This is a genomic window from Kineothrix sp. IPX-CK (assembly GCF_039134705.1).
GTDB lineage: Bacteria > Bacillota > Clostridia > Lachnospirales > Lachnospiraceae > Kineothrix > Kineothrix sedimenti.
Genome location: NZ_CP146256.1, coordinates 3,863,990 through 3,921,660, shown reverse-complemented (window position 1 = coordinate 3,921,660; position 57,671 = coordinate 3,863,990). Strand labels below are relative to the sequence as shown.

Annotated in this window: 44 protein-coding genes and 1 pseudogene (2 of these 45 running past the window's edge); 44 read left to right on the top strand and 1 reads right to left on the bottom strand. The window is 37.3% G+C overall.

Translation table 11 applies throughout. The features are described 5' to 3' along the window. From V6984_RS18680 to V6984_RS18545, 28 genes are all read left to right on the top strand, one after another. Window positions 1-189, top strand: the final stretch of a protein-coding gene (locus V6984_RS18680; RefSeq protein WP_342757108.1) for a DUF5672 family protein. 564 nt of this gene lie to the left of the window's left edge; 189 of the gene's 753 nt are visible here — the last part of the coding sequence; the start codon falls outside the window, past its left edge; its stop codon occupies window positions 187-189. An 82-nt stretch (window positions 190-271) separates the two neighbouring features. Next, the gene (locus tag V6984_RS18675; protein ID WP_342757107.1) at window positions 272-1,159 is read left to right on the top strand and encodes a glycosyl transferase GT17 family protein; all 888 of its coding nucleotides are present in this window, start codon (window positions 272-274) and stop codon (window positions 1,157-1,159) included. Beyond that, on the top strand, window positions 1,159-1,995 hold the full coding sequence (locus tag V6984_RS18670) for a DUF3431 domain-containing protein (protein ID WP_342757106.1): 837 nt from the start codon (window positions 1,159-1,161) through the stop codon (window positions 1,993-1,995). Before V6984_RS18675 ends, V6984_RS18670 begins: the two co-directional genes overlap by 1 nt. Before the next feature lie 18 nt (window positions 1,996-2,013). Further along, complete coding sequence (locus tag V6984_RS18665) at window positions 2,014-3,036, top strand: glycosyl transferase (RefSeq protein WP_342757105.1); 1,023 nt, start codon at window positions 2,014-2,016, stop codon at window positions 3,034-3,036. Window positions 3,037-3,078: 42 nt separating this feature from the next. Continuing rightward, the gene (locus V6984_RS18660; RefSeq protein WP_342757104.1) at window positions 3,079-5,412 is read left to right on the top strand and encodes a DUF6056 family protein; all 2,334 of its coding nucleotides are present in this window, start codon (window positions 3,079-3,081) and stop codon (window positions 5,410-5,412) included. Between the two features lie 17 nt (window positions 5,413-5,429). Continuing rightward, a complete protein-coding gene (locus tag V6984_RS18655) occupies window positions 5,430-6,677 on the top strand; it encodes a hypothetical protein (protein WP_342757103.1) in 1,248 nt (415 codons plus the stop codon). A gap of 18 nt (window positions 6,678-6,695) precedes the next feature. Then, complete coding sequence (locus V6984_RS18650; protein ID WP_342757102.1) at window positions 6,696-8,108, top strand: sugar transferase; 1,413 nt, start codon at window positions 6,696-6,698, stop codon at window positions 8,106-8,108. Next, on the top strand, window positions 8,108-9,262 hold the full coding sequence (locus V6984_RS18645; protein ID WP_342757101.1) for a glycosyltransferase family 1 protein: 1,155 nt from the start codon (window positions 8,108-8,110) through the stop codon (window positions 9,260-9,262). The genes V6984_RS18650 and V6984_RS18645 overlap by 1 nt, the downstream gene beginning before the upstream one ends. Next, the gene (locus tag V6984_RS18640) at window positions 9,259-10,416 is read left to right on the top strand and encodes a glycosyltransferase family 4 protein (RefSeq protein WP_342757100.1); all 1,158 of its coding nucleotides are present in this window, start codon (window positions 9,259-9,261) and stop codon (window positions 10,414-10,416) included. Before V6984_RS18645 ends, V6984_RS18640 begins: the two co-directional genes overlap by 4 nt. 4 nt (window positions 10,417-10,420) lie before the next feature. Continuing rightward, window positions 10,421-11,401: a glycosyltransferase gene (locus tag V6984_RS18635; RefSeq protein ID WP_342757099.1), complete on the top strand. Its 981-nt coding sequence runs from the start codon at window positions 10,421-10,423 to the stop codon at window positions 11,399-11,401. A gap of 21 nt (window positions 11,402-11,422) precedes the next feature. Further along, a complete protein-coding gene (locus V6984_RS18630; protein ID WP_342757098.1) occupies window positions 11,423-12,490 on the top strand; it encodes a glycoside hydrolase family 88 protein in 1,068 nt (355 codons plus the stop codon). A gap of 30 nt (window positions 12,491-12,520) precedes the next feature. Beyond that, window positions 12,521-13,426, top strand: coding sequence for an alpha-1,2-fucosyltransferase (locus V6984_RS18625; RefSeq protein WP_342757097.1), 906 nt, complete (start codon window positions 12,521-12,523; stop codon window positions 13,424-13,426). Window positions 13,427-13,447: 21 nt separating this feature from the next. After that, window positions 13,448-14,581, top strand: a complete 1,134-nt coding sequence (locus V6984_RS18620; protein WP_342757096.1) for a glycosyltransferase family 4 protein — start codon at window positions 13,448-13,450, stop codon at window positions 14,579-14,581. Further along, window positions 14,582-15,799 carry a glycosyltransferase gene (locus V6984_RS18615; RefSeq protein ID WP_342757095.1) on the top strand — a complete coding sequence of 406 codons (1,218 nt, stop codon included), beginning with the start codon at window positions 14,582-14,584 and terminating at the stop codon, window positions 15,797-15,799. An 8-nt stretch (window positions 15,800-15,807) separates the two neighbouring features. Further along, window positions 15,808-16,812: a radical SAM protein gene (locus V6984_RS18610; RefSeq protein WP_342757094.1), complete on the top strand. Its 1,005-nt coding sequence runs from the start codon at window positions 15,808-15,810 to the stop codon at window positions 16,810-16,812. A gap of 25 nt (window positions 16,813-16,837) precedes the next feature. After that, a complete protein-coding gene (locus V6984_RS18605; RefSeq protein WP_342757093.1) occupies window positions 16,838-18,235 on the top strand; it encodes a hypothetical protein in 1,398 nt (465 codons plus the stop codon). Between the two features lie 86 nt (window positions 18,236-18,321). Then, window positions 18,322-20,061: an ABC transporter ATP-binding protein gene (locus V6984_RS18600; RefSeq protein ID WP_342757092.1), complete on the top strand. Its 1,740-nt coding sequence runs from the start codon at window positions 18,322-18,324 to the stop codon at window positions 20,059-20,061. A gap of 5 nt (window positions 20,062-20,066) precedes the next feature. Beyond that, on the top strand, window positions 20,067-21,131 hold the full coding sequence (locus tag V6984_RS18595; RefSeq protein ID WP_342757091.1) for a glycosyltransferase: 1,065 nt from the start codon (window positions 20,067-20,069) through the stop codon (window positions 21,129-21,131). Between the two features lies 1 nt (window position 21,132). Next, window positions 21,133-22,239: a glycosyltransferase gene (locus tag V6984_RS18590; protein ID WP_342757090.1), complete on the top strand. Its 1,107-nt coding sequence runs from the start codon at window positions 21,133-21,135 to the stop codon at window positions 22,237-22,239. An 18-nt stretch (window positions 22,240-22,257) separates the two neighbouring features. Beyond that, window positions 22,258-23,394, top strand: coding sequence for a glycosyltransferase family 4 protein (locus tag V6984_RS18585; protein WP_342757089.1), 1,137 nt, complete (start codon window positions 22,258-22,260; stop codon window positions 23,392-23,394). Window positions 23,395-23,499: 105 nt separating this feature from the next. Continuing rightward, window positions 23,500-24,918: an MBOAT family O-acyltransferase gene (locus V6984_RS18580; RefSeq protein ID WP_342757088.1), complete on the top strand. Its 1,419-nt coding sequence runs from the start codon at window positions 23,500-23,502 to the stop codon at window positions 24,916-24,918. Between the two features lie 10 nt (window positions 24,919-24,928). Next, window positions 24,929-26,251 carry a hypothetical protein gene (locus tag V6984_RS18575; protein WP_342757087.1) on the top strand — a complete coding sequence of 441 codons (1,323 nt, stop codon included), beginning with the start codon at window positions 24,929-24,931 and terminating at the stop codon, window positions 26,249-26,251. Then, entirely contained in the window at window positions 26,229-28,148 is a 1,920-nt protein-coding gene (locus tag V6984_RS18570; RefSeq protein WP_342757086.1) for a hypothetical protein, read from the top strand. Before V6984_RS18575 ends, V6984_RS18570 begins: the two co-directional genes overlap by 23 nt. 92 nt (window positions 28,149-28,240) lie before the next feature. Further along, window positions 28,241-29,551, top strand: a complete 1,311-nt coding sequence (locus tag V6984_RS18565; RefSeq protein ID WP_342757085.1) for a UDP-glucose/GDP-mannose dehydrogenase family protein — start codon at window positions 28,241-28,243, stop codon at window positions 29,549-29,551. 12 nt (window positions 29,552-29,563) lie between these two features. Next, window positions 29,564-30,772 (top strand): glycosyltransferase family 1 protein, encoded by a 1,209-nt coding sequence (locus V6984_RS18560; RefSeq protein WP_342757084.1) that lies wholly within the window; start codon window positions 29,564-29,566, stop codon window positions 30,770-30,772. After that, a complete protein-coding gene (locus tag V6984_RS18555) occupies window positions 30,769-32,016 on the top strand; it encodes a glycosyltransferase family 4 protein (protein ID WP_342757083.1) in 1,248 nt (415 codons plus the stop codon). Before V6984_RS18560 ends, V6984_RS18555 begins: the two co-directional genes overlap by 4 nt. Beyond that, window positions 31,994-33,154 carry a glycosyltransferase family 4 protein gene (locus V6984_RS18550; protein WP_342757082.1) on the top strand — a complete coding sequence of 387 codons (1,161 nt, stop codon included), beginning with the start codon at window positions 31,994-31,996 and terminating at the stop codon, window positions 33,152-33,154. Before V6984_RS18555 ends, V6984_RS18550 begins: the two co-directional genes overlap by 23 nt. A gap of 74 nt (window positions 33,155-33,228) precedes the next feature. Beyond that, the gene (locus V6984_RS18545) at window positions 33,229-34,560 is read left to right on the top strand and encodes a glycosyltransferase family 2 protein (RefSeq protein ID WP_342757081.1); all 1,332 of its coding nucleotides are present in this window, start codon (window positions 33,229-33,231) and stop codon (window positions 34,558-34,560) included. Here V6984_RS18545 and V6984_RS18540 read toward each other — a convergent pair. Continuing rightward, window positions 34,555-35,778, bottom strand: a complete 1,224-nt coding sequence (locus tag V6984_RS18540; protein WP_342757080.1) for a glycosyltransferase — start codon at window positions 35,776-35,778, stop codon at window positions 34,555-34,557. The two genes, V6984_RS18545 and V6984_RS18540, sit on opposite strands and share 6 nt — an antisense overlap. Before the next feature lie 203 nt (window positions 35,779-35,981). Between V6984_RS18540 and V6984_RS18535 the strand changes: the two genes are divergently transcribed. From V6984_RS18535 to rfbG, 16 genes and pseudogenes are all read left to right on the top strand, one after another. Next, window positions 35,982-36,773: an ABC transporter permease gene (locus V6984_RS18535; protein ID WP_342757079.1), complete on the top strand. Its 792-nt coding sequence runs from the start codon at window positions 35,982-35,984 to the stop codon at window positions 36,771-36,773. A 14-nt stretch (window positions 36,774-36,787) separates the two neighbouring features. Then, on the top strand, window positions 36,788-38,101 hold the full coding sequence (locus tag V6984_RS18530; protein WP_342757078.1) for an ABC transporter ATP-binding protein: 1,314 nt from the start codon (window positions 36,788-36,790) through the stop codon (window positions 38,099-38,101). Window positions 38,102-38,113: 12 nt separating this feature from the next. After that, the gene (locus tag V6984_RS18525; RefSeq protein WP_342757077.1) at window positions 38,114-42,196 is read left to right on the top strand and encodes a methyltransferase domain-containing protein; all 4,083 of its coding nucleotides are present in this window, start codon (window positions 38,114-38,116) and stop codon (window positions 42,194-42,196) included. Between the two features lie 28 nt (window positions 42,197-42,224). Next, window positions 42,225-43,367 carry an alginate O-acetyltransferase AlgX-related protein gene (locus V6984_RS18520; RefSeq protein ID WP_342757076.1) on the top strand — a complete coding sequence of 381 codons (1,143 nt, stop codon included), beginning with the start codon at window positions 42,225-42,227 and terminating at the stop codon, window positions 43,365-43,367. 15 nt (window positions 43,368-43,382) lie between these two features. Beyond that, window positions 43,383-44,795, top strand: a complete 1,413-nt coding sequence (locus V6984_RS18515) for an MBOAT family O-acyltransferase (protein ID WP_342757075.1) — start codon at window positions 43,383-43,385, stop codon at window positions 44,793-44,795. Between the two features lie 21 nt (window positions 44,796-44,816). Next, a complete protein-coding gene (locus tag V6984_RS18510; protein ID WP_342757074.1) occupies window positions 44,817-45,926 on the top strand; it encodes an acyltransferase family protein in 1,110 nt (369 codons plus the stop codon). Continuing rightward, a complete protein-coding gene (locus V6984_RS18505; protein WP_342757073.1) occupies window positions 45,916-47,634 on the top strand; it encodes a hypothetical protein in 1,719 nt (572 codons plus the stop codon). Before V6984_RS18510 ends, V6984_RS18505 begins: the two co-directional genes overlap by 11 nt. A gap of 556 nt (window positions 47,635-48,190) precedes the next feature. After that, the gene (locus V6984_RS18500) at window positions 48,191-50,269 is read left to right on the top strand and encodes a glycosyltransferase family 39 protein (RefSeq protein WP_342757072.1); all 2,079 of its coding nucleotides are present in this window, start codon (window positions 48,191-48,193) and stop codon (window positions 50,267-50,269) included. 27 nt (window positions 50,270-50,296) lie between these two features. Then, window positions 50,297-51,256, top strand: a complete 960-nt coding sequence (locus V6984_RS18495; protein ID WP_342757071.1) for a glycosyltransferase family 2 protein — start codon at window positions 50,297-50,299, stop codon at window positions 51,254-51,256. Between the two features lie 11 nt (window positions 51,257-51,267). Beyond that, window positions 51,268-52,890 carry a hypothetical protein gene (locus V6984_RS18490; RefSeq protein WP_342757070.1) on the top strand — a complete coding sequence of 541 codons (1,623 nt, stop codon included), beginning with the start codon at window positions 51,268-51,270 and terminating at the stop codon, window positions 52,888-52,890. A 9-nt stretch (window positions 52,891-52,899) separates the two neighbouring features. Continuing rightward, entirely contained in the window at window positions 52,900-54,144 is a 1,245-nt protein-coding gene (locus tag V6984_RS18485) for a Coenzyme F420 hydrogenase/dehydrogenase, beta subunit C-terminal domain (RefSeq protein WP_342757069.1), read from the top strand. A 3-nt stretch (window positions 54,145-54,147) separates the two neighbouring features. Then, the gene (locus V6984_RS18480; protein ID WP_342757068.1) at window positions 54,148-54,540 is read left to right on the top strand and encodes a GtrA family protein; all 393 of its coding nucleotides are present in this window, start codon (window positions 54,148-54,150) and stop codon (window positions 54,538-54,540) included. A 90-nt stretch (window positions 54,541-54,630) separates the two neighbouring features. Next, on the top strand, window positions 54,631-55,662 hold the full coding sequence (gmd, locus tag V6984_RS18475; RefSeq protein WP_342757067.1) for a GDP-mannose 4,6-dehydratase: 1,032 nt from the start codon (window positions 54,631-54,633) through the stop codon (window positions 55,660-55,662). A gap of 63 nt (window positions 55,663-55,725) precedes the next feature. Beyond that, complete coding sequence (locus tag V6984_RS18470) at window positions 55,726-56,667, top strand: GDP-mannose 4,6-dehydratase (protein WP_342757066.1); 942 nt, start codon at window positions 55,726-55,728, stop codon at window positions 56,665-56,667. A 12-nt stretch (window positions 56,668-56,679) separates the two neighbouring features. Then, window positions 56,680-57,567 carry a helix-turn-helix domain-containing protein gene (locus V6984_RS18465; RefSeq protein WP_342757065.1) on the top strand — a complete coding sequence of 296 codons (888 nt, stop codon included), beginning with the start codon at window positions 56,680-56,682 and terminating at the stop codon, window positions 57,565-57,567. 71 nt (window positions 57,568-57,638) lie between these two features. Next, window positions 57,639-57,671 (top strand): annotated as a pseudogene (gene rfbG, locus V6984_RS18460) (CDP-glucose 4,6-dehydratase) (it continues 1,012 nt past the right edge of the window).

Here is a 57,671-nt window from a genome sequence, read left to right as displayed (position 1 = left end):
TTTTTTAATGAGGACGGCTTCATCTGCTGTAAGAACAGGCATTTGTTCGAGGCTGCGGGCATGAAGTATGCTCCCCTTGAGGTGGCAAAATATTTCGGGCATGAATCCATGATACCGGAAGTAGAAGGTATCCGTCCCTTTGTATTCCACAAGTGGGCGGGAACGAATGCGCAGTATCCCAGGTTTTAAATAAAATTTGTTTTGCTTGCAAATATTGTACCTAATATGTGCCCGCACATATGGCCCAAAGCTTGCAGGTTATGAGAAAGGCATGGTTATTGGAATGGTTTATGACAGCTTTCAGTTTTTTAATGAATTAGATATTTTGCTGCTTAGGATGCATATCTTAAACGATGTGGTGGACAAGTTCGTGATCAGCGAATCTACAGTGACGTTTTCCGGTGACGAAAAGCCGTTATTCTATGCAGAAAATAAAGAAATGTTCAAGGAATTCGAGCACAAAATCATTCATAATGTAGTAGATGACACTCCTATGGACTGCGATGCCTTCACGAGAGATCATCACCAGAAATGTGCCGTAGCCAGAGGTCTTTCGGGATGTAAGCCGGAGGATATTGTGATATTCAGCGATGTAGACGAGATTCCGAATCCTGAGACGCTTAAGACACTCATTCCGAAGGTGGAAGACGGGAAAATCTATATGCTGGCCCAGCGGCTCTTTTATTGCTATTTGGATATGGAAGAGGTATCGGGCAGACTGCTTTCGGTGACTGGTGACTTTGACGGTGTGGAAAAGCCCATGTGGCTTGGCACCAAGGTGTGCCGCTATAGCATGTTGGAGCACTATACGACGGAGGAACTGCGTAATAAAGAGCAGAAGACGATTGGAGTAAGGGTACCTGACGGAGGCTGGCATTTCAGCTACATGGGCGGAGGCAAGAACCAGTCCGTGGAGGAACGGGTAAAATATAAGATCAAAAGTGCGGCCCATCAGGAATATAATAACCGCTCCACTTTGTCAAAGGTAAGAAAAAATATTAAAAACCATGAAGATATTTTCGGCAGAGAAGCCCAGATGGTTCAAGTGAAAGTTGATGAGACTTTTCCTGCGTATTTGAGGGAAAATATAGATAAATACCGCTATTTGCTCTATAAGGAACCTAAGTGGTTTGATGTTGTAAAGGAATGGTTCTCGTGATGAAACGAACGGATAATTTTTTTCTCATTCATAATTATAATACGGTGCCAACGGAGCTTCTCGAATATTGTGAAGACTATCTTATCGTGGATGCCTCTACGGAAAATGCGGTGACGGATGAGCTTAATGAGCGGGGGCTTCGTTATGTGCACATAGAAAATACCGGTCATAATATTACGACCTATTTCGACTATTTTGCGGAGCATTTTGCGGAGTTGCCTGAAGTGATTTGTATTTGCAAGGGAAATATGTTAGGGCGGCACTGCTCTAGGTATTATTTCGACAAGGTATATGACAATAAGTACTTCACGTATCTCTACGAGGATAAGGACAGCAGAGCGAAATTCTCAAAGCCGGACTCCGAGGCAGAGAAAGCTATGGTAAGCAGCATATCCAGCCTTGTCTCGGAAAGCCAGTATATAGAAGAGAATACTTCGTGGTATGTGGATTCTCCTGAGCATCCTCACAGATATTTTGATAATTTCGATGATTTGCTGACTTTTATCTATAAGGACCCGGTGATTCCCAGGTATTGTCTGTTTTCGCCCGGGGCCTGCTATATTGTGAGGCGGGAGCAGATAACGAAGCATAGTCCTGTTTTTTACCATAATCTGAACAAGATTATGAATTATGGGCTGAATCCTAACTTCCCTTCGGAGGCGCATATGATAGAGAGAATGCTTCCGGCAATTTTCGAAGCGACATATGAGGAAAACGAGTGGATAAATGATGAAGCGGCCTTCGATAATAAATTAATGGAGCGTATGGAAATAATAAAGAAAAAGGATGAGTGGAACAGGAAACGATTCAAGCGGTTTCGACGCTTATTCCAGTAAAAGGCGTGGTTAAGAATTATGATCGGAACGGAGTTTTTGAAAGGGCAGGGGCTCGGCAATCAATTGTTCTGCTATGTATCGGCTCGGTGCATCGCGAAGGACCTCGGCTGTGATTTCGGCACAGCCGGACAGGAACAGCTCGCTGTTAACATTCATAGTAAAAAAGGCATGTATTTCATGGATATGGATTTGGGCAGTCCTATCTTGGATGTGAGTGATTTCCATATTTACCGGGAAGCAGAGGAGAGGCTGTATCTGAAAAGCTGCGTCCATGATATGGCAAACGGGTGTTATGTAGCAGGAGCAGATGAAAATCTGTATCGGATCGGTGATAACACACTTATCTACGGAAACTTGCAGGCCGAGCGGTATTTTATCCGCCATAAGGAAGAGATAAAAGAATGGCTGAAGGTAAAGGCGGAATTCGATTCCTACGAATTCTGCAGAGACAACCTGTGCATAATGAATGTGCGAGGCGGGGAATATGCGGGTAACCGCGTTCTTTTTTTAAGAAGAAAATATTGGCTGGACGCCATGAAATATATGAGAAGCCTTCGAAGCGATATGGAATTTATGATAGTAACGGACGATGTGGAAACCGCAAAAAGGCTTTTGCCGGACATACCGGCCTGTCATTTTGAACTGGCGAAGGACTATGTGACGATTAAAAATGCTAAGTATTTGATCTTGTCCAATTCCACCTTTGCTTTTTTTCCTGCTTTTACCAGCGAGACGGCTGTAAAAATCATAGCTCCCAAATATTGGGCAAGACACAATGTGTCCGACGGATATTGGGCCTCCGAGCAGAATATTTATGAAGACTTTATGTATCAGGATAAGAAAGGAAGGCTGTTTACGGCGCGGGAGTGCGTGGAAGAGCTGGAGGAGTACAAAGAAGGAAAGGGAAGCCGGAGGAATGTAAGTTACGGACAAATGTCGATTAAGATAAAGACTGCAGAAGACCGGTTTATGTATTATACGGATAAGGCAGCAGGAAAAGTGGGACGATTACTGGGTTTTGATCACTTGAGGAAAAGGTAAGAGAATCGGTGGAGCAGGAACGAAAGTGAGGTGCATGATGTGATGGTAAAGGTATCAATTTGTATTCCGGCATATAATAATGTTCTGTCGTTGAGGCGGCTGCTTAAGTCAATTGAAATACAAACATATAAGGATTACGAAGTGATCATTACCGATGATTCTACGGATGATGTGATAGCGAGATTGGCTGAGGAAAAGAAATACATCCGGTATTTTAAGAATGAAAAAAGACTCGGTTCCACGGCAAATTGGAATGAGGCGGTGGAGAAATCCAGCGGTGAATACGTGAAAATCATGCATCATGATGATTGGTTCACCGATGAAAACAGTCTTCAGGCCTTGGTCAGCATGTTAGAGGACCATCCGGAAGCCGACATGGCATTTTCCGGTACCGTTCAGGCGCAGGAATGTAATTCTTTTGCTAGATGTATCAGCAAAAAGGATGCTCAGCTCATAAAATCGGATTACCGCAATCTATATCTGGGCAATACGATTGGAGCTCCCAGCGCTGTCATAGTGAGACGAAAAGGAGATGCATTTCCTAAATATGATGAGAACTTAAAATGGCTTGTGGACATGGAATATTATATGGGGATTCTTAAGAACAATCCTCGATTCGCATATACGGAGCAGTCGCTTATTACTATAGGCATAGGCGGTGGACAGCTTACGGAGCAGTGCAGAGATGATCTTGAACTGAATGCTTATGAATACGGATATATTTTCAAGAAGTATGATTTAAAAGAGAAAATGGAATACAAGAGCAAGCTGACAGACATTCTGATGCAAGCTGGAAAGAACTATAAAGATGCTGAAGAATATGGGATTTCTGAAAAGGAATATAAACGTGCGCTGGCGGATAAGCTCATCAGCAAGGTAAAATGGAAGATGACACATATGCTGAATGAAAGATTCTGGGCTTTTTTCTTTCTTATACTTTTTGCCATAAGTATGCTTCCTGTTTTTATGCTCTCCGGCATCAATCAGGCAACCGGAGACGATTTAAGTTATGGGAAACTGACTCATGCGGCATGGCTGAATACGCACTCCTTAACCGCTGTTATAAAAGCAGCATGTCAAACGGTGGAGAATTATTATGCGGGGTGGCAGGGAACATGGACTTCCATATTTTTATTCGCATTCCAACCGGAAGTTTTTTCGCCTAACGCTTATGTTATTGTACCTTTTTTGATGACTGGAATCTTTTGTGCGGCAACGGGGATATTGTCGTATTATCTGCTGGTGAAGTTGGCGGGAGGCAGCAGGCATTCGTATGTAATCATAATGGTACTGCTAGTAACAGCCATGATTCAGTTTTTGCCAAGTACCAAATCGGGAATTTTCTGGTATAACGGTGCTGCTCATTATGTGATCCCCTATGGCGCGGCGTTGCTTGGAATCAATTTTTTTCTGAGGTTTATGAATGAGGGAAGAATTATGGCATACATAGGTATGCTGCTTTGTATGATTCTGTTAGGAGGAATGAACTATCAGGCGGCACTTTTGGCGCCTATTGTGATGAGCCTGTCTTTATTGTTCTATTATAGAAGTAAGCAGATGAAAAGAACGGCGGCTTTCATTCTTGCTTTGGTAATGGAAATGGTTGGACTGGTAATAAGCATGAAATCGCCGGGTAATAAGAACAGAGGCGGGGAGGACTTCGGCTTCAGTATAGGTCTGGCCTTCAGGACTATTTTGGAATGCTTTATTCAGGGAACTGTAGAGATTGGCGAATATTTTGTGAAGCATCCATTGCTTATATTGATTTTTGCTGCTGCTGCTTTATTCATATGGCATATGCTTACAGCCTTAAGTGTAAGAAAGAAATATCCGTATCCCGCGGTATTCGTATTTTTTAGCTATTGTGTGTATTGCGCAATGTTCGCTCCGCAGATATATGCGGGTGTGGAGGTGTCGGGCGGCGTATATAATATGAATTATTATGTATTTATACTTATGATATTTAGTATCATGTTCTATATCGAAGGCTGGCTGGTATATTGGCGGGAAAACCGTGATATAAGATTGATTAATAAAAATAAGATTATTATCTCCATGGCGGTAACGATGGTGCTTTGGGCTGTTGGTTTTAAAGATACCTTATGGGAAACTACCACATTTTCCTGCATTGAGTATATGTCTAGCGGTCAGGCAGCTGATTTTAAACGCCAGATGAAGGAACAAAAGACAATACTTCTCGATGATAGTATAAAAGATGCAATCGTACAGGACATTAATGATAATCAGGGACCGCTCATGCATATGCCGATAACAAGCAATCCGGAGGCGTGGACGAATACGGTGACAAAAGACTTCTATGGAAAAGACAGTGTGGTATCGGTACCGAAAGAGGAATGGGTTGAAATGCATAAATAAGCAGAAAAGAGGCAGACGTGAATAGGGATGAAAATCGTTTAATATTAAAAATTTCACAAGGGGTAGGTAATTCTAAGCTAAAAGATATTGGGCTTTTATTCTTATATCTAAGTGTAATCCTGGAAATTGTAATTGTAATTATCGATAAAAGCAATTATATCAATCCAATAGAGGGTCAGTTGTTCCGCGTTACGTTCCTGCTTGCGGCGGTAAAGGTGCTCCTTACGAAATATACGAAAAAAGAGTGGACCTGGCTGATTGCCTTCGGGCTTTTGGGTTTGGTATCATACAAAATAACAGGACGAAATGAGATACTACGCATCATCGTATTTATTGCGGCTTGTAAAAATGTGGATATGAGAAGAATATTAAAGCTTGTATTTTATACGACCTTGTCGGGATGCATGATTCTCGTATTGCTATCTGTAAGCGGGATATATGGCGGAGTGGCGCTGGTGGCGGATTTTGGAAGAGGATACGTCCAGACCAGGTATTGTCTGGGAATCGGACATCCCAACGCTCTTCACTGTATGTTCCTCATGTTGCTTTCATTAGGATTGTATTTGTATAATGACAGGATGAAGTGGTATTATTATATTATCCTTTTTTTGCTTAATTACGGCTTGTTCGCTCTTACCGATTCTAATACGGGCATGCTGATGAGTATATGCGTGATAGCGGGAGCCGTCGTTGTCAGATATTGGAAGAGTCTAAGAGCACAGCCGTGGGTATATGCTGCCGGAGTTGCCGTATTTTTATTCTGCGTTCTGTTTTCTGTCATGGTGGCGGACAGCAGGGTGGCCCAGCCCACGAATTACTGGTTCGCGAATCCATGGGTAGCGGAGGTCGAAAGCCACCTGAACGGAAGAATTATCGACTTATACTATGGCTCAGTAAATCAGGAAGGAACGACTGCTACGTGGTCGCTATTCTCGGTGCCGGAAAACGATTATTATTTTGATATGGGCTTTGTCAGGCTGTTCTATTGGTACGGAATAATACCGGCTATCGTTTATATCGTTTTACAAGTACTTCTCATCTGGCAATTATATAGGAAAAGGGACGTGATGGGACTGGTAATGATAGTTGTTTTTGCCATATACACGGTGGTAGAGGCGCACTTAGTATCTGTTTATATCGGCAGAAATTATATACTGTTTTTGATGGGTATGTACATGAGCGAAATGCTTTGCTTAGAAGATGAGAAGGAAGCTCATATATGGAATTTATGGAAGCTGCCTCGCAGGAATTCGGTCAAGCTTTGAAAGGGTACGGGCATAAGGATGAAGCAGAAGAACAAGATTATGGAAGTATACGGATTATGGTTTGCGGACTTGATATGTATCGTGATTTCTTTTGTGGCCGCAACTTATATTCGTTTCGGCAATTTCAAGGATATGGGAGATCAAAGCGTACATTTTCTTGTATGTTTATGTTTGCTGCTCTTTGGAACCGTCTATAACTTCTTTATCGACTGGAACAGAAACTTTTTGAAAAGGAGCCTGTGGAAGGAGGCCTATGCCGTACTGAAGTATAACGCCATCATGATTCTGGTAGTTACATTTCTTATGGTGCTGGTCAAATGGGCAGACGTATTCTCCCGACTGGTATTGGGATATTTCTTTATATTGAATTTCTTCTTGTGCCTTGCAGTCCATATGGCAATCAAAAAATTTCTGCACACATATTATTCTTCAGAACAGAATTCTGTGAAGGTCATGGTGGTAACGCAGAAGGATCTGATCGACACTACGCTTAACAGACTGGAGAAGGAACTGGATATTTACTATCAGGTAGTTGCTCTTGTTTGTATGGACGAGAATATGATAGGAAAGGAAATAAGGGGAATCCCGGTGGTGGCAGAAAAGGAAGACTTGATCGAGGTATCGACGCAGATGGCATTAGACGAGGTGTTTTTAAGCTTGCCGGATATTTCTCAGAACAAACTGGAGCATGTGATACGCAGCTTCAGCGATATGGGAGTGAACTGTCATTATAATCTGGAGCTGCCCGGCATGGACGCCAACCAAAGCAAAGTGGACAGCTTCGGAAATTATACGGTCATTACTTATACGCGTTTTCAGAGCAGTTATAAGAGAATGCTTATAAAGCGCTGGATGGATATTATCGGGGGTTTTGTTGGAATGCTCATTATGTTTGTGTTCCTTCCTTTTGTGGCCGCTGCCATTAAGCTGAATTCCAAGGGACCGGTATTTTTCTCCCAGGTCAGGATTGGACGTAACGGAAGAAGGTTCAAAATATATAAATTCCGATCCATGTATATGGATGCGGAGGAACGGAAAAAGGAACTGGAGGAGCAGAACGAGATGCAGGGGCTCATGTTTAAGATAGAGAATGATCCCCGTATTACGAAAGTGGGCGCATTTCTTCGAAAGACGAGCATAGACGAGCTTCCGCAGTTTTATAATGTTTTTAAAGGCGATATGAGCCTGGTGGGGACAAGACCGCCCACACAGGATGAATTCGAGAAATATAATCAGTATTACCGCCGCCGCATCAGTATGACGCCGGGACTTACCGGCATGTGGCAGGTGAGCGGAAGAAGCGAGATCGAAGACTTCGATGATGTGGTCAAATACGACCTGACCTACATTGATAACTGGTCGCTGAAGCTGGATGTCAAGATATTGCTTCAGACGATTGGCGTTGTTATATTCGGAAAAGGAGCGAAATAATGAATCTGGTGATTGATTGCTTTAAGCTCGTGAAGGGAGCGGGGAAAAGTATCGGTATTTACAATCTGGCAAAGAGCATTACCGGACATTTGGGAGTGCGGGCACAGAAAGATACCATCATTGTTCTCGGAAATTCCTATAACAAAAAGGATTTTGATGTGCCGGGTGTTACCTTCGTGGAGATGAAGGGAAATCCGTTGAATAAAATATACTGCATCCTATGGGAGCTTTTTCTTGTACCTTGGTATGCGAAGAAGTATCAGGCGGACAGAGTATTGTTTCCGAGAGGGTTCGCACCCTTGCGAATCGCGAAGAAACTGGCTTCTGGTATGAAGAGGAAGATAAGGGACACCGTTATTATTAATGATTTGATTCCTTTTTATTATGATAAACATTATCCGGATATATTTAACAAGTTGGAAAACGCCTATATCATGAATCGGTTAAAAGCTTCTATCAAACAAGCGGATCGGATTATAACGATATCTGAATATTCTAGGGAAGAAATATTGAATAAGGTGCCGGGATGTGAGAATAAGATGACGGTAATCCATCCTGGATTGAATGATGTTTCGTACACATCACTGGATATACACAGTGAAAAAAGGGAAAATGAGAAACGGGAATATATCATCGCTATGACATCAGGGCTTCCGCATAAAAATGCGGCCGGAATTCTAAGAGCATACGAGGTTTACTATGAGAAGGCCAAAGAACGGGCAGCGGAGCCTCTTGATCTGGTAGTGATCGGAATTGCTGATACTTCGCCGTATACTGAGATGAAAAAAGAGGTGAAGGCTCAGGTTAGATGCTATAAGTTTTTTGAAAATTTCAATGAAATGTGCAGTATAGCGGCAGGGGGAAAGGTATATTTATTTCTCTCCTATGCAGAGGGATTCGGATTCCCTCCTTTAGAATCAATGCAGCTGGGTATTCCCGTGGTATGCTCTAATAGAAGCTCCCTTCCTGAAGTCGTAGGCGAAGCGGGAATTCTTGTGAATCCTGACGACGCAGTGGCCGTGGCAGAGGCTTTAAACGAGATTCTTACGGATAAAAAGAAGCGGGAAGGGCTAATAGGAAAGGGCTATGAAAACATTGAGAGATTTTCATGGAAAACCAGAACAGATTTATATTGGAAGGAATTGTTTCAGTGAGCAGATTACTTATATATGATAACTCTAATTTTGTAGATTTTCCTATCGGCGGCCAGCTGACAAGTATCGGAAGCTTCCTGCGCTTTTTATGTGAAGAGCATCCGGAGAGGATAAATGATATTTTGCTGATAGGTGTTACCTTAAATCCTTCTGAAATTGGAAAGACAAGGAAACTGGAATTATATGGAAGGAAGATAGATTTTCTGCCGGTAGCCGCAGCAGAGAGGGATTTGGCTAATACATCAAAATCACTGCGCTTACAATATGCAAAAGGATTGTTAAAATATAAAAAGATATTGAAAATTACTCGAAATGATTGTAATTATATTCATGCGCCGGAAGCTTATGGTATTGTGAAGCTTCTTTCCATAGGATTCCAATGTGTTATCTTTTCTCATGGCAGTTATTTTAATATGGAACGGGGCTTTCGATTTTTCCAGAAGAATGTACTTATAAAAAAAGGGTTTGTGGCATATTTGAAATGGATACTAAAAAATGCCGATATGATATTTCTGCTGGATAAGGACAGCTTGAGGGATTATGCACCTTATAACGGGAATTTGGTGGAGGTGGTAAACTCCATCGTATGTCCGCAGATCGAGGAGGGTATTCATAAACTTAAGGCCGGCAGGGTAAGTGAGATACTGTTTGTAGGGCGCCTTTCCAAAGATAAGGGAGTGGAGCCTATTATTCATGCCGTTGCAGGAAAAGAAGGTTTGTCTGGTATGGAAGGCTTGCATCTAACCATCGTAGGAAACGGCGAGGAATATAACCGCCTGATACCTTATGAGAGCGAAAACGTACGCTTTACGGGGGCAGTCTCCCCGAAAAAGGTAAAGGAGTATATGGAAGAGGCGGATATACTCGTGATGAATTCGGCCTTTGAAGGGATTCCTATGACGATACTGGAAGCTATCAGTCACGCCCTGCCGGTTGTCAGTACGAATGTTGGTGGTATCGGTCAGGTGCTTTCCTTTGGGCAGGACTCAGAAGAGACGGACGCTACGGCGGAAAGCATACAAGAAGCCATAAGGAGAATCTCGGATAATTATGAAAGCTATTCGAGGAATGCTTATGTCAATTCCAAGGCTTACGATTATAAGATGGTCAATAAAAAAGTATATGAACTATTGAGTGTTTATTGGAGGCAGTAGTCAGATGGCAGATAAAAAAGTAAGCATCATAGTACCGGTGTATAACGGGGAAGAATACGTGGAGCGGTGTATTAACAGCTTGCTGGCTCAGACCTATGAGAATGTAGAAATCATTATCATTGACGACGGATCTACGGATAGAAGTGGTCAGACTTGCGACACATTCTCAGAAAAGTATGATAAAATAAAGACGATTCACGTTGAAAATACCGGTGTATCAGCGGCACGAAACAGAGGAATTGACGAAGCGAAGGGCTATTATATTTCCTTTGTGGATGTGGACGATTATTTAGAGACGGACACATTAGATTATTTGATAAACATTCTGGAAGAGACAGGCAGTGATATTGCCGGGTGTAACTTCCACACCTTTTTAGATGAACAGGAGAAGCAGATCCTGCCGAAAGAAAATGCCAATAAAGAGGTTCTTAACGGAAAGGATTTTATAGAAGAAGGAATTCTCTCCGGGGATACGAGATGTTGGGCAAAAGTATACACTACCCGGATTGTTGACGGCAAACGTTTTGAAACGGGGCTTACTATCGGGGAGGACATGCTCTTCTTATTGGAACTTATGGAGGAAGGTACGAAAATCTGCCGCAGCTCTTATGAGGGCTACGGATATTTTGTAAATGAGTCCGGTGCCATGAAGCGCAAGTTTAAGGAAAGTTATATGGACCAGATTACCTGTTGGAAAAGAGCGGTGGAGCGGATCGGGAATTTTCCTGAGATGAGGCCCAAGGCGGTTTCGATTTTAATGATTTCCATTATGCTGGTGGTTGGGAAGCTGTCGGTACTTTCTGCCAAGGAAAGAAGAGCATATACTGACTGTATAAAAGCCTGCACAAAAGAAATGAAGAAATGCAGGGAGGAAAAGGCTGCTTATAAAGAGCTTTCGCTTGGTTATAAAGTAAAAACGACTGTTTTTGGTCAATTTCCAAGGTTATATCTAAATGCGTATCATTTGTTTAAAACCAGGGAGTAATAGTTACGAAGAGGAATGTATATGACAGAGAGAATGAAGCGGCTGCAGGCAGAAGCAATATATGTAATGCTGCATTATCATGAGAAGACAGGTAAACAGAAGGTAAAAGATTTGCTGAAGAAAGCGGCGGGCCGCTATGTCTCTCCTAAGGATTATATTTCATGGCCGACGGGGCTTATTGCCAATGCGCTGATGGAGAATTATGAGCGATGGGAGAACAAAGATGAGGTTCTATCTGCGCTCGAAGCCTATTTTGACTTCTGGATTAAAAATGCGGAGCCTATATATTGTATCGATGATGCACTGTGCGGCACAGCACTTCTTGCGTTATACAAACTTACCGGAGCGGAAAAATACAGGGCTGGTGCGGATAAGATAGCAGCCTATTTGTATAAAATTGCGGATGAGGATGCAGATGAAAAGGGAAGCCTTCCATATCGTCCTTCACAAAAAAATAATCATATCTATGTGGACGGAATAGGAATGATGTGCCCTTTTTTATGCGAATATGGGGTAACATTTGGAGACGACAAAGCAATATTGCTTTGCATAAAACAAATAAAAAATATGCTGGAATACGGTATGGACGAAGACAGCTTTCTTCCTTATCACGGATATATGTATGAAAGTAAGGTAAAATATGGTATTATTGGCTGGGGCCGTGCTGTAGGGTGGCTGCTTATGGGAATAGCAGGCAGCCTTCATTTCTTACCGAAAGAGCATCTTGATTATATCAGCCTGAAGGAAGTGTTTCAGCGAATAGCAGACAGCGCATACTATTATCAGAAAGCAAACGGGGCTTTTGCATGGCAGCTGGAAGCGCAGGAAGGGCCGCAGGACAGTTCGGCGACAGCTATGATAACTTCGGCAATATTAAAGGGAATACAAACAGGAATTATCAATGGAAGTGAGAACGCATACGGGAAAAAAGTAAGGGCTTCAGCTGAATTCCTTGCCGGATGTGAGAAAGACGGCAAGATATTCGCCTGCTCCGGAGAGTGCAAGGGTTTCTCTGAGTATCCCCAAATCTATGGGGCATACCCGTGGTCGTTAGGGCCTGGTCTGGACGTGCTCTTGCAGAAAGAGTGAATATGCCATAAAATATTTGGAAGGACATAAATGGATATGATTATTATACAGATTGCGGGCGGTCTGGGAAACCAGATGCAGCAATATGCCCTATATCAGAAGTTCTTAAGCCTCGGCATAGAAGCAAAGTTGGATATTTCGTGGTTTACGCGGGAAGAACGCCAGAATGGAGTGTATGCCAAGCGAGAACTGGAGCTTAATTATTTCGAAGGAATAGAATACGAAGTATGTACGGCAGAGGAGATACAGTCGCTAATAGGAACGGAAGGCCTGTTGGGAAAGATTAAAGGAAAATTATTGCCGGGAACAAAGAAAATCTTTTATGAGACAGCTATGTACCATCCGGAGATTTTCGAGCTTAGGGATATGTATTTGTGCGGCTATTGGGCTTGTGAAAAATATTATGAGGAAATCTTTGACTTGCTTCGGGGAAAATTTCATTTTCCACCAAGTGGAAATCTGGCGAACGAAAATACGGCAGTAAAAATGCAAAATGAGGAATCTGTCAGCATCCATGTAAGAAGAGGAGATTATCTGGACGCTAAGAATTTGGAAATGTTCGGAAATATTTGTACGGAAGAATATTATACGGGCGCCATAAATCACATAAAGCAAATATATCCGGAGGCTCATTTTTATGTATTTACGGATGATGAGGAATATGTGAGGGGAAAATATATATCGGACGAATATACCGTTGTATATTGGAACAAAGGAAAAGACAGCTTTTATGATATATGGCTGATGAGCAAGTGCAAGCATAATATATGTGCGAACTCAACCTTCAGCTTCTGGGGTGCCAGACTGAATAGCAATTCTCAAAAGATAATAATCAGGCCGTCTGTTCACAAGAATTCGCAGAGGCTGGAAGAAAAGCAGATGCATGAATTGTGGAAAAAGTGGGTTCTTATCGATAATAAAGGAGATGTTTTGTAAAGAACCTGAAAGGAAAAATAAATGGGTAAGAGATTTAGAATAGCCATGATTGGGCAGAAAAGAATACCATCCAGAGAAGGCGGAGTGGAAATTGTTGTAAATGAGCTGTCTACCCGTCTTGTAAAAAAAGGGTATGAAGTGGATGCTTACAACCGCTCGGGATATCATGTTTCCGGTAAAGAGTTTCAAAGAAAAGGGAAAAAAGGGAAATATTATGAAAATATCAGGATTATTATAGTTCCCACCTTTAAAAATGGAAAATTAAATGCTATCGTATATTCCTTTCTTGCTACATTGCGTGCCTTGTTCGGAAAATATGATGTTATACATTACCATGCGGAGGGGCCATGTGCCATGTTATGGATTCCCAAGCTATTCGGGATACGTATTGTGGCTACGATTCATGGACTCGATTGGCAAAGGGCAAAATGGGGAAATTTTGCTTCTTACGTGCTGAAATTTGGAGAAAAGATGGCGGTCAGATATGCAGATGAAATCATTGTATTATCAGGGAATGTCCAAAGTTATTTTAAAGAAACTTATGGGAGAGACACTAATTATATTCCAAACGGAATTGAAAAGCCTGAAATAAAAGAAGCAAATATTATAAAACAGAAATATGGCCTTGAAAAAGATAGTTATATCCTATTTCTTGCCAGACTGGTTCCGGAAAAAGGGCTGCATTACCTTCTGGAAGCTTTTTCCAGAATAAAAACTGAAAAAAAACTTGTAGTGGCAGGCGGAAGCAGCCATTCCTTCGAGTATATTGAGAAAGTAAAGAAAATGGCGGAGAAGGATAAACGAGTTATATTTACGGATTTTGTGCAGGGAGAAACTTTAGAAGAACTTTATTCAAACGCCTATTTATTTGTTCTTCCCAGCGATATTGAGGGAATGGCTATCAGCCTGTTAGAAGCGATGAGCTATGGTAATTGCTGCGTGGTGAGTGACATTAAAGAGAACGTAGAAGTGGTAGGCAAAAACGGCATTACCTTCGAAAAAAGCAGCATAGCAGACCTTAAGAAAAAATTGTGTTACCTGCTGGACAACAAAGAAATTGTTGAAAAGTATAAGGAAGAGGCTTCAGATTTCATCTGTAGAAAGTATAATTGGGAAGAGGTCTTGAAGGAGACAGAAAAGCTATATAGGAGATAAATGTTGAGAATTTTGATGGTAAATAAGTTTTTATATCCTAATGGAGGTTCGGAGACCTATATCTTTAAGCTGGGTGAAGAACTAACCCGGATGGGACACGAGGTGCAATATTTTGGAATGGAGCATGAAGGCCGCATTGTTGGAAACCGGGCTGAAAGCTATACGTCTAATATGGACTTTCATACTGGAAAGCTTCAGAAACTCTTATATCCGTTTAAGATTATATATTCTGCTGAAGCGAGAAGGAAACTCCGAAGGGTTTTAAATGATTTTGAACCTAACATCGTTCACTTGAACAATTTTAATTTTCAATTGACCCCTTCTATTATTTATGAAATACGTGCTTTTGATAAGAAGAATAAGAAGAAAACAGCCCTTATATACACCGCTCACGACTATCAGTGGGTATGTCCGAATCATATGCTGCGCATTCCTGAAAGCGGAGAACTGTGCATGCGGTGTGTGAAAGGAAGCTTTGGAAACTGCACAAAATACAGATGTATCCATAACTCCAAGGTTAAGAGTATTTTAGGCGCTGTTGAAGGTGTTTTGTACAGTAAGTTAAAGACCTACCGATATGTTGATATGGTCGTGTGCCCCAGCGAATTTATGAACCGGGTCCTGTCTAATAATCCGATATTAAAAGAAAAAACGATTACCCTGCATAACTTTATAGAAAAAGAAGAAGCAGATATAAATAATGATGTAAAGAAGGACTATGTATTGTATTTCGGGCGTTATGCGGAAGAAAAGGGAATTAATACGCTTCTTGAGGTTTGCAAAAAACTGAAAGAGATCCCGTTTATATTTGCCGGAAACGGTCCGCTGGAAGAAAAAGTGAATGAAGTAGAAAATGTTGAAAACAGAGGATTCCTTTCGGGAAGAGAATTAGAGCAAGTGATAAGAGAGGCGCGATTCATTGTTTTTCCCTCCGAGTGGTATGAGAATTGTCCTTTTTCGGTTATGGAATCGCAAATGTATGGAACTCCGGTGTTAGGTGCTGATATCGGTGGAACGCCTGAGCTAATAAGAAAGAATGTCACCGGCGAACTGTTCGAAAGCGGGAATGAAGAAGCTTTGAGGGCCGGAATTAAGAAACTATGGGACGATAGGATGGCTTGCAGGGAATATGCGGAAAATTGCAGGAGTATTGTATTCGATACAACGCAGGAATATTGCAGGAAATTGGTGGAAATATACTGCCTAAAAGAGAAATGAGGAGTAAGATGGCGAGAAGAACTTTATACGGAACTGTAATTGTAACATATAGATGCAATGCGCGCTGCAATATGTGCGATTGCTTTAAGGATCCGACGAAACCCAGTGAAGAAATTACGCTGGAGGATATCAAAAAGCTTCCCGAAATGGCATTTACCAATATTACCGGAGGGGAGCCCTTTATCAGGCAGGATATACCTGAGATCGTAAGGGAGCTTTATAAAAAATCCGACAGAATCGTTATTTCTACCAATGGATATTTTACTGACAGAATTATTGCTTTATGTAAAGAATTCCCAAAGGTAGGGATACGAATAAGCATAGAAGGACTTCAGGAAACCAACGATAAAATCAGAGGGATACCGGACGGTTTTAACAGGGGCTATAATACGTTAAAAACTTTGGTAAAAATGAAGCATCCTGACGTGGGCTTCGGAATGACGGTACAGGATATGAATTGTGCGGATCTGGTACCGCTTTATGATATTTCGAATGAGCTTGGAATGGAATTTGCTACGGCTACTTTGCATAATTCTTTTTATTTCAGAAAGACTGACAACAAAATTGACGATAAATTGAAGGTGGCGCAGAATTTTGAGAATCTAATCAATGAGCTTCTGAAAAGCAAGTCTCCTAAGAAATGGTTCCGGGCCTATTTCAATCATGGGCTGATCAATTATATTTATGGAAATAAAAGATTGCTTCCTTGCGATATGTCAAAAAATGCATTTTTTATAGATCCTTTTTGTGATGTACTGCCCTGCAATGGCATGGAAAAGAAGGCAGTCATGGGAAACCTCAGGGAGCAGTCATGGGAGGAACTATGGAATTCCAAGCAAGCAGACGAAGTGAGGGTATGTGCAAAAAATTGTGAAAGAAACTGTTGGATGATAGGAAGCGCATCTCCTGCCATGCACAAATATATTTGGGTACCCGGTTGGTGGGTAATAAAGCACAAGCTTTTTAAAGGCAGCAAGTATAGTTTGAAGGAAAATAAATTCATCGGGAAATGAATATGTTTGAAAGGGTCAGGTAAGGATGGCGGGTATAAAGAAGTTAGGCAGCAGTATTTATGAATGGTATGCAAAAAATTACTTGATGATTCTAATGGGTGCATCGGTAATCGTTGCAGGAAGTATATTTTTTATTTATGGATATATCGACTTAAAATCTTTAACAGTCTGGTCGCTCAATCTTTTGGATGTGATTTATGAAGGGAGACCATATGAATATTACGCTTATTGTGCCGAAAATATTTATAATGTAGACTCCGCATATATGGGATCCGGCTATTTGGCATTGATACCATGGGCTATTTGGAACATACCTATCTGGATAATGCAAAGGTGGTTCGGTGTGGTCGCGGTGGGACATGCGTGGGCACTTCTGTATTCCAAAATATTTGTAGTTTTGGTAGAAGGCGTTATGCTGTATTACTTATATAAAATCACCATGTATTTTACTGGTGATATAAAAGAGAGCCGGATGGCGGCATATTTGGTATTTTCCTCACCTTTTGTTTTGACAAGCATATTTTTTGCGGGACAAACGGACGTTGTATCCTTATGCCTTTTAACCATTGCGGTTTATCATCTTTTACGTAAGAAAAGAGCATGGTTTATAATTTTTGCAGCTTTGAGTATAGCGGCAAAGCCGTATGTTTTGTTTGCTTACATAGCGATTATTTTGCTGATAGAAAAGAACGTATGGAAAATATGCGCTTATGTACTCGGAGGCGGAAGCGTTACGTTAATTTTCAACCTCATATATTTAAATGCACCAATGTATAAGGAGTCGATGAGCGGAGGGCCGACGGGCGGACAGATGGATGCGCTGTTGTCCGTATCCATAGATGGAGGAATAGGGCAGAAGATTCCTCTTTTTGTTGTGGCAATCGTTTTATTTTATTTTTACATGTATATGAAGCGGTACGATGAAGAAAAAAGTATTTGGATCGTGTACGCGGCATCAGTGTCGTTTCTTCTTTTTTTAATGCTGACAATGCCCAAGACCTATAGGATGATTTATATTGCTCCATTTATATTTATTCTTTTTCTGTATAACAAGGAGAAGCTTCAGCTAAATTTGTTGATTGAAGTAATCGCCAGTGCATGTGCAATTATCGTATTTTTTGTAAGAAATGAAAGATTTTTTTCCAGCTGGTATATTTTCCAGTTCGTAAGAGACAGGATGACGGACTTCGGTAATGCGGCTTTATCCAATGTAAGGAACGGGCTGGGGCAACCCACCTTTCAACCGTATGTATATGGGATTTCCGCCGTATATATTGCGGCATTTATACTGCTCATCCTAATAAATCATCCTGGATTTAAGGCCCCTCACAGTGAAGAACTGAAACTGGGAACGAAATTTATCTTATGGGTACGGGCACTTATCTTAGTGCCGCTCATCGTTTTGTCCTTATATGGAAATTGAATAAATAATTGTAATTGAGGTATGAATTAGATATAATAAAAGTTGTTTTGCAGATTTACAATTAGGAAGATAAATGTGGAGAAAATATGATTAATCAATTAAGATACATTTTTAGCAGAAAAGAAAAAGTAAAGATAGTCCTTATCTTATTTATGGTTATAATGGGCAGCCTGCTCGAGCTTATGGGCGTTACGATTTTTATGCCTTTTACTGAAATACTAACGAATCCTTCCGTAATAAAAGAAAATGATTATTTATATTACTTCTATGATTTATTTCATTTTAGCACTGAGCAATATTTTCTGGCAGGGCTGACCGGTGTAATCATATTTATTTATATATTTAAAAATGCTTTCCTGGCGATAGAAAAAAATGTGATTTATCGGTTTTGCTATAGCACACAGATGAAGCTGTCCGTCAATTTGTTAAAGTCTTATATGAAAAAGCCATATACTTTTCATCTCAATAAAAATGTGGCGGAATTGCAAAGAAGCATACAAGAAGATACGGATTTGTTTGCAAAGGGCATTATTCATATCTTGGAGCTTATTATGGAGGTAACTGTCTGCGCGGTATTGGGAATCTATTTGTTCGTAGTCAGCAAGTCGATTGCCGCTCTTGTGCTCATTATGCTTTTACTTTGCTTAGGTGCATTTACAGCCTTATCGAAACGATATTCGAAGAAGCTTGGAAGGAAGGGTCAGAAATACAAAGGGAAATTATATCAATGGATGAACCAGTCCTTAGGGGGAATTAAAGAAGTCAAAATTTTAAATAGAGAAGATTACTTTGTATCTGCTTATTCAGGCTATTTTGAGAAGTATGTTTATGGACTAAGAATAAATCGTTTGATAGCCGAATTACCCAGACATTTTGTAGAAGCCTCCTGTATGACAGGCCTTTTAGTAGCGATACTCGTTAAGATGTTTTTTGGATACAGCGATATTACCGTATATATTCCACAGATTGCAGTGTTTGCGGTTGCGGCTTTTAAGCTGCTTCCTTCTGTTGGGAAAATAAATTCACATGTGGCAGATATTTTGTACTCTCTGCCTTCTTTTGATTTGATTTATCGCGATTTAAAGGAAATAGAAGGAAGCTCTGAAGAAGCGCATGGAGAGCGTGAGGAGTGGAACTTTGAGAAAGAGATAATTGTAAAGGATGTCAGCTATCATTATCCCGATGCCGAGGAGCTGGTAATAGATAAAGCTAATTTTGTGATTCCGAAAGGGAAGACGGTAGCTTTTATCGGTTCATCAGGAGCCGGAAAAACTACTATGGTAGATATTATCCTTGGCTTGCTGCAGCCGCAGGAAGGTCAAGTGCTGGCGGACGGATTGGATATTCATAAGAACCCAAACACTTGGCACCATGAGCTCGGATATATACCGCAGGTAATATATTTATCGGATGATACCATACGGAATAACATTGCCTTTGGAGTACCGTCAGAAGAAATTTCGGATAAGGCCGTTATTGAGGCGCTTAAAAAGGCTCAATTATATGATTTTGTGGAAAATCTGACAGAGGGACTGGATACTTTTGTCGGAGACAGGGGAGTAAGACTTTCCGGTGGACAGAGGCAGAGAATCGGAATTGCAAGAGCTCTTTATCATAATCCTGAGATTCTTGTGCTCGATGAGGCTACTTCCGCTCTTGATAATGAGACAGAGGCGGCGGTAATGGAAGCGATAGAGAACCTTCAGGGAATGAAGACGATGATTATTATTGCTCATAGGCTTACAACGATTAAAAATGTAGATGAAATTTATGAGGTTGCCGGAGGTAGAGTACTGCCTAAGGCGAAGGAGGAAGTGTTCGGGTAAGAAAAATGAAAATAGTATTTGTGGTCCCTAATATGATTGGCGGTGGAACAGAAAGAATTGTTTCGATTTTAGCGAACGAATATGTACAAAGAGGAATTGACACCGCCATTTTAATATTCGCAGGGGATAAAGTGGAATATGAACTGGATAGACGAGTAGAGATAGTGAAGATTGGCGGGCCTTCCAACGGAAGTATTGGAGTGCGTTTGAAAAGAATAAAAGCAATGCGGAAATATTACCGTCAAAATAGGGACTGCGTCATCTTTGCCTTTAGCGTAATGGGAGCAGTATTTTCATATATATCGACGGCGGGAAGCAGACATCCTATGCTCGTGTCGGAGAGAAACAATCCTGAGGAATATGATCATAAGTGGCTGCGAGATTTTTTTTATCGGAGAGCGGACAGAGTCATCCTGCAGACGAAGGACGTACTTCAATGTTTTGACGAGATTATCCAAAAGAAAGCGGTAGTTATTCCCAATCCCATAGACCCTGACCTGCCACCCGTGTTTGAGGGGAAAAGAGTGAAAAAAATAACGGCGGTCGGGAGGTTGGAGGAACAAAAGAATCACCGGCTATTGATAGAGGCGTTTTATGAATTCCAGAAAGAATTCCCGGAATATACGTTGGAGTTGTATGGAAGAGGCTCTTTGGAAAATGACTTGAAAAAACTGGTGCAAACCTTGGAAATGGAAGAAAAAGTGCATTTTAATGGATTTTGTGCAAATGCACGAGAGAAAATAAGAGATAGTATGATATATGTGCTCCCCTCCAGATACGAAGGGATTTCTAACTCTATGATAGAAGCTCTTGCTATGGGAATACCGGTAATTGCCACTGACTGTCCGGTAGGCGGTACGAGAATGTGCATTAGGGACGGTGAAAATGGAATCATGATTCCTGTAGATGACAAAAGAGCCTTATGTGTGTCGATGAAAAAAATTGCCTCAGATGAACAATTCGCACTATCTATTTCAAAAAATGCCGCCAAGCTGCGAGAACAATTTTCCATAGGGAAGATTGCGGATAAACTGCTGGATTCCATGGCACTTGGCAGGGAAGGAAATTAATATGCGCATCTTAATTATAAACCCTATCTTATATACGTCGGAGACGGAAAAGATTCCCACCGTAGATTCTATTAAGGATACGATGATTTATTCTATGTGTTTAGGGTTCATTAAGAATGGACATGAGCCGATACTTATTGCTGCATCCGACTATAAACCCCAAAGCGAGGAGGATTATCCCTTTGAGGTCGTATGGCTGGACAGCGTGTGGAAAAATATATGCAAGCCTCGGTGCTTGCCGTACCTGCCCCAGCTTAGCGCTTATATAAAGAAAAACAAAAAAGAGATAGACGGAATTATTTCCAGTGAAGTATTTTCGTTATGTTCGCTCACCGCAGCGAAAAACCTGCCTGATAAGACTGTTATATGGCATGAATTGGGAGCTCATAACAGGATGCTGCATTATATTCCGTCAAAAGTATGGTATAACGTGGTGGCTGGGCTCTTTTTAAGGAAAATATTAATAATTCCGCGTTCTGAAAGGGCAAAGGCTTTTATTGGGCAATATTGTAATAATGTATCGGATATTACAATAGATCATGGCGTTGACATAAGCACTATGAAAACTAAAAAAGATAAAGAGAAACGTTTTGTAGTAGTATCGCAGTTAATCGGCCGTAAAAGAATAGATAGAGTAATTGAGGCATTTTCCGAATATCTTGATCAAAGCGGAGAAAAGAAAGAATATATGTTGGATATTATAGGCCAGGGTGAGTTGGAACAGCAATTAAAAAAACAGGCTGAAAAATTGGGAATAAAAGATTCTGTGATTTTTCATGGATGGATGAACCATGAGCAAATGGCTCCTATTGTAGCAGATGCGAAGGCGCTGCTCGTATATACTGAAAAGGATAATAATATGGTTTCCATAGCGGAGAGCATTGCGGCGGGGACTCCGGTTATAACAACGTCGGTACCTTTTAATGCGGCCTATATTGAAAAAGAAAAGCTGGGAATTGTGGATGACCATTGGAATAAGGATGCCTTAAACTATATATGCGAAGAAAATGAGCGATTTGTACGGAATTGTCTGCTTTATAGAGAAAAGCTGACGGCCGAGTATTGTGCCAGCCAGTTTGTTGAGGTTTTGAGAACGCTAACCCAATGAAAACGGAGGAAAATAATTATGCGTGTATTATATATGTCCCATCGATATCATACAAATCAGAATACCATAATGAAGGGATGGGTAGAAAATAATCACGAGATTTGCTTCTTAAGCCAATATGCGGGAAGAATTGAAGATTATACTTATGTAAGGCCGGTTGTAGTGGGATATTCGGCTTTTTTTCAGTTTATCTATTATATTTATGTAAATATTTTGTTCCGCAAAGATCCGTATGCCATGGACATGCGGTTAAAATATGGAATACCTCCTATTTTTAAGGCGCGAAAGCTGATAAAAGAGTTTAAGCCTGATGTTGCTATTTTGCGGGAACGTTCCATTTATACAATTTGTTTAAATGCTATTTGTCGGAGTCTGCATATTCCAACTATTTTATATAACTTAAGCCCGGTATGGGACAAACCTAAGAAAATGGATCTTGCACATAAAATAGTATGGAAATTAACGCCAAAGTACAGGATGACTCCCTCGAAGCTGGTAGGTGTAGATTTCGCGGGACTGGTAAAAGATGAATATGGATATTTTGCTCCATTTTTGATGGAAGCAAGGGTAGAACCTGAGAAAAAGAAATATTTTAAGGATGGAAGAATCAACGTATTCTGTATTGGAAAATATCAAAAAATTAAAAATCACTTTATGACGGTTCAAGTAATTGAAGAACTTCTTGATAAGTACGATCTTCATCTTACGATAGCCGGGGAAGTCTCTTCTGATTTCCATAGGGAATATTATGCCGCGCTGAAGAAGTATATCGAAGAACATCAACTGCAGAATAATGTTACCTTGCTGCAAAATCTTAATAAAGAGCAAGTATTTGCTCAATATGAGCAAGCAGACGTATACGTGATTCCCAGTACGCAAGAAGCGGCAACAATAACGGTAATAGAAGCGATGGCATTTTCCATACCGGCAATCTGCGGTAGTGATAACGGTACGGCGAGCTACATCGATGAAGGAAATAACGGTTATGTCTTTGAAGATAATGACAAAGAGGATTATAAGAAAAAGTTGGAGATGATTGTGTGTGACAGGGGGAATATTCCTAAGATGGGACGCGCAGGTTATCAAACAGTGTTAAATAATTACCAGTTTAAAAATTATTACGATGTAGTGGAAGAAATAATAGGAAAAATGTAATATAGAGTATATAAAAGACAGTATTATGTTGGGGTGGAAGTAATGCTTTTCAATTCTTTTCAATTTTTGATATTCTTTCCTGCAGTAATTTTAATATATGCAATAGTGCCGAAAAGAATAAGATATATATGGCTGCTCATCGCCAGTTATTGTTTCTATATGTTCTGGAATGCGAAGTACGGACTGCTTTTGCTTTTTGTTACGGCAATCACATGGTTTTGCGGCATATTATTGGATGCGATAGATCAAAAGGGCTGGGATGAGGATAAAGGGATAAGATGGAAAAAATGGTGTATAGCAGGGGTATTTACTGCTAATCTGTCCTTGCTGTTATTTTTTAAATACATTAATTTTTTGATAGATAACATCAATTTTGTTTTGGACAAAGCACACTTGAGAGTGCTTTCCCCTGGACTGAATATTGTACTGCCGGTGGGAATATCTTTTTATATTTTTCAGGCATTGGGTTACACGATGGATGTGTATAGAAGGAACGTAAGCGCAGAAAAGAATTTCTTAAAATATGCCTTGTTTGTAGCCTTTTTTCCTCAGATGCTTTCCGGTCCGATCGGTCGTTCGACAAGTATCTTGGGACAGATAAGAAGGCTGGAAGAGTTAGAGATATGGAATTACGAACGGATAACTCGTGGTGTTCATTTAATTCTCTGGGGATTTTTCCAAAAGCTTGTTATTGCCGATCGAATAGCGATAGTTGTCAATCAAGTATATGGTTCGTATCAGGAATATGGTTTTGTAGAGCTTTTTACTGCGATGGTGTTATTCGCTTTTCAAATTTATAGTGATTTGGGTGGATACAGCAATATTGCCAGAGGCGTGGCTCAGATAATGGGAATCGAACTGATAGATAATTTCCATCAGCCCTATCTGGCCAAGAATATTAAGAGCTTTTGGCGAAGGTGGCATATTTCGCTGACCTCATGGCTTACCGATTATCTTTATATTCCGTTAGGCGGTAACCGCAAAGGAAAGATCAGGCAGTATTTTAATATCATGGTCGTTTTCTTATGTAGCGGACTATGGCATGGGGCCAGCTGGACCTATGTGATATGGGGAGCTATTCACGGGATTTTCCAGGTGGCTGGTAATTGGAAGGCCCAGATAAGCAGAAATCGAGGGGAAAGTGCTAAGGAACATTGGATATTGGGAATGTGGAAAATAGGTTTTACTTTCGTTCTTGTCAGCTTCGCCTGGATATTCTTCAGAGCCGATACTATAAGTCAGGCATGGGGAATTATCGGACAAATGTTTAGGCACCGCAGGCTGCATTCTTTTACGGATATGGGACTCGACTACGTGAACTGGCTGGTACTTATTTTTGCGCTTATCCTTCTCATCCTTGTGGATTGCCTGCATGAAAGCGGGAAGAAGATCAGGGAAAGTTTATATAAGAAAAATGCAGGAATCCGATTATGCGTTTATGTATTCGGTTTATGGGCGGTTATTATGTTTGGGGTTTATGGACTTCAATACGATGTAAGCAATTTTATTTACAGCCAGTTTTAAGGAGCGGCAAATGAAAAATAATGCAAAATATTTGAAAAGGATAGCTTTCGTCATCGTATTTATAGTTCTCCTCTGGGCAGTAAACGGGATAGCGCGTTTTCTTGTCGTTGACGATACCAAATCATATACGAGAGTTACACTGGAGGAAATGTATGAACAGAAAGAGATCGATGTTTTGTTCCTCGGTTCCTCTCATTGTTACCGTGCAATTAATCCGGCAGTCCTTGACGATATATGGGAAATGAATACGTTTAATTTGGGGAGTTCTTCCCAACGGACGGATGGAAGCTATTATCTTCTAAAAGAAGCAGGAAAAAGCAGGGAAATAAAAAAAGTATATATGGAAGTCTTCTGTGATGTAGTGGGGCAGAATGAAAGTTATCAGTCTCCCAATGCTATGTATATTATTTCTGATTATATGAAACCCTCTTTTAATCGGATGGAATATTTGTGGAAAAGCGGAGGTAAGGATTATCTGGTACACGGCCTCGTTCTTTCCCGCAGGAACTGGGAGAATTTATTCGATCCGATATATATAAAAGATATTCTGCGTAAAAAAATAAATAGGGATTATTTGAATTATGAGTATGTAGCCAATGAAGATGAGCATTATGCGGGAAAAGGCTTCGTCTATAGCCAAAAGGCTGCGGAGAGCGATTTCCTTTCTTCTGCCAGTCATTTTGCGCCGATTTCCGAGGAAGCAATTTCTGTAAAAAGCCAGGAATACCTGGATAAGATTATTTCCTACTGTCAGAGCAGAGGGATTGAGATTGTATTTTATTCGGCGCCTATGCCGGATTTTAGGCTGATAGATATCGGTAATTATGATTCATATATTATGCAGATGAAGGATTTTCTGAAAGGTAAAAATGTGACATACTATGATTTTAATCTATGCAGGCCTGAATTCTTGGATTTGGACGGAACTGATTTTCAGGATGATCAGCACTTGAACGGAAAGGGGGCGAATGCATTCACTGCCGCTTTTGCCGGTGTAATGTCTGAGAAAGATCCGGAAAAGGCCTTTTATGACAGCTATGAGCAGAAGCTGAAGGAAAGTCCGGCCAAGGCATATGGATTAATATGCGAGTGTACGGAGACTGCCGGAGATGTCTCCACATACACGATCACACCAATTGTCAATAAAGTGGATAAGATTTATTATGCTATTTCTAAAAGAGCGGAAAATGATGCGGATTATCATATGCTAAGGAACTATGAGGAGAATAGATATTTTACGCTTCCGGCAAATGAAAATGGTTATATATATGTTTATATGACTTTAGAAAAGGAAGGGAAGACACCGGTTCATGAAGCAAAATTCAATTATTGATTCTTTAACAATAAAAGGGCTGTCCTATTATATTTTCTTCATATTGATGCTCACGGCGAAGGGGCTTGGTTTGGACAGCGGCGATAAGCTATATTATGTGCTTAGTCTGGCTGCTTTGGCATGTATTGCCTGCAAGCTTTGCATGACAGAGTATCGATTTATAGAGGCTGTGGCTATAGGTATGTTAGTGCTTATAGCCTTTTTCGCATATATAAATTCCGGCAGATTGGGAATCGTATTAAGCGTTCTCGCAATCGTAGGCATGAAGGACATGGATATTGGAAAATTATTCAGGCTTGGACTTGTCACATTTGGAGCATCTTTTATAGTGACTGTTCTGGGAGCAATCTCCGGATTTATCCCCAACCCTTTGGTCGTTCATGAAAAGGGCGCTATCGGTGAAGTGATACGGTGGGGAATGGGATACAGTACGGGAAATATCTTTCATGTCTCTTATTTTATACTGGTCGTGCTGTTGGTCTATCATATGGATGCGAGATATGGATTAAAAAATCTATTTTGGCTTATGATGGGCAATATATTGGTTTTTGTATTTTCGTTAAGCTATACGGGAGTCGCAGTGACCTCCTTTTACCTCCTACTGAATTTATATGCTATAAAGCGCAAAAGGCTCAGCTTATCGGAACGGGTTCTTTGTCAGCTGCCGCTGCCCCTATGCTTTTTGTTTTCGTTTATCGTGCCCTTTTTGGTAAAGTATCCTCTAGGACAGAAGTTAGATTCTCTCTTACAAGCAAGGCTCAGCTTTTCTTCTTATTATTTAACTAATCAGCCTATTACCCTATTGGGAACACGTATGAAAGAGGTTCCATATTCTTGGGTCATCATGGATAATGGATACGTATACATTCTCATGACCTTTGGAGTGATTGTACTTCTTCTGTTTATATTAGCGTATATGTCTGCAGTCATTACTTACACCAGACGGGGTGAACATGGTAAGTTGGCTATCATTTTTTGCTTTTTACTGTATGGAATTATGGAGCAGTTTATATCTAACGCATTTATGAATCTGTCTTTGTTGTTTATCGGTGAAATGCTATTTAATGCACAAAATCCGAGAAAAATTATGAGGCTTCAAAAAATCGGAATTTTTTCCGGCTTGATTAAAATAGGAGAGAAAAAAGTATTATTTCTTAAAAAGAAGTCAGTCCGAAGAGAGAAAGTGGTAGAAAAAATAGTACATAGGAGAAAATGGATATGGCTGTCTGCTGGTATGGCAGGAGTGCTGAGTATTTTTGTATATATATCTTTCGAACCTAAGGCAGATTATATTACGGTACCGCTTACCGCCCTTAATTATATTGATGCACAAGGGGCCCTCTTTCATACCGAAGATGTGTATGAACAAAAAAGCGATTTGAATAATTTGATGGAACATTACAGACAGATAACTACTGACGAGAATTTCTGTAATAAAGTACTTTCAGAATTGAAGAAAAACGACGGAAATAATGTCGATGAAGCTGCTGATCTAACAGCAGGGAAATTGAAGAGTATGGTGGAGTTTTCCCTTCCTCAATATGTGCATAGCAGTGGAATTTATAACGTCTTCAGAATGCGCATTTTAGAAACTGATTGTGATATCTCCGAGGAGACCTATGTATCCATTTTGAAGGAAATTACTGGAGAGCTTCAATCGGAAAATGAGAAGGCGGGTATTTCTACAGAGCTGCTTATACCTGAAAGAATATGGAAAAGTGAAGGAACTGATAGAATTGAACATATTGTTTATAAGGATTCGTATTTTGTTAAAAAGGACGGCAACATTGTGAGGACAGAACAGATCAGAACCGCAATTATATGGATGCTAATGGGCGCCATGACGGGAAGTATAATATCCGGGGCATGTGTGGCAGGTGTGAATAGAAAAACATAATGAATCGGCACAGACAGCAATATTGATGCTGAAAGATTGTAATTATGGTATAGGTCCGATATAATAAAAGAATGAACGGAGGAAACAAGCTTATGAAATTAGCAGTTGCAGGAACTGGCTATGTAGGCCTGGTTGCAGGAGTCTGCTTTGCGGAAGTAGGACATGACGTAACTTGTGTGGATGTGGATAAAAATAAAGTAGAACTGATGGAGTCTGGAAGGTCCCCTATTTTTGAAACGGGATTGGAAGAGTTAATGCGGAAGAACTATGCCCTGGGAAGGCTTCATTATACGATAGATTATAAGAATGCCTATAAGGATGCCGACGCTATTTTTATTGGAGTGGGAACGCCTGAGAGACCTGACGGGTCGGCTAATTTGAGCTATATTGCCACAGTATCCAGGCAGATTGCTGAATCGGTGGAACGGGATTGCCTTGTAGTGGTAAAGTCTACGGTTCCAGTTGGAACTAACGATAAGGTAGAACAGTTTATCCGTGACTTCCTCGTGAAGGATGTTACGGTTGAGGTTGCATCCAACCCGGAATTCCTGGCCCAAGGTTCTGCTGTACACGATACGCTGCATGCAGCCCGGATCATTATAGGTACGGAAAGTAAGCAGGCGGAGGAAACGTTGATGAAGATATACGAGCCCTTTCAGCTGCCTATCGTATCGGTTAGCAGGCGCAGTGCGGAGATGACCAAATATGCTGCCAACGATTTTCTGGCGCTTAAAATATCATATATGAATGACATTGCGAACCTGTGTGAATTAGTCGGAGCCAATATTGAAGATGTGGCGAAAGGAATGAGCTACGATGCGCGAATCGGAGCAAATTTTTTGAAAGCAGGCATCGGCTATGGAGGAAGCTGTTTCCCGAAGGATACGAAGGCCCTGAAGTTTCTTGCTGAGCAGGCAGGATATCGGCTGGAAACGGTGGAGGCGGCAGTTGAAGTCAATGCAAGGCAGAAGACAAGATTGTTTCAGAAGGCCAGCAACCGAATGATTACGTTTGAAGGCTTGAAAGTTGCGGTATTAGGACTTTCTTTTAAACCGGGAACTGATGACTTACGTGAAGCGCCTTCTATCGATAATGTAGAACTGCTTCTTGCATACGGTGCGGAAGTGTGTGCATATGATCCCGTTGCTATGGATAATTTTAAAAAGAAGTATCCGGAAGGCATGAAAGGCAGAGGGAAAATTTCGTATGTGCAGCAACCGGAGGAGGCTCTAAAGGGAGCAAATATCTGTTTTGTATTCACGGAGTGGAAAGAGATAAAAGAAATCGGAGCCGATACCTTCAAACGTCTTATGCAGACACCTCTTGTTTATGACGGGAGAAACATATATGATTTGAAAAGCATGAAAGAATATGGAGTAGAGTATTACAGTATCGGGAGATAAGGGAGACAATCCATGAGAATAGCAATCGACCTCACCTCGTTAGCCGACAATTTCTCAGGAATAGAGCGCTATGCCATGAGCATAGCCGAAGAATTAATTGCGTTGGATGGTGAGAGGAAGAATACTTATATTTTATTATTTAAAAGAAAAGTTCATAAGGAATTCGAGAAATATAAGGGCAGGAAAAACATTATTTTCAAGGTGTATCCGGGAAGAAACAAGCTGGTATTCCAACAGATCATATTACCCTTTCATCTGTATGGAATCAAAGCGGATGCTTATTTGTTTCTGGCGTTCCAGAGCCCGGTGCTCTTTCGCAGAAAGGGAATCTATAACACCATTCACGACCTGACCAGCTGGGACTGCCCTGAGACCATGAAGAAAAAGATGGAGCTGTATTTCAAGCTGACGATTAGAAACGCTCTGTGGGTTAGTAAGGGAATCATAGTGAACTCAAAGTTTACACGTGACCGAATCGTGGATAAGTTCCATTATAGTAAGAAAAAAATTACGATTGCCTACTGCGGAATCTCGGACGTGTTTATGAATTATATAGCGTCTCAGCCGTCGGAGATTTTGGATGGTGAAGAAAATAAAAAGGAAATCGAAGCCAGGCTTGAAGAAATCAGGAATAAATCGTTAGATATCCGTCATAAATATCATCTTCCTGAGCAATACCTGCTTTGTCTTGCTACTTTGGAACCGCGAAAGAATCTGCCCTTTCTGGTAGAGGCTTATGTAGAGCTGCTGGAGGAGGGAAAAACGAAGTGTCAGCAGGCGAACACTTCGTTTGTGGATATCCCCCTTGTCCTCGCAGGGCGCAAAGGTTGGAACATGGACGAGTTTCTGAACCGGATCGAAGAGGAATATAGAAGGAGCATTGTAGTAACGGGATTTATTGAAGACGAGGATCTACCTTATGTATACCATATGGCCGATTGCTTCATCTTTCCCTCTATCTATGAAGGCTTCGGCATGCCGCCGCTGGAGGCTATGGCAGTAGGCACAATGGTAATTTCATCCGATGCAGCCTCCCTGCCGGAAGTGCTGGGAAAAGCTGCTTCATATTTTCATTCGGGAAGTAAAGAAGAACTGAAAGAAAAAATGCGTCAGGGTATTCATCAGGAATGCGATGAGGTGACCATACGGGAAATTAAGAAGAGGGTGGAGATGTTCCAGTGGAGGAAGTCGGCGAAGAAAATTGAGGAAAGAATTCGATGAAATTAAAGCAAGTGTTTAGAAAGGCACTTTCAGATACTATTATCTTGAAATTAAAGGATGTAATCGGTATTAAAAATATCCGCGAGATGCTGTCCAAACAGATGGAAATTGAACCGTATAAAAGGGGATTTTATCCGCACGGTATTAATCTGGTAGGAGATATTAGGGCTGAGACCGGATTGGGACAAAGTATGCGAATACTGGCAGGTATTATGGAAAACGGTAATATTCCCTTCGACATAAAACAAATAGACCTGCATGGGAATCTGGAGCACAATGACAAGACATGGGAGCATAAAATCGCGGACAGGGTAAAATATGATATTAATGTAATTAACTGGATACCCGAGACATGGGCAGCGGATTATAATGCGGCAGACAGCAGTCTGTTGAATTGTCGTTACAACATTGCCTACTGGCTGTGGGAACTGGAGGAGTTCCCCGATCGATGGCTGTCCTGTATCAAAACGGTGGATGAAATATGGACGCCTTCGGAGTTTATCAGCAACAGTATAAGAAAGAAAACGGATAAGCCGGTCATCACAGTACCGTATGTCATCAAAGCGGCAAAAAACGATTACTACGACAGGAAACATTTTTCTCTGCCGCCGGATAAGTTTTTATTTCTGACCATGTACGACTTTATAAGTATTAGTGAAAGAAAGAATCCTTCCGCTGTGATAGACGCATATATCAAAGCATTTCCCGTGGAAAATAAAGACGTTGGGCTTGTCATCAAGGTAAACCATGCGGAGGAAAAGCGGCTGGAGAAGTTAAAAATCAGGCTGAAGGACTATAAAAACGTGTATTTCATCACAAACAACCTTACAAGACTTGAGGTGGATTCTTTACTTTACGTCTCCGATGTGCTCGTCTCTCTGCATCGTTCAGAAGGCTTTGGACTTCCGTTAGCGGAAGCGATGGCGCTGGGAAAGCCTGTTATATCCACAAATTGGTCGGCGTCCACAGAATTTATGGATGAGAGCAGCGCCTGCCTCGTGGATTATAGACTGATAAATTTAAAAAAGACCATCGGGCCATATGAAAAGGGGAACCGCTGGGCAGATGCGGATACGGAGCATGCGGCCTATTATATGAAAAGACTGTGTGAGAATAAAGAATATCGGGAAAAGATAGGCGAAAATGCGCGGAAACGCATCGAAGAGAATTTGACTTATGAGTTCACGGCGGGTATTATGAAAAGCAGATTGAAGGAAATATATGAAGAGGATAGCATTTGTTAACCAGCGTTATGGAAAAGAAGTAAACGGCGGCTCCGAATATTATACGATGCTGATGGCGCAGAAGCTGAAAGAGCACTATGAGGTGGAGGTACTGACGTCAAAAGCGCTTACTTATGAAAAGTGGGAAGACTATTACAAAGAAGATGTGGAAGACATTGACGGAGTAAGGGTAAGACGGTTTTCTGTAAAAAGAAAGCGAAACCGCATCCTTCAAAGGCTTTTTAAGATTCTTGTCACCCGTTTTGGCTGGAATACCCTTAAAATAACGGAGGCGTGGAATAAAATATTGGGTCCATATGTGCCCGAACTGGTAAAATATATACGGGAACATAATGATGAATATGATGCATTCATATTTGTTACTTATATGTATTATCCTGCGGTGTTCGGTATGCGGGAGGCGGCGGAGAAAGCTATATTCGTGCCTACGGCTCATGATGAATACTGCATTTATTTCAAGCTATATGAGGAAACATTCCGATTGCCCAGAAAAATAGTATTTCTGACACCGGAAGAAAGAGATTTTGTACATGCCTTGTTCCATAATGAGAAAATAGACAGTGAGGTAATCGGTGTAGGCATAGATCCGCCGGCAGATGCCGATGAAGAAAGCTTTCGGGAGAAATATGAGATTGAAGGCGAATATCTGCTCTATGCAGGAAGAGTGGATGCGGAAAAGGGATGCGATGAGATGTTTGCTTATTTTCAGAGATTCAACGAGAAGAGGAGTGATTTGCAGCTAGTAGTAATAGGAAAAGCATATATGGATATCCCTAAGCATGAGAATATCCGATATCTCGGTTTTGTCTCTGAGGAAGATAAATATAACGCGATAAAAGGCGCCAAGATGCTCTGGCTACCGTCGAAGTTCGAAAGCTTATCCATCGCGGTGCTTGAGGCCATGGCCCTTGGAGTGCCGGTGATCGTGAACGGAAAATGCGAGGTCCTGCGGGGGCATTGTGAGAGAAGCGGGGGCGGTGAGAGTTATTTTGATTATAAGGGATTCGAGAATGCTGTAGATAGAATTGCAGGAGAGAAGTATTCTGTTTATAGCGAAAATGCCCGGAGATATATCGATGAGTGTTATATGTGGGATGATGTGATTGAGAAGTGGATGGAGCAGGTAGAGGGGGTATAGTATAATGTATATTAAAGGTATACTTTTTAGCGTAGTAAGTTATGATGCCGTTGTGAACTAAGGGGAACAAATATATGAGTAATGTTACAGTCATTGTACCAGTATACAAGGATTGGGAGACCCTTTCAAGGTGTATCGAATCTTTAAAGAAATATTTAGATAACAAGCATAAAGTATTAATATTAAATGATATGAGTAATGAATGGAAGGAACTTGAAGAAAAGATTCTGCAAGAAATACAAGATTTCCATAATTTTTTCTACTCAAAAAATGAAGATAATCTAGGCTTTGTAAAAACGTGTAACAGAGCTGTAAGTGAATTGGATAAAAGTGATAATGATATATTACTATTGAATTCAGATACAGAAGTAACAGAAAATTTCTTGGAAGAAATGATAAAGGTTTTATATGCAAATGATAAAAATGGCGTGGTATGCCCAAGGAGCAATAACGCCACTTTTTTGTCGGTGCCGATTCGACATAATTGTAATTATGCTGTTACAAAAGAACAAAGCCACTCTATTTATCGGTCGTTAAAGGACAAGTTTGTGCCGATGGAAGAGATTTGGACTGGTGTAGGCTTTGCTTTTTTAATTAGAAGAGATATTATCCAAAGGTATGGTCTGTTTGATGAAATATTTGGGAAAGGTTATAATGAAGAGAACGATTTTTGTATGCGCATAAGGCAGCAGGGGTATCGAATAATGAAGGCTAATCGAGCCTACATTTTTCATTACGAAAGCAAATCCTTTGGCACTGCAAAGGAAGAACTGGAGTTGAAAAACAGCTCTATTTTATTGCGCAGATATCCAGAATATTGGGATAAAGTAAAGGAATACGAGAAAAGGATAGATCCTGTGGATTATTTTTCGGATTTGCTTGTCGAAGAACTGTATGACCGAAAAAGAGTTCTGATTTGTATATTAAAGGCTGTTGAGAAGAAAGAAGCTGGACAAATAATAGAAGTGGTGGACATGCTTCTGAATGATAAAGGCAAGTCAATTGATTTGCAAATATTATTAATAAAGCAAAATAATAAGTTCTTTAAAAAGAAGTATTCCGATATTCCCATTTGGACAGAAAAAACATTAAGAGGTACTTTTCATATAGCATTTAGCTTCGGAGAACTTAGTGAGGCTGATAAAATCAACTTAAACAAAAGAGCTGTCACTATTATTGATGGCATGCAAGGAGCTGTCATAAATGCGATAGAGAATCAAAATGTGTCAAAAGATCATGTAGAAGAATTGCGAGAACGGTGGAATTTCTGGATGGAAAAAGAAAGTTTAGAGGTCACTAATAGCGAAAATGAGATAGGAAGATTTATTGGAAAGATAAAGCAATACCTATATGTCCACCATATATGGATATATATATGGTGGAATAGGATACGTAAATATTTATAAGGACAAAAGTAACTGGGTCAATTCGTCCAGGCGTTTATCGGTATTAAAATTTATATTTATAAAGTTACGTGCATTCGTGGATATATCTGTTTGAATATTAATGTTTTTTAATTGAACAATTGTTTTTGCATATTCTTCGGGAGTTTCACAATAGAAAAAGTCGTGTTTATCTTGTGCAGGGATACCTTCTATTCCTATAGAGTTAGTTAAAACTGGAATCCCGAAAGACAACCCTTCAAGTATTTTTATTTTAATACCAGCACCAAGAACTAAAGGAGCAACCATGCAAAGTCCTTCTTGAAAATATGGGACAATATCTTTAACATATCCCATCACATGAATGCGGTCATTTTGGAATTTAAGCAGCTCTTCTTTAGGTTCGGTGCCAATAATAGTAAATTGGATTTCATCCTCCAGTAATGGCATTACATTTTTTATAAACCATAAAGCGCTCAGATGATTTTCTTCTCTGCCCATATATCCAAAATATAATATGTTAGAATTTGGGTTTTTGCGTTGATAATTGGAATAATTATGGTAAAAAGGGATAGAAACAAATAATTTATCTTGTTGAATTCCATCTTTTTTTAGTATTTCAGCATCTTTTTCGTTCAAAACAATTGACAGAGAAGAATTTTTTACAGATAAAAGTTCAGAATACTTAAGTTTTATATATTTTTTTTTCCATAATTTTTTCTGTATTTTAGAAGTAATATTCAAATATTGACGCTTATATCCTAAATAGGCGACATCCACTTCAATAATAATTCTGGACGCGGTAGGAAACATTTTTGAAATTATAGGACTCATTAATGCCGCCTGGGTCCAATGCATGATTACAATATCGGGATGGTGACAAAGGCGGGAATATTTTTTTAATAGTCTCAAAAAACATAATTTTGTATAGGGTGTCAAAAGGCCGCCACATGAATCGAAAATATTATATTTAGACAACCTATCAACGATTAAACCAATATGAAACATAATTTTTGATTTATTTATAGTATATAAAGTATTTGAGATACCATATTGATTTAAATCGATAAAAGGAATCTCATCCTTAAGGCAAAGAGAAGCAACATGAAGATCAAAATGTTGAGTCGCATGTAAATACTTTAAAAAATGATTGAAATCCTGTCCTCCGGCGTGAGCAACGCTGTCATAAGGTGCGTATGGAGAAAGCCACAATATGGATTTTTTTTTATTTGAATTATTCATATAAACACCTGCACTATATAAGATATATATAAATTAGCATAAAAATATGTACTCTGCAAATTATTTTGAGAATAGCTCTTAGATTAGAGTGGGACAAGAGATTAAATAGATAAATGGGATAAATATATTTGTATTAAAGCCAAAAGTATAGTAAGATTAAGTATTACAGGCAAGATTTATTACGGGAGAGGTAATTACTGGTAATGATAAGACAAATAAAAGATATTATAAATAGAAGGCAACTAATTTTAACGTTGGCAGCATCTGATTTTAAAAAGAGGTTTATTGGTTCATATTTAGGAGTTTTTTGGATTTTTATGCAACCAATTGTAAGTATCGTGATATATTATTTTGTTTTTCAAATTGGATTTAAAAGTAATCCAGTAGAAAATATGCCATATGTATTATGGCTTATGCCGGGAATTATCCCATGGTTTTTCTTTAATGATACACTACAAAGCGGGGTATCTACTTTGTCCTCTTATAAACATCTGGTTAAAAAAATGGTATTTAGAATCGATATTTTGCCGCTTATAAAAGTTGTATCTTCATTATTTATTCATTTTATTTTTATTTTTATTTTAATGTTAGTATTTCTGATCTTTGGAGAAAGTCCTTCTGTTTGGTGGCTGCAAACTATTTATTATCTTATATGTAATATTATGCTGGTGACAGGTCTTGTCTATTTGACCTCGGCGATTAATGTATTTGTAAAGGACACCAATCAAATAGTAAGTATCTTCTTGCAGTTTGGTTTTTGGATTGCTCCCATAATGTGGGATATTTCAAGAATGCCGGAAGAAATTCATTGGATACTTCGCCTTAATCCGTTTACATATATTGTAGATGGTTTTAGAGATTGTTTTGTATATCATGTGGGCTTTTGGACAAAGCCATATATGGCTTTGTATTTCTGGATTTTTACATTAGTTATATTTATGGGCGGAGTTAAGCTATTTAAAAAGATGGAGCCACATTTTGCGGATGTTTTATAGGAGAATATGCTGTCATGAATGCAATACAGGTTGAAAATGTTTCAAAAGTTTATAGAATATATGATAGACCGTCGGACCGATTGAAAGAAGCAATTCGTCCCGGACATAAGATTTATCATAGACCCTTTTATGCTCTAAATGATATTAGCTTTAGCATAGAATCAGGTGAGACCGTTGGAATTATTGGAGTAAACGGATCTGGAAAATCTACAATATTAAAGATTATTACCGGAGTATTAAAGCAAACTGAAGGAAATGTATTTGTAAATGGAAAAGTATCTGCGCTCTTGGAACTTGGAGCAGGTTTTGATGAGGAATATACTGGTATTGAAAACATATATATGAATGGCTCGATTTTAGGCTACACAAGGGAGGAAATGGACGCCAAAAAGGAAGAAATTCTAAAATTTGCAGATATAGGAGATTTCGTATATCAACCGGTTAAGACCTATTCTTCGGGAATGTTGGTGCGACTGGCGTTTGCATTGGCTATTAATGTTGAACCGGAAATACTGATTATAGATGAAGCGTTAGCGGTGGGGGATGCTTTCTTTCAAGCTAAATGTTTCCATAAGTTAGAGGAGATTAAACAGAGTGGAACTACTATTTTGTTTGTTTCTCATGATATAGTATCCGTTAAAAAAATGTGTTCGAGAGTAGTCTGGCTGGATAAAGGAGTTCTTAGGGAAGTCGGCGAGGCTAATGCTGTGTGTGAGCGTTACATGAGTGCACAGATTGAAAGAACTAATGCGGAAAATGAAAAGTTGCTTTCTCAGATAAAAATGCATAATGAAACTAGTGGAATTGAAGCAAATAGTATGATTAAGCGTTTCCCCAGGTTGGACATTCAAAAAGCAGAAGCCATTACAGGGACTGGAAAAGTGGAAATATTATCTTTTTACATCAAGGATAAAAATGGAAAAGAATCTAAGCTGTTAAAAGTGGAGGAGGAGTATTCCTTTGGCATTGTAGCTAGGTTTCATGAAAGCTTAGAACATGTAATTTTCGGATTTGAACTAGAGAATTTAAGAGGTGTTAGAGTCTTTGGAATTAATAACTTTATGGAAAAAAAATACATCGGACAAGTAAGTAACAATAAAGTATATGAAGCTTTATTTTCTTTGAAGTTGCCTAGAATGTGCAAAGGTGAATACCTTATTACATTGGCGGTAGCGGCAGGGACACAGGAGAATCACGTGGTTCATTCGCGAATTCATAACTGTCAGACGATATTTGTTGAAAATGAAGGCTTTAACATTGCTTTAATAGAATTAGATGCAGATACTAGGATTTTAGAATATGATAATAAGGATATTGTTATTAGATAATTGGAGGGAGTTATGATAATTGCCAGAGAAGTCTGTCAGATCTGTGGGATGTTAACTGAATTTAAGGCGGAAGATGAAGTGGTACTCTTGCGTGAGGCAACATGTGTACATTGTGGTGCTTCATTGAGAAATTCTGATGTCGCAGGTGAAGTGATAGCTTATATACGTGGAGAGAATACTGGTCTTAAAAACCAAAAGGAAAAATTGGACAAATATAGAATATTAAATACGTGTTCTAGCGGATATATTCATAATGCTTTAAAGGGATGCGAAGGATATACATGTTGTGAATATTTTAGTCAGGTGCCCTCTGGAAGTATATACAATGACGTTTTATGTGTTGATCTTTGCAACATACCTTTTGATGAGAATACTTTCGATATTGTGATCTCGGAAGATGTATTGGAACATATATGTGATTTTGAGAAAGCAATGAGTGAAATTTTGAGAGTATTAAAAGTTGGAGGAAAGCATATTTTTACTGTTCCTTTACATGAAGGAAGAAAAACAATAGGTAGACAAGATAAAGAGAAAGTTTACCATGGGGATCCTATACATGAGGAGGGGTGTCTGGTTGTTACAGATTGGGGAGACGATATTGGCATAATTTTAGAAAGCTTTGGTTACAGTGTAGATATACAGAAAAAGCATGTATTTTATACGGAAAAAGAAATAACGGATGTCGACAAGAGCTATGATGAATATTTAAGGAAAAAGAAGAGCATGGATAAATATTTCAAATATAATTCTGTTGTTATTGCTGCGCAAAAGGGGACAGAAGATTCAATAGAGTCTTTATTTACAGGAGAAAGATTTGTACCGGGAATAAGAGATGTGCAGCTTGAGATAGAACATTATCAAAGATATGAAAGCGTGCAGGAATTGGTGCGCCATAAAACCGTTCTGGATGCTGCATGTGGCGAAGGATATGGAAGTAATATTTTGGCAAGCACAGCAGAGAAAGTAATAGGGTTGGATATCAGCGATGAAGCAGTAGAGCGGGCAAAAATTAAATACGGGGATACTGCTAATCTATCTTTTGTTATAGGAAGCATTGCGGAATTACCCCTTGAAGATAATAGCGTGGATATAATTGTGTCTTTTGAAACGATTGAGCATGTTGCGGAAGAGTTACAAGTAGGATTTCTTCGGGAAATAGGAAGAGTTTTAAAAAAAGATGGAATATTGGTCATGTCTACTCCTAATAAAGAAATTTATTCGGACTTATATAATTTCAAAAACGAATTTCACATAAAAGAGTTTTATAAGGATGAGTTTATTCGGTTTTTAGGAACGAAATTTGAAAATATTAAACTTTATAATCAGTATTTTGAAGTTGCATCGTTTATAGATTCTGTCGAGGATAAGGACGACAAGGTAAAGTATTTTAAGAACACAGAAAAGTATCTGCGAGAAGGGAAATACTTTATAGCTTTGGCGTCTAATGGAGATTTATCCAATTCATGTATCTCGAGCGTGTTTATGAATGAAGATACTGAATACGATAAGAAAATTGCACGCATTTTTCAACTGCAGGAAGCGGAAGAAGTAAGGAATAAGCATTTGAGACAATTGGACGACGAAATCAATGCTAAGAATGAATATATTCTGCAATTACAAAAAGAACAAGAGCAATGCAATGCATTAGAAATAGAATATAAAAAGATGCAAAAAGAGTCAGAGTTAATATGGGAAAAGAAACAAGAAGAATGGGAAAATAAGCTTCTAAAAGCAAACAAAGCGGATGAGGAAAAGAGCAATTTAGAACATGAGGTGGTCTTGCGGGGAGAACATATTTTAAAACTCGACAAGGAAATAGCTGAATTGAGAGAATATAGGGCTTTAGCAGAGAGAGAGTTAAATTCCAGATCATATAAAATGGCACTCAAATTGAGGAATTTAAGTTTCAAGATTCTTCCTAAAAATAGTAATAGAAGGTTTTTGTTTGGAGTTTTATTGAAGACGTTACGTCATCCCAGGACGATGTATCGGACTTTTAAATCTTTAAAGTTCAATATATTGTGCGAAAACCTAAAGGCGAACGGGATGGAAGGGGTACGTTTGTATTTCCGAAATATTGAGGAGAGGGAAAGCTCCTCAATATTTCCATGTAAAGATACCGCAATACAGGTGGAAAGCATTGAAGAAAAAAAGAGATTATCGGATTATGAGAAACTACAATTTCCAAAGAATGATAATCCAGAAGTTTCAATTGTAATACCTGTATATAATGAGTTTGAATACACCTATGGATGTCTCAAATCTATTTTAAATAATAGTGGAAATGTTTCTTATGAAATTATAATAGCGGATGACAATTCTACTGATTTTACAAGTCAAATAGAAGAAGTTGTAAGTAATATAAGAAAAATTACGAGTCAGGATAACCTAAGATTTCTATTAAACTGTAATAAGGCAGCAAAAGTGGCGAGGGGAAAATACATAGTATTTCTTAATAATGATACGCAAGTACAGGATAACTGGCTGAAACCATTGTTAGGTATTATGAAGACAGACTGTAAGGTGGGCTTAGTTGGTCCCAAGCTTATATATCAAAATGGCTGGCTTCAAGAGGCTGGAGGGATTGTTTGGAAAGATGCTTCTGCATGGAACTTTGGTAATCGTACGAATCCGGAGCAGGCAGACTATAATTATTTGAAAGAGGTAGACTTTATTTCCGGAGCCTGTATCATGATACGGAAGGAACTTTGGGAAAAGATAGGGGGATTCGATGAACAATTTGCACCGGCATATTATGAAGATGTGGATTTGGCATTTGAAGTAAGAAAGCACGATTTTAAGGTGATATACCAACCACTTTCCAGCGTTGTACATTTTGAAGGAATATCCAATGGGACAAGTCTGTCCGCCGGACAGAAGGCCTACCAACTTGTGAATAAAGAAAAATTCTATAGAAAATGGGAAAAAGTCTTGGAAAAAGAAAATTATCCCAATGGAGAGAGTGTCTTTCTGGCTAAGGATAGGAGCAGGTTTAAAAAGCATATCCTTGTTGTTGATCATTACGTTCCGCACTTTGATAAAGATGCGGGTGGAAGAGGAACGTTTATGTATTTAAAACTATTTGTTGAAATGGGAATGCATGTAACGTTTATTGGAGATAATTTTTATAAACATGAGCCATATACGACGATTTTGAATCAAGAAGGGATTGAAATATTGTATGGTGAGTATTATTTAAATAATTGTGAACATTGGCTAAAAGAAAATGGTAAATATTTTGATTATGTATATTTACAGAGACCACACATCTCTGTAAAGTACATTGATTTGGTAAAAAAATATACAAATGCTAAAGTTATTTATTATGATGTAGATTTATGTCATGTTCGGGAGCTGCGCCAATATGAAATAACAAAGGAAGAAGCATTACTAGAATCTGCCGCAAGATGGAAGGAAATCGAATTTGGGCTAATAGAGAAGGCAGATGTAATTCATGTTGTTGGAAGTTATGAGGAGCAATATTTAAAAGAAATTTTTCCTGAGAAACCAATACGGAACATTCCCCTATATATTTATTCAGATATTAAACGAGATGTGGATAAGGATTTTGCAAATAGAAAAAACATTTTATTTGTGGGGGGATTTGGACATCCGCCTAATGAAGATGCCGTTTTATGGTTTGCTAGAGATATATTCCCTAGAATCCTTAAAAAATATCCCGATATTATTTGGTATATTGTTGGAGCTAAACCACCGAAAACTGTTCAGGATCTAGCCAGTGTAAACATTATAATTAAAGGCTTTGTATCTGATGAAGAATTGCAAAAGCTATATAAAGAATGTAGAATAGATGTTGTGCCATTGCGATACGGAGCAGGGGTCAAGGGAAAGGTTCTTGAAGCAATATATAATCAGATACCGTTAGTTACGACAAGCATAGGAGCAGAGGGACTGAGTACTAATGAAGAAGCATTCTGGGTGGAGGATGATGCGGAAAAGATAGCAAGTTTAATCATTGATGTATACGAAGATTTTGAAGCATTGAAAATAAAATCCGATAATAGCAATTTATTTATTGAAAATCATTTTCTTGATAAGCATGCGAAAGAGATTCTGAAATTAGACATGTCTTGACGACTTGTTTTTTAGAAAGAGGTACGATATGGAAAACAGAGTGGGGAAAATTTTCACGATAGCTTTAATAAGTATTATTTTGTTTTTGCCAATTACTTTAAGAATTTTCCCATTAAAGTTTGATATGGAATTGGCAGGAGTTACCTTGAACAACGAGTTTCCACAGATTACAATATCTCAAGTTATGGATGGTTCTTATCAGCAAAGCATAGAAGATTACTTTTCTCAGAATATAAATGGGAGGGGTATTGTTATAAAAAGCGGCAATCAATTGATATATACTATATTTAATCAGAGTCCCCATTCAGGAGAAGCTATAGGTAAAAATAATCAGTTATACGAACTGGAATATATTTATAAAAAATTACAATATATCCCCCCTGTTACTGATGAGTATACCAGCGACTTAATTAATAAACTGCAATTATTACAACAAAAACTAGGAAGTAAGGGAACTAAGTTATTTATTTATATTACACCTTCTAAAGCAGAAATATACCCTGAGGATATTCCGGACATATATTATAGGTGTGCGCCAGAAGAACAAGAGTCTTCATATGAAAAATTTGCTAAGGGTATAAGCGATGCTGATTTACCCTTCTTTGATGCAGCAAAATATGTGCAAACCATGAAGCTGTCTACTGGCAAGAATATTTTTTCTAAGACCGGAACACATTGGTCACAGGTAACAGGTACTAAAGTTGCCAGGCAGTTGATTCAAGAAATGGAAGTACAGTTAGGGTATGACTTGACGGAAATCGAGGTTGAAGAAAAAGAAGTGGAAGAACCACTAGCTCCAGATGCAGATATATTTTATTTAATGAATATCATACAAGAACCATATGATAAATATTATGAGCCGCTAATTACGGTTTCAAAAGTAGGGAAACAACAGCCATCTTTGATTTGTCGGGGAGGCAGCTTTATGGGACAATCAATAACGTGGCTGGTTAATAATGATATTGTAAGCAATGCAGTACATATGGAGAATACGTCTTTATTTCAAGACAAATATAGTAATATACAATCTTTTTCTGATTATGCTGAATTAGATATCGAACAATTGATGAAGAACAAAGATATATTAATTTTAGAGGTTAATCAAGCGGCAATTGAACAGATGAGCTTTGGATTTATAGATTATCTGCTAAATTCAGATGTTTTAAAATGATGGGAGGAAAATAAGATGGCATTTACATCAACAACATTCTTATTTCTGTTTTTGCCGATATTATTACTTATATATATCATTATCTACAAATTTCATAAGATTGAGTTGGAAAATTTATTTCTCGTAATAGTATCAATTATATTTTATGCATGGGGAGGACTTCAATCCTGTGTTTTATTAATAATTAGTATAGCGATTAATTATGTGATAGGACTTTTATTAGATAAGTGGGAAAACGCAGTTGTACTTAGAAGGTCTATATTCATTATTGGCATAATCATCAATCTTGGCATGCTTGTAATATATAAATATTCTGCTTTTTTAATTAGTATTGTTGGCAGTGTAGGAAAAAGTGTTGATATTAATTTTTCTATGGAAACAACTATTTCTTCATTACCGTTGGGTATTTCTTTTTTTACATTTTCGATTATTTCTTATTTGGCAGATGTATATTCCAGAAAGGTAATCCCACAAAAAAATCCCATAAAACTAGCCCTATTCGTTATGCTATTTCCCAAATTGATTATGGGTCCTATAGTACGATATTCCCAAATAGAAAAGGATTTTGAGAACAGAGAGGTTAATTTACATAAAACATATCGAGGTTTAATTCGCTTTGTAAAAGGCTTTTGTAAAAAGATGCTTCTGGCAAATCAGATGGGAATAGTAGCAGATGCGATATTTAGTATGCAGGGTGGAGACAATTTTGTAATTGCATGGATTGGTGCGCTAGCCTATACGTTGCAGATTTATATTGATTTTTCGTCATATACAGATATGGCAATTGGTCTGGGGAATATATTTGGATTTACTTTTGCAGAAAATTTTGATTATCCTTATGTATCAAAAAGTATACAAGAGTTTTGGAGACGATGGCACATAACCTTATCTAGTTGGTTCAGGGATTACGTATACATTCCCTTGGGAGGAAATCGGAAGGGCAAGGCTAGAACATATGTAAATTTAGGTATTGTATTTTTACTTACAGGTATATGGCACGGGGCAAATTGGACCTTTATTTTTTGGGGTATCTATCATGGGTTCTTTTTGATTTTGGAAAGGATTAGATTGCGAGAAATCCTACAAAAGGCTCCCAGAGCTGTTTCGCATATGTATACGATGCTGGTTGTTATTATAGGTTGGGTAATGTTCAGAGCTGAATCAATACCGCAGGCTATAAAGTATATTACAAGCATGTTCCAATTTCGGATTGATAATATCTGGCAGCTGGATTTTTGGAAGATTATGAATAGACAATATATATTCTTTTTTATTATTTCTGTTATATGCTGTATTCCAGCAGGAAAAATCAGAAAGAAGCTATGCGATAATATAATAAGTGATTTATTACTAATAGGCATATTTATATTTTCGATTTATTTTATGCTAGTAAGTGAATTTAATCCTTTTATATATTTGAGATTTTAGAAGGGCGGAGGATTACAGATTGTGGATACTCATGAAAAAAGCAGTGGCAGCATTGATTGGATAGATATATTCAAAGCTATTTGTATTATTTTAATGGTTATGGGGCATTCAAACTCTCCTTTTACAATATATATATATATGTTTCATATGACGGCATTTATTTTAATTTCTGGTTATACTTATTCCGGTGATAAGTATTCAGCTATGAAATATTTAAAGCGTAAGGTTGTATCGTTATTATTACCGATGATAAGCATCAATATAGTGTACATATTGTTCTATACGCTTTTAGAGAGGATTAATTTGTACTCATTTTTTCAAGATGGAGAGGCACTTGGTTTGATAAGTAGGCTAGAAGTATTTGTTAAATATTTAGGAACACCGGACTTAGGCGGAACTACATGGTTTTTATTTGTTCTGTTTTCTATTGAAGTGTTATTTAAATTAATTAGTAGTTTTTCCAATAAATTTAAATTTAAAAATCTGGATATAATAATATCTCTGATGTTAGCCATTTGGGGTTGGTGTATCATTAAAAGTAATATAATATTGCCCTATTTATTTGACTTAAGTTTATTTGGGATTGGCTATTTTAGTATTGGAGTATTATTAAGGCGTTATGTAAATATAAAGTATTATATTGATAAAAAATTAATGATTATTGTTTCATTAATAACTATTTTGTTCTTTGGGAGTTTTTATTTTGCGAATCAATTACCCATGAATTGGCCAACTCGTCAATTTGATGCTTCTTTACTGATTCAGATGATTTCAAGTTTATGCCCTATTTATATATGCTACATACTATCTAAAATATTAGAGAATACCTATATAATAAAAAAGTTGCTAATATTTATTGGAAAAAGAACGTATATTATTTTAATTTTTCATTTTGCAGCTTTTAAAATGATTTTTGGATTACTAATCGCGATGAATCTATATCCTTTAGATTATCTAAAAAAATTAGTGCCCGATTATTCTGTAACACTTCAATGGTTATTTATAACAATTGTATCAATTTTAATATGTTTATTGATATCATGTATATCTGAAAGGAATATGATTTTAAACTTTGTTTTTAATGCAAAAATACAAAATAATATAAAAAGAGGGAATCCAAATGCTGAATAATAGAAAAATTAAAGTTCATTTTTTGCTAAGTATGCTTTTTTTATTTAGTTTTTTATCTACTTTATGGATGATAGATTTAAAGAATAGCTTTATATTTGATGATTATTCAAATATATGTTATGCAAGATTTAATAGCTTTGAAGAATTGTTTAAAATATTTCCTACTCATACTTATAATGACAGACCTATTGGATCAATGTTTGTAAAAGTTTTAAATGTATTATTTGGATTAAATTACCAAAACTATCATATTATTTTTACATTTATTCATTATATCAATATTTTTTTGGTTTATAAAATATCGTGTTTTCTCTTTGATTTTATTGCGACCGAAGAAAAAAAATACTTATCAATTATAGCAGCATCTATCTTTGGAATTTATCCATTATCTATTATGAGTGTATCATGGATATCTGCAGTCTATGATTTATTATGTTGTTTATTCGCACTTTTAAGTATTATGTTTTATTTAAAAGCCAGAATATCAGACAGATATGAACTTAATTATGCAGCACTGGCCCTAGTATGCTTTTACCTGTCTATTCGTAGTAAAGAAATGACGTTAACGCTACCACTTATTTTATTTATATATGAAATATGGCTGGCAATAAAAAATAAGAACAAAATTATAATAAAATGGTATTTAATAGGCAAGATAATAATTATGTTTTTATTTGTTTTTCTGCTCTTCAGGGGTGGAATAGAAGAAATTGGTCCTGATAATCCATACTATCAAGATTTTAGTATACCAAATTTATTTCATAATGCTATTAAATATCTATTTCTATACTTTGATTGGTCAAATACTGGATTTACATTTTATCAATATACAAAAGGGGCTGTTATAGGGGTTTCGTTTTTTATAGTAGTTTTTTTATATGCAATATATTCAGCAATAAAGAAAAAAGAATTTTCAATAATATTTCTTATAACTTGTATTGGGATATCTCTTTCTGTAGTATTGACTATGGCGAATATGCAACATAGGTTATACCTATATATTCCATCTGTTTTTATTGGAATTACAGTATCTGCTTTTATTTACAATATTTTAAAGACGAGAATAAAGTACTTGTGGGAAGTTAGTATAGTTATTATTATAGGTTTATATTTAATAAATTTTACATCAGGTATGATTGGTTTTAAATCAAATTGGATGGATTTATGTTACAACGATGCACAAGGTTTAAAACAACTGGAACGACTTGAAAAACCGGTAGAGCAGTCTAATATTTTTGTAAAAAGTACTGAAGATACTTATAATATTTTTTATTATGGACCAGGAAACTCCATGAAATTATTGTTTGATGATCCATCACTTAATATATTTCTTGTTGATGAATTTCCCATTGAACCTGTAAAACCCTATATCTTTTTAGAGTATAATAATAATTCTATTATCGAAGTTGAACGTGATATGAGTATACCCCCTATCGAAATAGAATCAGTTTATCCAGAGCAAATAAACAAAGAAACCAATTTTAATAAGGATGGTACTTTGGATATTGCAATAGTGAGTAATATTATAAATGAATATCTAAAAATAATTATTAACGGAAAAGAGCTTAATACAGTAATAGGGAGTGATTTTATATCAACGACTGTCCCACAGATATTATTAGATGATGAAAGCCTGAATATTCAGGTATATGATACTAAGGCGGAGAGCTTTTCAGAAATTATTACTGTTGAAATCGATTTAAAATAGGGAGTGTTGATAAGAGGAGGGTAGAAAATTGATTTGCTTAGTATAATTGTTCTCTGTATATAAATACGTTTATAGCAATTATTTTAAAAATGAACATGTTTGAAAAAGGAGATTTTCTATCGTAACTTAATGATATTGACGTCAGTGGATTTGTGCCATCATATGTCAGTTGGTATTGAATTTTAAAGTAGAAACTTATTCAAGTGTGAAGTTTGAGTTAATGATACTTAATAAATAGGGGACTTACTAAGTTATTGCAAATTTAAATTTGGATTCCGATATGTTTGGTCAATTCCAAGAATTTTACTTACTAGAAAATAATTATTAAGAAATTCCTGTACCCTAAATTTGGGGATAAGTTTATTTTGTTTTAAAGGATTCCATGATATCATACAATTATAATGAAATGTTTAACGAAAAATATGATAACGTAATTATGGTAAGATAGTAGTGATGTGACTGTTGGATGAAATTTATGGAACAGAAATAATCCTTTCTGATAAGGATAAAATTTGTGAACTTTTAGAGAATCTAAAAGAATTTTGGAGGTTAAGTAGTGGAATTTAAGAAATTTAAAAATATAAACAAATATCAAGTGGGTGTCTTTTTTCTTGTGTTAATTAGCCTGTTTATTAAAATCGTAATTAGTTTAAATATTACAGGTCCAGTTGTATTTGGTGATGAGTTACTTTATAGAAGAAGATCAATGGAATTAATATTTTTAAATAAATATACATCAACTACTTATCCGTTAGGATATCCGCTAGTAATTTCGTTAGCTTTTTTGTTTGATGATAATTTTTATTTAGTAGCTAAATTAATAAATGCGATATTAACGACAACAGTTATATTCTTTACATGGAAACTATGCAGGTTATTTTTAGAAGAAAAATATAGTTTACTTTGTTCGTTTATTGCTACTATTTTTCAGTGGCAGTATATGTCAACTCCACGTATTATGAGTGAAAATTTATATTTTCCACTATTGATTTTAACACTCTATTTATTTATGAAGACGTTACAAAAAAACATTTTAACTAGAAGAATGATTTTGGGTATATTATTAGTTTCACTTCATTTAACAAGGCATATAACAGTTGTATTATTGCCAGTATTTATATTAGTGTGGTTAATAGAAAGATATGATGGTAAATGGAAAATAAGTATTAAAAAAGATAAAATATGGGGACTTTGCCAAATTTTTCTTATATATATAATTATATATGGTATATGGGCAATATATATGATTAATCAATTAGGAGACGGTCAGGGGTTTCTAGATGTACTGGGAGTGTCCATTTCTTCAGGTGTAGGTGGAGAATCCATCAAGGAATATGCTACACTACAGTCATTAGGAAAAATGATTGTTCTATATGGCTCCTATACAGTATTAAGTTTGTTATTTATTCTGCCTACTTGTTTTTTAGGAGTGTGGAATACTGTTTTAGGAAAGTATGATTTGTTTGTTTCAAAATTTATACTTTTAGTATTTCTATTAACTGGGGCATTAGAAGTAGCATCTATACGCCATTCGTGGCGAATGGAATATAATTATCCTGATGTATTCCATATACTTGGAAGATATATTTGGTGTATTGGTGGGTTATGGGCCATTGTATATTTTATATTTGTTACTAATAAATTGATGATTAATTCTAAATTGCTAATTGGTTGCCATATAGTAAGTTTAGTAATATCGATAGCTGCTACATTAGTTTTAATAACGGATTCTATATTCAATCTTGGAAGTAGTTTTTTGGGGGATTTTAATACTAGAGATATCCTTTATTTGAAAGACATATATATTGTGGTCATTGTAGTTTATGTAATCGGTTTAACCTTGTTAATATATAATAAATCAAAATATAATATGTGGACAGTATGTGCATTAATAGTTGTATTGTTATATGGGTTAATCAAGAGTTTCACTTATGCTGATTTCGAATATGATGGTATTTTTGGTAATCAAATAGAAAAATTTAATGATGAATATGGATTAGAAAATTATGATTACTTAGTTACAGATATTCCGGTTAATAATTTAGTCTGGGATATCGAATTCTGGACAATGAATGATGATAGGCCAATTGTTTTTTATGAAGATGGTATACAAATGGATATGTACTATGATAGAACATATGCTAATTATACAAAAGTAGAGTTAGTGAAGGTAGAAAAGTTTGATAAAAATAAATTTGGAGACAGAAAAGGTATTATATTATGTGAAGTAGATAGTAATTATGTGAGCAAGCCATATATTCAATTTGAATATAAAGATAAAATATATGGAATTTACGATTTCCCAATTAGTTTAAAAGACACAGACTCATTAACGATTGAGCAAACATATCCGGATAATATTACAGAAGGTGAAGGGTTTAATATACAAGAGAATGGTAATTCGGCAATGGGTATTCAGACTAATTTACCAAAAGAATTATTTGAAGTATATATTAACTCAGAGAAAGTACAGGATATGGCGACTGATGAAAATGGATTGGGAGCAATCATTTTACCGGATAAATATTTTGAAAATAGTGGGACACTAGAGATTCAATTAAAATTAATTAAAAAAGAAAAATTTGTTGAAGATATATTAAGTAATAAAGTTATGATTATTATTAGTGAAAAATGAAAGAAATATAAAGGAGGTAAATGAGAAATGAAGCTAATTATTCAAATCCCATGTTATAATGAGGCTGAAACATTAACAATTGCATTAGATGCTTTACCTAAGCACATTGAAGGAATTGATGAAATTGAATATCTCATTATTAATGATGGGAGCAAAGACGAAACAGTACAGGTGGCAAGAGCATGGGGAGTAAACTATGTAGTAAATTTCAGACGGAATAAAGGACTGGCAAAAGGCTTTATGGCCGGCTTGGATGCCTGCTTAAAAAATGGTGCGGATATTATTGTCAACACAGATGCGGATAATCAATATTGCGGTGAAGATATAGAAAAGTTAGTTAAACCTATATTACATGGTAAGGCGGATATTGTCATCGGAGAACGCCCAATATCACAAACTGATCATTTTTCGTTTATGAAAAAAAAATTACAATGGCTTGGAAGTTGGGTAGTGCGAAAAGCATCAAATTCAGATATCCCTGATGCACCTAGTGGGTTTCGAGCATATAGCAGAGAGGCGGCTATGCGATTGAATGTTGTGAATGAATACACATATACCTTAGAGACGATTGTACAAGCTGGAAGAGAGAAGTTATCAATGATTTCGGTTCCGATACGAACGAATCCAGAATTGAGAAGTTCGCGATTGTTTAATAGCATGTTTGGATATGTTAAAAAATCTATGTTAATCATTGTTAGAGCGTTTATGATGTATAAACCTCTTAGGTTTTTTTCCTTGGTAGGAGGTATATTTATTGCTGCTGGAATTCTTTTGGGTATACGCTATATTATGTATTTAATTGGGGATAGTGGTACAGGGCACGTGCAATCATTAATTTTAGCAGCGGTTTTGATGCTTGCAGGATTTCAAACTATTGTTACAGGAATGCTGGCTGATATAATTGCTGCTAATAGAAAGATATTGGAGGATATTCAATACAGAATAAGAGGATTAGATTATCGGCTTAACCAGAAAGATAAGGAGTGATTAAGATACATATGAGCGGATATATTCCATTTATAATGAAATCAGTTCCTAGGGTATTGACGCAAGTCGATAGAGATAAGCATTCAAAAACATATGGATGTTGTGACAGGAACTTTTGGCATTTAAAGATAAGAGATTTTTCGTCTGCAATATTACAACAGACGGGATTGGCAATAGCCCTCTTGGACACAGTTGATTTTGAGGGAAATATATACTATAAACGAAATGCGGCTGAGTCATGGGCGAAAGCGACTTTATATTATTGGAAAAAGATTCAGCTTAGGGATGGAAGCTATAATGAATATTATCCTAATGAGCACGGATTTCCGCCAACAGCCTTTTCGTTATTTTCGTCTTGTGAAATATACAAACGGCTACAAGTTTATGATCAAAATCTTGTGGAGGCAATGAGGAAAACAGGCAAATACTTAATATCTCATATAGAAATGAAGGCTTATAATCAGGAAATTGCATCTATAACAGCCTTATATTCTTTGTATACGATTACAAATGAAAAATGGGTTTTAGAAGGATTAGAAAACAAACTGCGAAGAATATTAGACTTACAGTCTGTTGAAGGATGGTTTCCAGAATATGGAGGAGCTGATATAGGCTATCTTAGTGTTTCGCTGGATATGTTGGCCGAATATTATTGGATGAGCCGTGATGAAAGAGTTTTAGAACCGTTAAATAAAATAGTGGAGTTCATTAAATATTTTATTCATCCAGATATCACGGTAGGGGGAGAGTACGGTTCAAGAAATACTACGTATTTTTTGCCTAATGGGATTGAAGTTATGGTTCATTTAGGAAATAAAGATGCAATTGCAATAAAAAAATTTATATTACAAAAATCAAATGAACCGGGATATTTTATGGATGCAGTAGACGATAGATATTATAGCCATTATTTATTGCACTCTTTTTTAAGAGCATTGGAAAAAGAAAAAATGAACGTAAAACCTGATAACAACGTTGGACTGTTGCCCTTTGAAAGTAAGGAGGAAAAGTATTTTCCAGAAGCAGGTCTTTTTGTCTTATCACGTATGAGCAAAGAGATAAGTTCGTATTGTATTATTGGAGCTAAAAAAGGCGGGGTTATCAGAACATTTATCAATAATCAACAATCTATATCCGACTTTGGATATAGGGTAAATTATGGAGAGGGAAATATTGCTGTTACTAATTGGCAAGATAATGAATATTCAGTCAAAAAGAATGGTAATTATTTAGAGATAAACGGAAAGTTTACAAAGGTTTCTCTTAAAATGCCGTCACCAATTCTACATTTAGGGTTGAGAGTGCTATCATTTGTTTTTGGTAATAAAATTATAAGTATGCTTAAAAAGAAAATAATCTTAGTAGATAAGCATACAGATATAATAATTTCCAGAAGAATTAAGTGGGATGATGAAAAAATAATAATTGATGATGAGATTACAAGTCCAGAATTAATAGAACTAGAAGCTGCCGATAATTTTTCTGCAAGACATGTTGCATCCGGAAAGTTTTATTCTATTTCTGATATAAGTATACATGATGAAAATAATTATGGAAAGAATGTATTGTTTCAGATTCATAAAGAAATAAAATTGGACCAAATAAATATAATGTCAATTGAGGTAAAAGGGTAATGCAAGAAAATGAATGATTGTAATACATTAAGGAATATGGTTATAAATAGAAATTTGTGTACCTATTGTGGTACTTGTGTAGGAATGTGCCCAACAAATGCTCTGAGCGCTGATAATGGTTCTATATACTGCTTACCAGAAAAATGTATTGCTTGTGGAAAATGCGTGAATGTATGCCCTGGAGCAGAATTTAATTATCCTGAATTTGAAAGTAAGCTTTTTAGTAAAACGGACATTAAAAATAGTGATAATACTTTAGGCGTATATAAATATATTTATAGCGGTTATTCTAAAAATGAAAATATTAGGAAAAAAGGAGCTTCCGGCGGCATTATAACCGAAATTTTATTGTTTCTTTTATCGACTCAAGTGGTAGATGGAGTTATAGTAACAATGCAAGATGCAGAAAATATCATGAAGGTACAAGCGACTATTGTGGATAAGGTTGAAGATGTTTTATCAGCTGCTCAATCGAAATATATTTCATCACCTACAAATGTTATACTTGAACAAATTCGCGGAACAAATAAAAGATATGCTTATGTTGGTCTTCCATGCCAAATTCAAGGCTTGCATAAAGCCTTAGAAAATGATAAGAAATTAAAAGATAACATTCATATAATTGTTGGACTTTTCTGTGGGTTTAATATGAGCCAAGATGCAACGAAATTTTTGATAAGGAAGAGTAGATTTGCGCCTAATGAAATAGAGGAATTGTCTTATAGAAAAAAAAGAAATGATCAAACCGGGTTTTATATTAGAAGTAATCAAAACGAATTCTTTATCGAAAAACACGGATATACATTTTTAAATTTGTTTTTTTCCCCAGAGAGGTGTTTGGCTTGTTATGACTATTCGGCCGAATTCGCAGATATTTCTGTTGGTGATGCGTGGGAGCATGGAATTGGATGGTCTAGAATTATTTGTCGTACAGAGAAGGGTGAACAGTTACTAAAGGATATTATAAATAATGATAAAATAGTGGTAGACGATAGTTCTGTTCAGCAGATAAAGGAAACTCAGAAAAAAATAATTAAGCATAAAAAGATTGAAATCTGGATTAGAAAAAAATATAAAAGAGATTTTCCAGAATATCATATTTATCCAAATGAAAAGATTTCTTTTACTAAGCGCATTAATGCACATATTATGGCATTGATATTGATAATTGGGCATGGAAAGTTAGGCAGGTTTCTCTTGAATATAGTGCCATTTAGTATTTTAATAAAGTTGAGCAAATTATTAAGGAAGTAATAAATGAAATTAAAAAAAGACAAAATGCTTCAGTTAATTAGGTATGGTTTTTGGGGGTGTGCCACTGTATTTGTGGGTTTATTATCCTATGCATTATTAGAAATAGTTTTTGACTATAGAGTTGCTAATATTATTTCCATTATTTTTACAAAAGTATTTGCGTATTTTTCTAATAAAAGGTTTGTATTTCGGACTAAGACGACTTTGTATGAGCAATTAGGTGAAATAATGCGTTTCATATTTGCTCGTAGTATTTCCGGAATTGTGGACTTTTTGGGACAAATATTTTTAGTAGAAGTCTTAGGAAGCGGGGACTTTTTTGCTAAATGTATAATGATTATTATTACAACTGTTATTAATTATTTTTTATCGGCATATGGGGTTTTTAGAGATTAAAGGTAGTATAAAAGTTAAATTAAAACATTGCAATAAGTTATAAGTTATAATAAAATATTAATAATATTAAAAGAATTTGAGGTAATAATAATGAAGAATGCTTTAATAACAGGAATAAATGGGCAGGACGGTTCTTATCTTGCGGAACTATTGGTGGAAAAAGGGTATAATGTATATGGAATCATGCGCCGTAAATCCGTAGTAGATTATGGAAACGTTGAGCATATTAAGGATAAAATACATTTCATTTATGCAGACATGACGGATGTTGTATCGCTAATTAATGCCATGAGAATATCGCAGGCTGATGAGGTCTATAACCTTGCAGCACAATCTTTTGTCGCTACATCTTGGGAGCAGCCGTTGGCGACCGCTCAGATCGATGCGTTAGGCGTAACGAATATGCTGGAGGCCATCCGCACAGTAAAACCCTTTTGTAGATTTTATCAGGCATCAACTTCTGAAATGTTCGGATTAGTACAGGCTATTCCGCAATGTGAATCAACTCCCTTTTATCCCAGAAGTCCTTATGGAGTGGCGAAGTTGTATGGACATTGGATTACGAAGAATTATAGAGAAAGCTATGGCTTATATGCATGCAGTGGCATTCTTTTTAATCACGAAAGTGAGCGTAGGGGAAAAGAATTCGTTACTCGTAAGATTACAGATGCGGTAGCTCGAATCAAACTTGGCGTGCAGGAATATATTGAATTAGGTAATATGGATTCTAAGCGTGACTGGGGACATTCCAAAGATTATGTATATGCTATGTGGTTGATGTTACAACAAGAACAAGCAGATGATTACGTAATTGCGACGAATGAGACTAGAACCGTACGGGAATTTGTGGAAATAGCCTTTTCAAAAGTAGGAATTGCAGTAGAATGGTCCGGTATAGGAGTTGATGAGATTGGAAGAGATAAAGCGACTGGAAAAGAAATCGTGAAGATCAATAAGGACTTTTTCCGGCCGGCAGAAGTTGATATTTTATTGGGTAATCCTGCTAAAGCCGATAGGGAACTAGGATGGGAAAGAAAAATTTCTTTTGATGAGTTAGTTGAACGTATGGTTAATAATGATATGGAATTGGTGAAAAAGGAAATTGCATATAATAGCTTGTAGAAAAATAGGACAACAAGGGAAAAGGGAATTCTAAGAAAGGATTCCCTTTCATGGTATTAGCAAATGAAAAAAGCAATGATTATAGGGGCGGCCGGTTTTGTAGGCAACTATTTAATGGAATATTTACAGAAAGAATGTAACATGGAAGTGTATGTTACAAAGCTTTTACGCGAAGAAATTAGCAATAGTAATGTAAAAGAATATAATTTGGATATTCTGGATAAAGAAGCGATTGTGTCGCTGTTATTTGAAATCAGACCAGATTATATATTTCATCTTGCGGCACAAAGCTCTGTTGGATTAGCCTGGAAGAATCCATGCCTGACAATTGATGTAAATATTAAAGGCAGTGTAAATGTCATGGATGCTGTGCGTGAATTATATTACAAACCAAGAGTTATTTTAATCGGTTCAGGAGAAGAATACGGGCATATTAATGAAGGGGAATCTCCGATTAAGGAGGAAAATATGATTCGTCCGGGGAATATATATGCTGCAACCAAGGTATGTCAGAACATGATTGGAAATATTTATGCTCAAGCTTATGATATGGAATTAATGATGGTGAGGGCTTTTAACCATATAGGGCCGACGCAGGCACCTATATTTGTTGTGGCTGACTTTTGCAAGCAAGTTGCAGAAATTGAGAAGGGGATAAGGGAGCCTGTTATGTATGTGGGGAACCTTGAGGCAAAGCGTGACTTTACTGATGTTAGAGATGTGGTGCGTGCATATGCCATGTTAATTGAAAAAGGTAAGTCGGGAGAAACATATAATGTTGGTAGTGGACATGCGGTATCCATCAGAGAAATATTGGAATTGATTATTTCATTGTCTCATCAGAATATTAAAGTAGAAATTGATCCTAATAAATTAAGACCAGTAGATGTCCCCATTATTGAAGCTGATACTACAAAGTTGCGGAAACTTACTGGTTGGGAACCGGAGATAACCTTAGAACAGACAATAAAGGAAACACTGAATTATTGGCGTGAAAGAGTATAGAGAGGGAATGTTATGGGTGATATCAGTACATTATTTACGACAACGGGAATAACCGATTCTAAAAGGATATTGCATACCCCTGGAGAATTTGCAAAAAGGAATTTACTTTATGTGCAAGAGGTAGGAAAATTAAAAAGCTTGCAGCCGCATAAGTCTCAGAGAGAAAAGTTAGATTCTTTTTTATTTCTTGGAGTGTTAAGCGGGGCAGGAACAATTACTATAGGGAACGTAGAGTTTAAGGTAAAAAAAGGTTATTGTGCATTAATTAATTGTATGGATTATTATGCCCATGAGAGTAGCAAAAAGATGCCGTGGGAGCTTATGTGGGTACATTTTAATGGAAATACCGCTAAGGAATATTTTGATTTGTTCATGGAACAGAATCAACAAAAGAATATTTTTGCGCCAGAAGGTCTTGTAGAATTAGAAGGCTATATAAATAGATTGATGGAATACCAGAAAGAAAAGGATCTTGAGTCCGAATTACTGAGTGGAAATATTCTGGGACAGCTAATAAATACCTGTCTTTTTACCGTGATACATCACGAAAAAGAAAATCAGCAGAAATATAAAGAGATATGTAATGAAATAAGAGAATGTGTAAATGAAAAATATCAAGAGCCTGAATTGCTTCATATTTTTACTGGTAGATATGGTATAGATGAAGAAGAACTTGATATCTGCTTTCAAAAAACATATGGAATAACATTGCGTGACTATATTGTAAACAGAAGGTTTACGGCAGCAAAGGAATTGCTTCGATTTACAGTAAAGCCGATAAAAGAAATAATAGAAGAATCGGGTATAGGAAATGATGACTTATTTAGAAAGTTATTTCAAGATGGTGAAAAGATGACAGCGGAAGAGTATCGGATGAAGTGGTCACAGTGGGTAAAATAGAGTGCAAGTGTGGATTAAGTGAGGGAAGCAAAGTGAAATTAGACACTAGCTTTTATAAGAATAAATAGCTTATGATAACTGGCCATACGGGCTTTAAAGGGAGT

Coding starts and splice junctions, on each gene's coding strand:
- V6984_RS18545 (WP_342757081.1), top strand. CDS start 33,229: ATGAGTAATGTTACAGTCATTGTACCAGTATACAAGGATTGGGAGACC.
- V6984_RS18625 (WP_342757097.1), top strand. CDS start 12,521: ATGGATATGATTATTATACAGATTGCGGGCGGTCTGGGAAACCAGATG.
- V6984_RS18565 (WP_342757085.1), top strand. CDS start 28,241: ATGAAATTAGCAGTTGCAGGAACTGGCTATGTAGGCCTGGTTGCAGGA.
- V6984_RS18540 (WP_342757080.1), bottom strand. CDS start 35,778: ATGAATAATTCAAATAAAAAAAAATCCATATTGTGGCTTTCTCCATAC.
- V6984_RS18605 (WP_342757093.1), top strand. CDS start 16,838: ATGGCGGGTATAAAGAAGTTAGGCAGCAGTATTTATGAATGGTATGCA.
- V6984_RS18560 (WP_342757084.1), top strand. CDS start 29,564: ATGAGAATAGCAATCGACCTCACCTCGTTAGCCGACAATTTCTCAGGA.
- V6984_RS18490 (WP_342757070.1), top strand. CDS start 51,268: ATGAGCGGATATATTCCATTTATAATGAAATCAGTTCCTAGGGTATTG.
- V6984_RS18610 (WP_342757094.1), top strand. CDS start 15,808: ATGGCGAGAAGAACTTTATACGGAACTGTAATTGTAACATATAGATGC.
- V6984_RS18600 (WP_342757092.1), top strand. CDS start 18,322: ATGATTAATCAATTAAGATACATTTTTAGCAGAAAAGAAAAAGTAAAG.
- V6984_RS18550 (WP_342757082.1), top strand. CDS start 31,994: ATGAAGAGGATAGCATTTGTTAACCAGCGTTATGGAAAAGAAGTAAAC.
- V6984_RS18650 (WP_342757102.1), top strand. CDS start 6,696: ATGAAGCAGAAGAACAAGATTATGGAAGTATACGGATTATGGTTTGCG.
- V6984_RS18630 (WP_342757098.1), top strand. CDS start 11,423: ATGACAGAGAGAATGAAGCGGCTGCAGGCAGAAGCAATATATGTAATG.
- V6984_RS18615 (WP_342757095.1), top strand. CDS start 14,582: ATGTTGAGAATTTTGATGGTAAATAAGTTTTTATATCCTAATGGAGGT.
- V6984_RS18535 (WP_342757079.1), top strand. CDS start 35,982: ATGATAAGACAAATAAAAGATATTATAAATAGAAGGCAACTAATTTTA.
- V6984_RS18515 (WP_342757075.1), top strand. CDS start 43,383: ATGGCATTTACATCAACAACATTCTTATTTCTGTTTTTGCCGATATTA.
- V6984_RS18525 (WP_342757077.1), top strand. CDS start 38,114: ATGATAATTGCCAGAGAAGTCTGTCAGATCTGTGGGATGTTAACTGAA.
- V6984_RS18675 (WP_342757107.1), top strand. CDS start 272: ATGGTTATTGGAATGGTTTATGACAGCTTTCAGTTTTTTAATGAATTA.
- V6984_RS18530 (WP_342757078.1), top strand. CDS start 36,788: ATGAATGCAATACAGGTTGAAAATGTTTCAAAAGTTTATAGAATATAT.
- V6984_RS18485 (WP_342757069.1), top strand. CDS start 52,900: ATGAATGATTGTAATACATTAAGGAATATGGTTATAAATAGAAATTTG.
- V6984_RS18505 (WP_342757073.1), top strand. CDS start 45,916: ATGCTGAATAATAGAAAAATTAAAGTTCATTTTTTGCTAAGTATGCTT.
- V6984_RS18585 (WP_342757089.1), top strand. CDS start 22,258: ATGCGTGTATTATATATGTCCCATCGATATCATACAAATCAGAATACC.
- V6984_RS18665 (WP_342757105.1), top strand. CDS start 2,014: ATGATCGGAACGGAGTTTTTGAAAGGGCAGGGGCTCGGCAATCAATTG.
- V6984_RS18590 (WP_342757090.1), top strand. CDS start 21,133: ATGCGCATCTTAATTATAAACCCTATCTTATATACGTCGGAGACGGAA.
- V6984_RS18465 (WP_342757065.1), top strand. CDS start 56,680: ATGGGTGATATCAGTACATTATTTACGACAACGGGAATAACCGATTCT.
- V6984_RS18470 (WP_342757066.1), top strand. CDS start 55,726: ATGAAAAAAGCAATGATTATAGGGGCGGCCGGTTTTGTAGGCAACTAT.
- V6984_RS18570 (WP_342757086.1), top strand. CDS start 26,229: ATGAAGCAAAATTCAATTATTGATTCTTTAACAATAAAAGGGCTGTCC.
- V6984_RS18595 (WP_342757091.1), top strand. CDS start 20,067: ATGAAAATAGTATTTGTGGTCCCTAATATGATTGGCGGTGGAACAGAA.
- V6984_RS18670 (WP_342757106.1), top strand. CDS start 1,159: ATGAAACGAACGGATAATTTTTTTCTCATTCATAATTATAATACGGTG.
- V6984_RS18635 (WP_342757099.1), top strand. CDS start 10,421: ATGGCAGATAAAAAAGTAAGCATCATAGTACCGGTGTATAACGGGGAA.
- V6984_RS18495 (WP_342757071.1), top strand. CDS start 50,297: ATGAAGCTAATTATTCAAATCCCATGTTATAATGAGGCTGAAACATTA.
- V6984_RS18480 (WP_342757068.1), top strand. CDS start 54,148: ATGAAATTAAAAAAAGACAAAATGCTTCAGTTAATTAGGTATGGTTTT.
- V6984_RS18555 (WP_342757083.1), top strand. CDS start 30,769: ATGAAATTAAAGCAAGTGTTTAGAAAGGCACTTTCAGATACTATTATC.
- V6984_RS18660 (WP_342757104.1), top strand. CDS start 3,079: ATGGTAAAGGTATCAATTTGTATTCCGGCATATAATAATGTTCTGTCG.
- V6984_RS18645 (WP_342757101.1), top strand. CDS start 8,108: ATGAATCTGGTGATTGATTGCTTTAAGCTCGTGAAGGGAGCGGGGAAA.
- V6984_RS18620 (WP_342757096.1), top strand. CDS start 13,448: ATGGGTAAGAGATTTAGAATAGCCATGATTGGGCAGAAAAGAATACCA.
- V6984_RS18575 (WP_342757087.1), top strand. CDS start 24,929: ATGAAAAATAATGCAAAATATTTGAAAAGGATAGCTTTCGTCATCGTA.
- gmd (WP_342757067.1), top strand. CDS start 54,631: ATGAAGAATGCTTTAATAACAGGAATAAATGGGCAGGACGGTTCTTAT.
- V6984_RS18520 (WP_342757076.1), top strand. CDS start 42,225: ATGGAAAACAGAGTGGGGAAAATTTTCACGATAGCTTTAATAAGTATT.